The 55,637-nt window shown below is 71.5% G+C and carries 54 protein-coding genes and 1 pseudogene (1 of these 55 running past the window's edge); 22 read left to right on the top strand and 33 right to left on the bottom strand.

What is annotated here, in order from left to right:
• Positions 1-779, bottom strand: partial view of a glycogen synthase gene (gene glgA / locus ACOJV9_RS05480; RefSeq protein WP_420184183.1) — the 5' portion only. Its footprint begins 412 nt before the window's first position; 779 of the gene's 1,191 nt are visible here — the first part of the coding sequence; it begins with the start codon at positions 777-779; its stop codon lies off the left edge, out of view.
• Between the two features lie 80 nt (positions 780-859).
• Between glgA and glgC the strand changes: the two genes are divergently transcribed.
• From glgC to cphA, 5 genes are all read left to right on the top strand, one after another.
• Entirely contained in the window at positions 860-2,113 is a 1,254-nt protein-coding gene (gene glgC, locus ACOJV9_RS05475; protein WP_420184182.1) for a glucose-1-phosphate adenylyltransferase, read from the top strand.
• On the top strand, positions 2,110-2,925 hold the full coding sequence (locus ACOJV9_RS05470; protein WP_420184181.1) for an LLM class F420-dependent oxidoreductase: 816 nt from the start codon (positions 2,110-2,112) through the stop codon (positions 2,923-2,925). The genes glgC and ACOJV9_RS05470 overlap by 4 nt, the downstream gene beginning before the upstream one ends.
• Before the next feature lie 9 nt (positions 2,926-2,934).
• Entirely contained in the window at positions 2,935-4,170 is a 1,236-nt protein-coding gene (gene serB / locus ACOJV9_RS05465; RefSeq protein WP_420184180.1) for a phosphoserine phosphatase SerB, read from the top strand.
• A 19-nt stretch (positions 4,171-4,189) separates the two neighbouring features.
• Complete coding sequence (locus tag ACOJV9_RS05460) at positions 4,190-5,047, top strand: cyanophycinase (protein WP_420184179.1); 858 nt, start codon at positions 4,190-4,192, stop codon at positions 5,045-5,047.
• A 68-nt stretch (positions 5,048-5,115) separates the two neighbouring features.
• Positions 5,116-7,986, top strand: a complete 2,871-nt coding sequence (gene cphA / locus ACOJV9_RS05455; protein WP_420184178.1) for a cyanophycin synthetase — start codon at positions 5,116-5,118, stop codon at positions 7,984-7,986.
• A 3-nt stretch (positions 7,987-7,989) separates the two neighbouring features.
• Here the strand turns inward: cphA and ACOJV9_RS05450 are convergent, their stop codons facing one another.
• The 3 genes from ACOJV9_RS05450 to fabG are packed head-to-tail and all read right to left on the bottom strand — an operon-like array spanning position 7,990 to position 11,731.
• A complete protein-coding gene (locus ACOJV9_RS05450) occupies positions 7,990-10,194 on the bottom strand; it encodes a tetratricopeptide repeat protein (RefSeq protein ID WP_420184177.1) in 2,205 nt (734 codons plus the stop codon).
• Between the two features lie 26 nt (positions 10,195-10,220).
• Positions 10,221-10,979 (bottom strand): enoyl-ACP reductase FabI, encoded by a 759-nt coding sequence (gene fabI / locus ACOJV9_RS05445; RefSeq protein ID WP_420184176.1) that lies wholly within the window; start codon positions 10,977-10,979, stop codon positions 10,221-10,223.
• Between the two features lie 38 nt (positions 10,980-11,017).
• Positions 11,018-11,731: a 3-oxoacyl-ACP reductase FabG gene (fabG, locus tag ACOJV9_RS05440; protein ID WP_420184175.1), complete on the bottom strand. Its 714-nt coding sequence runs from the start codon at positions 11,729-11,731 to the stop codon at positions 11,018-11,020.
• A gap of 87 nt (positions 11,732-11,818) precedes the next feature.
• On the opposite strand from fabG, the gene ACOJV9_RS05435 reads away from it, so the two are divergent.
• Together ACOJV9_RS05435 and ACOJV9_RS05430 are read left to right on the top strand one after the other, a co-directional pair.
• Positions 11,819-12,115, top strand: coding sequence for a DUF3099 domain-containing protein (locus tag ACOJV9_RS05435; RefSeq protein WP_420184174.1), 297 nt, complete (start codon positions 11,819-11,821; stop codon positions 12,113-12,115).
• On the top strand, positions 12,112-12,312 hold the full coding sequence (locus ACOJV9_RS05430) for a hypothetical protein (protein ID WP_420184173.1): 201 nt from the start codon (positions 12,112-12,114) through the stop codon (positions 12,310-12,312). The genes ACOJV9_RS05435 and ACOJV9_RS05430 overlap by 4 nt, the downstream gene beginning before the upstream one ends.
• Before the next feature lie 136 nt (positions 12,313-12,448).
• On the opposite strand, the gene moaA is transcribed toward ACOJV9_RS05430, so the two are convergent.
• The gene (gene moaA / locus ACOJV9_RS05425) at positions 12,449-13,459 is read right to left on the bottom strand and encodes a GTP 3',8-cyclase MoaA (protein WP_420184172.1); all 1,011 of its coding nucleotides are present in this window, start codon (positions 13,457-13,459) and stop codon (positions 12,449-12,451) included.
• Between the two features lie 31 nt (positions 13,460-13,490).
• Between moaA and ACOJV9_RS05420 the strand changes: the two genes are divergently transcribed.
• Complete coding sequence (locus ACOJV9_RS05420) at positions 13,491-14,276, top strand: SURF1 family cytochrome oxidase biogenesis protein (RefSeq protein WP_420184171.1); 786 nt, start codon at positions 13,491-13,493, stop codon at positions 14,274-14,276.
• On the opposite strand, the gene ACOJV9_RS05415 is transcribed toward ACOJV9_RS05420, so the two are convergent.
• From ACOJV9_RS05415 to ACOJV9_RS05405, 3 genes are all read right to left on the bottom strand, one after another.
• Positions 14,270-14,929 carry a hypothetical protein gene (locus ACOJV9_RS05415; RefSeq protein WP_420184170.1) on the bottom strand — a complete coding sequence of 220 codons (660 nt, stop codon included), beginning with the start codon at positions 14,927-14,929 and terminating at the stop codon, positions 14,270-14,272. The genes ACOJV9_RS05420 and ACOJV9_RS05415 overlap by 7 nt on opposite strands.
• A gap of 121 nt (positions 14,930-15,050) precedes the next feature.
• Positions 15,051-16,931, bottom strand: a complete 1,881-nt coding sequence (locus ACOJV9_RS05410) for an ABC transporter ATP-binding protein (protein WP_420184169.1) — start codon at positions 16,929-16,931, stop codon at positions 15,051-15,053.
• 144 nt (positions 16,932-17,075) lie between these two features.
• Positions 17,076-18,674 (bottom strand): ABC-F family ATP-binding cassette domain-containing protein, encoded by a 1,599-nt coding sequence (locus tag ACOJV9_RS05405; RefSeq protein ID WP_420184168.1) that lies wholly within the window; start codon positions 18,672-18,674, stop codon positions 17,076-17,078.
• A gap of 129 nt (positions 18,675-18,803) precedes the next feature.
• Between ACOJV9_RS05405 and ypfJ the strand changes: the two genes are divergently transcribed.
• Both ypfJ and ACOJV9_RS05395 read left to right on the top strand, forming a co-directional pair.
• Positions 18,804-19,709 (top strand): KPN_02809 family neutral zinc metallopeptidase, encoded by a 906-nt coding sequence (gene ypfJ / locus ACOJV9_RS05400; RefSeq protein ID WP_420184167.1) that lies wholly within the window; start codon positions 18,804-18,806, stop codon positions 19,707-19,709.
• Positions 19,710-19,713: 4 nt separating this feature from the next.
• Positions 19,714-20,148: a cupin domain-containing protein gene (locus ACOJV9_RS05395; RefSeq protein ID WP_420184166.1), complete on the top strand. Its 435-nt coding sequence runs from the start codon at positions 19,714-19,716 to the stop codon at positions 20,146-20,148.
• 7 nt (positions 20,149-20,155) lie between these two features.
• On the opposite strand, the gene ACOJV9_RS05390 is transcribed toward ACOJV9_RS05395, so the two are convergent.
• The 11 genes from ACOJV9_RS05390 to ACOJV9_RS05340 all read right to left on the bottom strand — a co-directional run bounded on the left by ACOJV9_RS05390 (position 20,156) and on the right by ACOJV9_RS05340 (position 28,606).
• Positions 20,156-20,515, bottom strand: coding sequence for a hypothetical protein (locus tag ACOJV9_RS05390; RefSeq protein ID WP_420184165.1), 360 nt, complete (start codon positions 20,513-20,515; stop codon positions 20,156-20,158).
• 28 nt (positions 20,516-20,543) lie between these two features.
• On the bottom strand, positions 20,544-21,068 hold the full coding sequence (locus tag ACOJV9_RS05385; protein WP_420184164.1) for an acVLRF1 family peptidyl-tRNA hydrolase: 525 nt from the start codon (positions 21,066-21,068) through the stop codon (positions 20,544-20,546).
• Positions 21,069-21,080: 12 nt separating this feature from the next.
• Positions 21,081-21,410, bottom strand: coding sequence for a metal-sulfur cluster assembly factor (locus ACOJV9_RS05380; protein WP_035932214.1), 330 nt, complete (start codon positions 21,408-21,410; stop codon positions 21,081-21,083).
• Positions 21,407-21,892: a Fe-S cluster assembly sulfur transfer protein SufU gene (sufU, locus tag ACOJV9_RS05375; protein ID WP_420184163.1), complete on the bottom strand. Its 486-nt coding sequence runs from the start codon at positions 21,890-21,892 to the stop codon at positions 21,407-21,409. The genes ACOJV9_RS05380 and sufU overlap by 4 nt, the downstream gene beginning before the upstream one ends.
• Complete coding sequence (locus tag ACOJV9_RS05370; protein WP_420184162.1) at positions 21,892-23,193, bottom strand: SufS family cysteine desulfurase; 1,302 nt, start codon at positions 23,191-23,193, stop codon at positions 21,892-21,894. The genes sufU and ACOJV9_RS05370 overlap by 1 nt, the downstream gene beginning before the upstream one ends.
• 10 nt (positions 23,194-23,203) lie before the next feature.
• Positions 23,204-23,974, bottom strand: a complete 771-nt coding sequence (gene sufC / locus ACOJV9_RS05365) for a Fe-S cluster assembly ATPase SufC (RefSeq protein ID WP_420184161.1) — start codon at positions 23,972-23,974, stop codon at positions 23,204-23,206.
• Positions 23,975-23,979: 5 nt separating this feature from the next.
• The gene (locus tag ACOJV9_RS05360; protein WP_420184160.1) at positions 23,980-24,330 is read right to left on the bottom strand and encodes a non-heme iron oxygenase ferredoxin subunit; all 351 of its coding nucleotides are present in this window, start codon (positions 24,328-24,330) and stop codon (positions 23,980-23,982) included.
• The gene (gene sufD / locus ACOJV9_RS05355) at positions 24,327-25,502 is read right to left on the bottom strand and encodes a Fe-S cluster assembly protein SufD (protein ID WP_420184159.1); all 1,176 of its coding nucleotides are present in this window, start codon (positions 25,500-25,502) and stop codon (positions 24,327-24,329) included. The genes ACOJV9_RS05360 and sufD overlap by 4 nt, the downstream gene beginning before the upstream one ends.
• On the bottom strand, positions 25,503-26,921 hold the full coding sequence (gene sufB / locus ACOJV9_RS05350; RefSeq protein ID WP_420184158.1) for a Fe-S cluster assembly protein SufB: 1,419 nt from the start codon (positions 26,919-26,921) through the stop codon (positions 25,503-25,505). It lies immediately after the preceding gene.
• Positions 26,918-27,634: a helix-turn-helix transcriptional regulator gene (locus tag ACOJV9_RS05345; RefSeq protein WP_420184157.1), complete on the bottom strand. Its 717-nt coding sequence runs from the start codon at positions 27,632-27,634 to the stop codon at positions 26,918-26,920. Before ACOJV9_RS05345 ends, sufB begins: the two co-directional genes overlap by 4 nt.
• Before the next feature lie 108 nt (positions 27,635-27,742).
• Positions 27,743-28,606 carry an LLM class flavin-dependent oxidoreductase gene (locus ACOJV9_RS05340; RefSeq protein WP_420184156.1) on the bottom strand — a complete coding sequence of 288 codons (864 nt, stop codon included), beginning with the start codon at positions 28,604-28,606 and terminating at the stop codon, positions 27,743-27,745.
• A 56-nt stretch (positions 28,607-28,662) separates the two neighbouring features.
• Here ACOJV9_RS05340 and ACOJV9_RS05335 point away from each other — a divergent pair, with 56 nt between their 5' ends.
• On the top strand, positions 28,663-29,163 hold the full coding sequence (locus ACOJV9_RS05335; protein ID WP_420184155.1) for a hypothetical protein: 501 nt from the start codon (positions 28,663-28,665) through the stop codon (positions 29,161-29,163).
• A gap of 33 nt (positions 29,164-29,196) precedes the next feature.
• Here the strand turns inward: ACOJV9_RS05335 and pssA are convergent, their stop codons facing one another.
• On the bottom strand, positions 29,197-30,108 hold the full coding sequence (pssA, locus tag ACOJV9_RS05330) for a CDP-diacylglycerol--serine O-phosphatidyltransferase (RefSeq protein WP_420184154.1): 912 nt from the start codon (positions 30,106-30,108) through the stop codon (positions 29,197-29,199).
• Positions 30,105-30,773: a phosphatidylserine decarboxylase gene (locus ACOJV9_RS05325; RefSeq protein WP_420184153.1), complete on the bottom strand. Its 669-nt coding sequence runs from the start codon at positions 30,771-30,773 to the stop codon at positions 30,105-30,107. Before ACOJV9_RS05325 ends, pssA begins: the two co-directional genes overlap by 4 nt.
• 34 nt (positions 30,774-30,807) lie before the next feature.
• On the opposite strand from ACOJV9_RS05325, the gene ACOJV9_RS05320 reads away from it, so the two are divergent.
• The 5 genes from ACOJV9_RS05320 to ACOJV9_RS05300 all read left to right on the top strand — a co-directional run bounded on the left by ACOJV9_RS05320 (position 30,808) and on the right by ACOJV9_RS05300 (position 35,182).
• On the top strand, positions 30,808-31,521 hold the full coding sequence (locus tag ACOJV9_RS05320; RefSeq protein ID WP_420184152.1) for an ABC transporter ATP-binding protein: 714 nt from the start codon (positions 30,808-30,810) through the stop codon (positions 31,519-31,521).
• Complete coding sequence (locus ACOJV9_RS05315) at positions 31,518-32,288, top strand: ABC transporter permease (RefSeq protein ID WP_420184151.1); 771 nt, start codon at positions 31,518-31,520, stop codon at positions 32,286-32,288. Before ACOJV9_RS05320 ends, ACOJV9_RS05315 begins: the two co-directional genes overlap by 4 nt.
• 84 nt (positions 32,289-32,372) lie before the next feature.
• On the top strand, positions 32,373-33,260 hold the full coding sequence (locus ACOJV9_RS05310; RefSeq protein WP_420184150.1) for a COX15/CtaA family protein: 888 nt from the start codon (positions 32,373-32,375) through the stop codon (positions 33,258-33,260).
• Between the two features lie 36 nt (positions 33,261-33,296).
• A complete protein-coding gene (locus tag ACOJV9_RS05305) occupies positions 33,297-33,893 on the top strand; it encodes an ArsR/SmtB family transcription factor (RefSeq protein WP_420184149.1) in 597 nt (198 codons plus the stop codon).
• Positions 33,890-35,182, top strand: a complete 1,293-nt coding sequence (locus tag ACOJV9_RS05300) for an MFS transporter (protein ID WP_420184148.1) — start codon at positions 33,890-33,892, stop codon at positions 35,180-35,182. Before ACOJV9_RS05305 ends, ACOJV9_RS05300 begins: the two co-directional genes overlap by 4 nt.
• Positions 35,183-35,221: 39 nt before the next feature.
• Here ACOJV9_RS05300 and ACOJV9_RS05295 read toward each other — a convergent pair whose 3' ends face one another.
• The 3 genes and pseudogenes from ACOJV9_RS05295 to ACOJV9_RS05285 form a co-directional block, all read right to left on the bottom strand.
• Positions 35,222-35,914, bottom strand: a complete 693-nt coding sequence (locus tag ACOJV9_RS05295; protein WP_420184147.1) for a cyclic nucleotide-binding domain-containing protein — start codon at positions 35,912-35,914, stop codon at positions 35,222-35,224.
• A 673-nt stretch (positions 35,915-36,587) separates the two neighbouring features.
• A pseudogene (locus ACOJV9_RS05290) lies at positions 36,588-36,932 on the bottom strand (hypothetical protein); the annotation flags it as partial.
• Positions 36,933-37,092: 160 nt separating this feature from the next.
• A complete protein-coding gene (locus ACOJV9_RS05285) occupies positions 37,093-38,022 on the bottom strand; it encodes a heme o synthase (protein ID WP_420184464.1) in 930 nt (309 codons plus the stop codon).
• A 160-nt stretch (positions 38,023-38,182) separates the two neighbouring features.
• On the opposite strand from ACOJV9_RS05285, the gene tkt reads away from it, so the two are divergent.
• From tkt to pgl, 6 genes are read left to right on the top strand one after another with little or no spacing between them, the layout of a single operon-like run.
• Positions 38,183-40,492, top strand: a complete 2,310-nt coding sequence (gene tkt, locus ACOJV9_RS05280) for a transketolase (RefSeq protein ID WP_420184146.1) — start codon at positions 38,183-38,185, stop codon at positions 40,490-40,492.
• A 6-nt stretch (positions 40,493-40,498) separates the two neighbouring features.
• Positions 40,499-41,623 carry a transaldolase gene (gene tal / locus ACOJV9_RS05275; protein WP_420184145.1) on the top strand — a complete coding sequence of 375 codons (1,125 nt, stop codon included), beginning with the start codon at positions 40,499-40,501 and terminating at the stop codon, positions 41,621-41,623.
• On the top strand, positions 41,620-43,329 hold the full coding sequence (locus ACOJV9_RS05270; RefSeq protein ID WP_420184144.1) for a glucose-6-phosphate isomerase: 1,710 nt from the start codon (positions 41,620-41,622) through the stop codon (positions 43,327-43,329). The genes tal and ACOJV9_RS05270 overlap by 4 nt, the downstream gene beginning before the upstream one ends.
• Positions 43,329-44,873, top strand: coding sequence for a glucose-6-phosphate dehydrogenase (gene zwf / locus ACOJV9_RS05265; RefSeq protein WP_420184143.1), 1,545 nt, complete (start codon positions 43,329-43,331; stop codon positions 44,871-44,873). The genes ACOJV9_RS05270 and zwf overlap by 1 nt, the downstream gene beginning before the upstream one ends.
• Positions 44,870-46,009, top strand: a complete 1,140-nt coding sequence (locus ACOJV9_RS05260; protein WP_420184142.1) for a glucose-6-phosphate dehydrogenase assembly protein OpcA — start codon at positions 44,870-44,872, stop codon at positions 46,007-46,009. The genes zwf and ACOJV9_RS05260 overlap by 4 nt, the downstream gene beginning before the upstream one ends.
• 13 nt (positions 46,010-46,022) lie before the next feature.
• Positions 46,023-46,775 carry a 6-phosphogluconolactonase gene (gene pgl / locus ACOJV9_RS05255; protein ID WP_420184141.1) on the top strand — a complete coding sequence of 251 codons (753 nt, stop codon included), beginning with the start codon at positions 46,023-46,025 and terminating at the stop codon, positions 46,773-46,775.
• 86 nt (positions 46,776-46,861) lie between these two features.
• Here pgl and ACOJV9_RS05250 read toward each other — a convergent pair whose 3' ends face one another.
• From ACOJV9_RS05250 to uvrC, 9 genes are all read right to left on the bottom strand, one after another.
• Complete coding sequence (locus ACOJV9_RS05250; RefSeq protein ID WP_420184140.1) at positions 46,862-47,212, bottom strand: RNA polymerase-binding protein RbpA; 351 nt, start codon at positions 47,210-47,212, stop codon at positions 46,862-46,864.
• Between the two features lie 21 nt (positions 47,213-47,233).
• Positions 47,234-47,479: a preprotein translocase subunit SecG gene (gene secG, locus ACOJV9_RS05245; protein ID WP_420184139.1), complete on the bottom strand. Its 246-nt coding sequence runs from the start codon at positions 47,477-47,479 to the stop codon at positions 47,234-47,236.
• A 67-nt stretch (positions 47,480-47,546) separates the two neighbouring features.
• Positions 47,547-48,356 carry a triose-phosphate isomerase gene (gene tpiA / locus ACOJV9_RS05240; RefSeq protein WP_420184138.1) on the bottom strand — a complete coding sequence of 270 codons (810 nt, stop codon included), beginning with the start codon at positions 48,354-48,356 and terminating at the stop codon, positions 47,547-47,549.
• 12 nt (positions 48,357-48,368) lie between these two features.
• Positions 48,369-49,571 (bottom strand): phosphoglycerate kinase, encoded by a 1,203-nt coding sequence (locus tag ACOJV9_RS05235; protein WP_420184137.1) that lies wholly within the window; start codon positions 49,569-49,571, stop codon positions 48,369-48,371.
• A 22-nt stretch (positions 49,572-49,593) separates the two neighbouring features.
• Positions 49,594-50,598 (bottom strand): type I glyceraldehyde-3-phosphate dehydrogenase, encoded by a 1,005-nt coding sequence (gene gap / locus ACOJV9_RS05230; protein ID WP_420184136.1) that lies wholly within the window; start codon positions 50,596-50,598, stop codon positions 49,594-49,596.
• A gap of 146 nt (positions 50,599-50,744) precedes the next feature.
• On the bottom strand, positions 50,745-51,725 hold the full coding sequence (whiA, locus tag ACOJV9_RS05225) for a DNA-binding protein WhiA (RefSeq protein ID WP_420184135.1): 981 nt from the start codon (positions 51,723-51,725) through the stop codon (positions 50,745-50,747).
• A 23-nt stretch (positions 51,726-51,748) separates the two neighbouring features.
• Positions 51,749-52,702, bottom strand: coding sequence for a gluconeogenesis factor YvcK family protein (locus ACOJV9_RS05220; protein WP_420184134.1), 954 nt, complete (start codon positions 52,700-52,702; stop codon positions 51,749-51,751).
• Entirely contained in the window at positions 52,699-53,604 is a 906-nt protein-coding gene (gene rapZ, locus ACOJV9_RS05215) for an RNase adapter RapZ (protein ID WP_420184133.1), read from the bottom strand. Before rapZ ends, ACOJV9_RS05220 begins: the two co-directional genes overlap by 4 nt.
• Positions 53,597-55,567, bottom strand: a complete 1,971-nt coding sequence (uvrC, locus tag ACOJV9_RS05210; protein ID WP_420184132.1) for an excinuclease ABC subunit UvrC — start codon at positions 55,565-55,567, stop codon at positions 53,597-53,599. The genes rapZ and uvrC overlap by 8 nt, the downstream gene beginning before the upstream one ends.
• Positions 55,568-55,637: the final 70 nt, after the last annotated feature.

The raw sequence follows: 55,637 nt of genomic DNA, 5'->3' as shown, positions 1-55,637 counted from the left end.
CCCTCGCGGGTCTCGCGCAGCCCGGCGATGAGCTCCTCGACCTCCGCCTTGATCTCCGGAGTGTCGGGGGCGCCGGCGAGCAGCACGAGCTGGACCTCGGGCGGCAGCTCCGCGGCCGCGCGCAGGAGGTAGGGCAGGCCCTTCTGCCGGGTGATCCGCCCGACGAAGACGACGCTGGGCCGGTCGGGGTCGATGCCGTGCCGCCGCACGACGTCGGCGTCCTCGGCGCGCTTCCAGAGCTCGCTGTCGATGCCGTTGTGGACGACCCTGACCTTGGCCGGGTCGATCGACGGGTAGCTGCGCAGGACGTCCTGGCGCATGCCGTCGCTCACCGCGATGACCGCGGCGGCCCCCTCGTATGCCGTCCGCTCGATCCACGAGGACAGCCGGTACCCACCGCCGAGCTGCTCGGCCTTCCACGGGCGCATCGGCTCGAGGCTGTGGGCACTGACGACGTGCGGCACCCCCTCGAGCAGGGAGGCCGTGTGGCCGGCGAAGTTGGCGTACCAGGTGTGCGAGTGGACGAGGTCCGTGCCGCCGCAGTCGGCGGCGATGGCGAGGTCGACCCCCATCGTCACGAGCGCGGGGTTGGCGCCCTCGAGAGCCGGCAGGTCGGCATACCCCGTCGTGCCCTCCTCGTCGCGGGGTGGGCCGAAGGCACGCACCCTGACGTCGATGTCGCCCCGCTCGCGCAGCGCCCGGGTCAGCTCGGCGACGTGCACGCCCGCTCCCCCGTAGATCGTCGGTGGGTACTCCTTGCTGAGGATGTCGACTCGCACGGGACCGACCCTACTGCTCTCCGAGCCCCGGCATGAGACGCCGATCACACCGGAACGGCGGCGTCCACTACGTTGGGCACATGGCATACCGCAGCGGTGGACCCAAGGTGCTCGTCATCGTCCTCGCAGGTGGGGAGGGCAAGCGGCTCATGCCCCTCACGGCGGACCGGGCGAAGCCGGCCGTGCCCTTCGGGGGCATCTACCGGCTGATCGACTTCGCCCTGAGCAACGTCGTGAACTCCGGTTACCTCAAGATCGTCGTGCTCACCCAGTACAAGTCGCACAGCCTCGACCGCCACGTGACGAAGACGTGGCGCATGTCGACGATGCTCGGCAACTACGTGGCGCCGATCCCCGCCCAGCAGCGCGTCGACAAGTCCTGGTACCAGGGCAGCGCCGACGCGATCTTCCAGAGCCTCAACACCATCACCGACGAGCGCCCGGACATCGTCGTCGTCGTCGGCGCCGACCACGTCTACCGCATGGACTTCTCGCAGATGGTGGACCAGCACGTCGAGTCCGGCGCGGGCGTCACCGTCGCGGCGATCCGCCAGCCCATCGACATGGCCGACCAGTTCGGCGTCATCGAGGTCGAGGGCGAGGACCACACGAAGATCGCGGCGTTCCTCGAGAAGCCGGCCGACCCGAACGGTCTGCCGGACTCCCCCGACGAGATCCTCGCGTCCATGGGCAACTACGTCTTCGACGCCGACGTCCTCCAGGACGCCGTGACGCGCGACTCCCAGCTCGAGGACAGCACCCACGACATGGGCGGCGACATCGTCCCGGCGCTGGTCAAGGACGGCGCGGCCTACACCTACGACTTCAAGAAGAACGTCATCCCCGGTGGCACCGAGCGGGACCAGGGGTACTGGCGCGACGTCGGGACCCTCGACTCGTACTACGAGGCGCACATGGATCTCATCTCGATCCACCCGATCTTCAACCTCTACAACTACGACTGGCCGCTCTTCACGAGCTACGGGCCCTACCCGCCGGCGAAGTTCGTCCACGGCGCGTCCGGCCGCTTCGGCGAGGCCCTCAGCTCGATGGTCTCCCCCGGCGTCATCATCAGCGGTGCCCGGGTCAACCACTCCGTGGTCTCCCCCGACGTGCGCGTCCACAGCTACAGCGAGGTCGACGACTCGGTCCTGCTCGACGGTGTCGACATCGGCCGCAACTGCCGGGTGAAGCGCGCGATCATCGACAAGAACGTCCGCCTCCCCGAGAACACCTCGATCGGCATCGACCCCGAGCAGGACCGCGCCCGCGGGTTCACCGTCACCGAGAGCGGCATCACCGTGGTCGGCAAGGGCACGGTCCTCGAGCCGTGAGCCGCGCGCGACTCGGCGTCCAGGTCCAGCCGCAGCACTCGACCTACGCCGAGATCCGCCGGACCTGCGCGGACCTCGAGGAGCTCGGTGTCGACGTCCTCTTCAACTGGGACCACTTCTACCCGCTCAACGGCGACCCGGACGGCGCCCACTTCGAGTGCTGGACGATGCTCGCCGCGTGGGCCGAGGCCACCGAGCGCGTCGAGCTGGGCGCCCTCGTGACGTGCAACTCGTACCGCAACCCCGACCTGCTCGCCGACATGGCGCGGACCGTCGACCACATCTCGGCGCGTGGAGGTGAGGGGCGGCTCATCCTCGGCATCGGCTCGGGCTGGTTCGAGCGCGACTACGACGAGTACGGCTACGAGTTCGGCACGGCCGGCGGTCGGCTCGACGCGCTCGACCGCGACCTGCCCCGCATCAAGGCCCGGTGGGGCCGGCTCAACCCGGCGCCCACGCGCCCGATCCCGGTCCTCGTCGGTGGCGGCGGCGAGCGCAAGACGCTGCGCATCGTCGCCGAGCAGGCGGACATCTGGCACGGGTTCGGTGGTCCGGAGACGATCGCGCACAAGCACTCGGTGCTCGACGAGTGGTGCGCCAAGGTCGGTCGGGACCCGGCCGCCATCGAGCGGTCGGCCGGCGTGAGCCCGCTGCCCGGGCGGTTCCCCGAGGACGTCGCGGACCACGCCGCCTCCGCGGAAGCCCTGTACGCCGTCGGAACCCGGCTGTTCACCGTCAGCGTCGGCGGTCCGACGCACGACCTCGGTCCAGTCCGTGACCTCGTTGCGTGGCGGGACGCCGTCAACTCCTAGCCTGTGGGCGTGACCACCGCCTCCGGCTCCGAGAACGTCCCCACGCTGCTCGTGACGCTCACCGGCGACGACCGACCCGGCGTGACGAGCGCGCTCTTCGACACGGTGGCGCCCACGGGCGCGGTCGTCCTCGACCTCGAGCAGGTGGTCGTGCGCGGCCAGCTGACCCTGGCGGCGCTCCTCGCCCCCCAGGGCGATGCGGCAGCGCTACGGGGCGTGGTCGACGCGGTGGGCGAGCGGCTGGGCCTGTCGGTGAGCGTCGTCGAGGGTCACGGTGACAGCCGCCGGCGACCCACCGGCCGGGCGGCCGTCGTCGTCCTCGGGGCACCGCTGCGCGCCGAGGCGGTGGCCGCGGTCTCGCGCTCGGTGGCCGACCACGGGGCCAACATCGACCGGATCCGGCGTCTGTCGCGCTACCCGGTCACGACACTCGAGCTCGACGTCAGCGGTGCCGACCTCCCCGCCCTGCGCCGCGAGCTCTCGCTGGTCGCGGCCCAGCAGCGCGTCGACATCGCCGTTGCCGCGACCGGGCTCGCCCGCCGCGGCAGGCGGCTCGTCGTCATGGACGTCGACTCGACCCTCATCCAGGACGAGGTCATCGAGCTGCTGGCCGAGCACGCGGGGCGCGGTGCCGAGGTCGCGGCGGTGACGGAGCGGGCGATGGCGGGCGAGCTCGACTTCGCGCAGAGCCTGCACGCCCGCGTCGCGACCCTGGCCGGGCTCGAGGCGTCGGTCCTCGACGAGGTGAGGGAGGCCGTGCGCCTCACACCCGGCGCCCGAACGCTCGTGCGCACCCTCAAGCGGCTCGGCTTCACGGTGGCGCTGGTCTCGGGAGGCTTCCTCGAGATCGTGCAGCCGATCGCGGACGAGCTCGGTATCGACCACGCACGCGCCAACCGCCTCGAGGTCGTCGACGGACGCCTCACCGGTCGGGTCCTCGGTGACGTGGTCGACCGGCAGGGCAAGGCCCAGGCACTGCGGGAGTTCGCCGCGGCTGCCGGGCTTCCCCTGGCACGCACCGTAGCCATCGGCGACGGCGCCAACGACCTCGACATGCTCGGTGTCGCCGGCCTCGGGATCGCCTTCAACGCCAAGCCGGTCGTGCGCGAGCAGGCCGACACCTCCGTGACGGTTCCCTACCTCGACGCGGTCCTCCACCTCCTCGGCATCACGCGCGAGGAGATCGAGGAGGCCGACGACGCCGATGGCGCTCCGACACCGGCGCCTGCTGTCGACCACGGCTGACACCTCCTAGGCTGTGCCAATGCCCCGCTACCCGTCCGCGACGCCGACGCTCTTCATCATCGGTGGCGCAGAGGACCGTGTCGGCCGGGCGGCCCTGCTGCGGCGCTTCGTGCGTCTCAGCGGCGGCAGGCGCTCCCGGCTCGTCGTCATCCCCACCGCGTCGTCGTTCCAGAACGAGGTCGTCGACTCCTACCGGCAGGTCTTCACCCGGTTCGGGGTCGAGGCCATCGACGTGGTCAACCCCCAGTCCCGCCGCGAGGCGCACGACCCGGACGCGGTCGCGCTCGTCGACCAGGCGAGCGGGATCTTCATGAGCGGGGGCTCACAGCTGCGGCTGTCCCAGTTCTTCCCGGGCACCCCGCTCGGGGACGCGCTGCACCGGGCCCACGCACGCGGCGCCGTCGTCGCGGGCACGTCCGCCGGTGCGTCGATCATGAGCGAGTTCATGATCTCGATGGGCGACGAGGGGATCACGCCGGTCCAGCGCGGCAGCCAGATCAGCGCCGGCATCGGGCTCCTCAAGGGTGTCGTCGTCGACCAGCACTTCGCCCAGCGCTCCCGCTACGGCCGGCTCCTCTCCGTGGTGGCCGCGTCCCCCAGCCTGCTCGGCATCGGGATCGACGAGGACACCGCCATCGAGGTCCACCACGGGACCCGCTTCACCGTGCACGGTCGCGGTGGCGTCATCGTCATGGACTGCCGTGACGTCACCACGGACGCCCCCGACGCCCGACGCGGCGCACCGCTGCTCATCTCGGGCGCGGTGATCCACACCCTCCCGGCCGGCGCGACCTTCGACCTGTCGGCGGCCGAGCTGGTCGACTTCGTCGAGCAGCATCCCGACGTCGACGCCGGGCTCGCCGCCGCCAAGCACTGACGTCGGCCGCCCCGGCAGCTGCCCTCTCCCCTCCCCCGTCCACCGACCACACCGCCACGAGGAGTCCGATGACCGAGGACCGCCCGACCCCCACCGGCCCCGCTGCCCCGGAGCTCACGATCGTCGAGTCCCGGGTCTACCGCGGGGGCAACATCTGGTCCTACGACCCGTCGATCCACCTCGTCGTCGACCTCGGCATCCTCGAGCAGTACCCCACCGACCTCCTCGAGGGCTTCACCGACCGGCTCCTCGAGCTGCTCCCCGGCCTCGAGAACCACAGCTGCTCGCGCGGCGTGAAGGGCGGTTTCATCCAGCGGCTGCGGGAGGGCACCTGGCTCGGGCACGTCGCCGAGCACATCGCGCTCCAGCTCCAGCAGGAGGCCGGCCACGACCAGCGCCGGGGCAAGACCCGCCAGGTCAAGGGCTCCCCCGGGCGCTACAACGTCATCTACGGCTACACCGACGAGGGGGTGGGCCTCGCGGCCGGCACGCTCGCCGTGCGGCTCGTCAACCACCTCGTCCGGGCCGAGGAGGGCTTCGAGTTCGACAGCGCCCTCGAGGCGTTCCTCAAGCGGGCGGAGCGCACCGCCTTCGGGCCGTCCACCGCGGCCATCCTCGAGGAGGCCGTGAGCCGCGACATCCCCTTCATCCGGCTCAACAGCGCCAGCCTCGTGCAGCTCGGCCAGGGCGTCCACGCCCAGCGCATCCGGGCCACGATGACGTCCAAGACCGGGGCACTGGCGGTCGACATCGCCTCGGACAAGGACCTCACGACCAAGCTGCTCGGGTCGGCCGGGCTGCCGGTCCCCAAGCAGGACACCGTGCGTGGACCCGAGGACGCCGTCGCGGCCGCCCGCCGGATTGGCTTCCCGGTCGTCGTCAAGCCGCTCGACGGCAACCACGGCCGGGGCGTGTGCCTCGACCTCCAGTCCGACGACGAGGTGCGCGAGGCGTTCGCCATCGCGCGCGAGCAGTCCCGCCGCGGCAGCGTCATCGTCGAGTCGTTCGTCACCGGCAAGGACTACCGCTGCCTCATCGTCGGCGGGAAGATGCAGGCGATCGCGGAGCGCGTGCCCGCCCACGTCGTCGGCGACGGCGAGCACACCGTTAGCGAGCTCGTCGAGATCACCAACGCCGACCCGCGTCGTGGCGTCGGCCACGAGAAGGTGCTGACCCGGATCAAGGTCGACCGGGCCGCCGAGGGGCTCGTGCGCGAGCAGGGCTTCGCCCTCGACGACGTCCCGCCGCAGGGCACGATGGTCAAGCTCGCGCTCACCGGCAACATGTCGACCGGTGGCATCTCGGTGGACCGCACCTTCGACGCTCACCCCGACAACGTCGAGATCGCCGAGGAGGCTGCCCGCATGGTGGGGCTCGACGTCGCCGGCATCGACTTCATCTGCCCCGACATCGCCTCGCCCGTCCGTGAGACCGGTGGCGCCATCTGCGAGGTCAACGCCGCGCCCGGCTTCCGGATGCACACGCACCCGACGATCGGTGAGCCGCAGTTCATCGCCCGGCCCGTCGTGGACCTGCTCTTCCCGCCGGGCGCTCCCTCCCGTGTGCCGATCGTCGCGGTGACGGGCACGAACGGGAAGACGACGACGTCGCGGATGATCGCCCACATCATGAAGGGCGTCGGGCACAAGGTCGGCATGACCTCGACCGATGGCATCGTCGTGGACGAGCGGCTGGTTTTCAAGGCCGACGCCTCCGGACCCAAGTCCGCCCGCATGGTGCTGCAGAACCCCCGGGTCGACTTCGCCGTCATGGAGGTCGCCCGCGGCGGCATCCTGCGCGAGGGCCTCGGCTACGACCGCAACGACGTCGCGGTCGTCACCAACGTCGCCCCCGACCACCTGGGGCTGCGCGGGATCGACACCGTCGAGCAGCTGGCCGACGTCAAGGCCGTCATCGTGGAGGCCGTGCCCCGCAACGGCTTCGCCGTCCTCAACGCCGACGACGCCCTCGTGCGCAAGATGCGCCGACGCTGCTCCGGCTCGATCATCTGGTTCACGACCTCCGAGCCCGGCTCGGCCGTTCGCGACTTCGTCGACGCGCACTGCCGCCGGGGTGGGCGCGCCGTCGTGCTCGAGCCGTCGGAGAAGGGCGACATGATCGTCATCCGCCACGGCCGCCGGGCGATGCAGCTCGCGTGGACCCACCTGCTGCCCTCGACGTTCGGCGGCACGGCGATGTTCAACGTGTCCAACGCGATGGCCGCCGCCGGTGCCGCCTTCGCGGTCGGCACCGGGCTGCACGAGATCCGCCAGGGCCTGCGGACCTTCTCGACGAGCTACTACCTCTCCCCCGGCCGCATGAACCAGGTGAACGTCAACAACATCGACGTCATCGTCGACTACTGCCACAACGCCCCCGGCATGAAGGTGCTCGGCCAGTTCGTCGAGCGCTACGCCGACGCCAAGGCCGGGGCCAGCGAGCTGGGCAAGATCTCCCGGCTCGGAGTGATCGCCACGGCCGGTGACCGTCGGGACGAGGACATGCGCGAGCTCGGCATGCTCGCGGCGCAGCACTTCGACGTCCTCGTCGTCCGCGAGGACGTCGGGCTCCGCGGGCGGTCCCGCGGCGAGACGGCGACGCTGGTGGCCGAGGGTGCCAAGAAGGCCATGTCGGAGGGTGCTCGCTGCCGCCAGGTCGAGGTCGTCACCGACGAGCTCTCGGCCGTGCGGCACGTCATGGCGCGCGCCAACCCCGGCGACATCGTCGTCGTCTGCGTCGACCAGCACGGCGTCGTCATGAACGAGCTCGAGACGATGACCAAGCAGGCGCAGCCCGGCACGCACACCGCGGACTCGCTCGCCGACCCCGACCTCGACCCGATCGTCCTGTCGGCCGAGGCCCAGGTCAGCGGTGTCGAGGCCACCGACCAGGACCTCGCCGAGCACGAGCTCGACGAGCCGGAGCCGGTCAGGTCCTGACGCTCAGCCCCGCTGCCGGTCCAGCTCACTCGCGTATGCCGTGAGCGAGCGCCGGTAGCGGTTGACGTCCTCGTCGGTGCTGGAGTGCGCCACGGCGGTGAGCAGGGACCCCAGAGCCTCGCTCGAGCGACCGGCCGAGTGCAGCGCGAGGGCGCGGAAGGCGGCGATGCCGACAGAGTCCGGGCGTTCCTCCGCCAGGGTGTCGAGCAGCGTCACGGCCTCGTCGTGGGCGCCGACGTTGCGCAGCGACGACGCGAGCTGGATTCCCGCACGGTGTCGGAAGGGCTCTCGCAGACCGGCGTCGAGCGCCTCGCGGTAGAGCTCGATGGCACGCTCTGGGTGGCCGGCGGAGTCGAAGGTGCCGCCGTACTCGTAGGTGATGCGCGCGTCTCCCGGGTACGCGGCATACAGCCTCGCGCCGGTCTCGATCCGGCGAGCCTCGTCCTCGTCCTCCCAGAGCGTCGCGATGTCACCCTCGGCCTCGTGCTCGCCTCGGGCGGCGATGACCTTGCGACGGATCGAGCGCGCGTCGTCGGCGACGGCACCGGCCTCGGCGAGCCAGGCGTAGATCTCCTCGCGCTCGGCGTGGCACATGATGGCGACGACGTCGCCGTCCTGCGCGGTCTCGACGAGTGCCCGGAGTCCGGACAGCTCCGTCGGGTAGGAGGCGATCTCGGCGACACCGGCCCGCTGCAACCCGACCGTGAGGTGGCCCTCGAGCTCCTCCATCGTCCGGCCGCGCAGGTAGTGCGCCTTGTGGGCGGCGACCACGTGGTCGGCGCGGTGGCCCGCGATCTCGCCGAGGTTCTCGAGGATCTCGTCGGTGCGGTCACCCGCGGCCCCGAGCCCGAGGTGGATCCTGGCCCCCGGCGCGCGCAGGCCGTCGGCGACGTCCATGAGCGCCTCCAGGCCGGCCTCGTTGTGGGCGAGGTCCACGACGACGGTGCACGAGCCGCCGAGCCCGGCCGGCGCCGTGTAGGTGTTCATCCGGCCCGGGTTGAGCGAGGCGTCCGGCTGGAACGTCCGCAGCCCCTCGACGACGGCCGCGCGGTCGAGCCCGAGCGCCAGGGCTGCGGCCGTGGCAGCGAGGACATTGGCGACGTTGTGTCGCGACAGGCCACTGATCGTCATGGGTACGTCGACGACGGAGATGAGGCGGTCCGGGACACCGGAGTCGGTGAGCACACTGACCCGGTCGTCGAGCACCGTGATGGCACGTCCACCGGCGCCGAGCGCCTCGCGGATGGCCGGTGAGTTGGCGTCGAGCGTGAAGACCCAGGGGCGAGCGGGCGACCCGGTGCGCATGGCCCAGACCCGGGGGTCGTCGCCGTTGAGGACGGTCCAGCCTCCGGGTCGCGTGGCGCGGGTGATGATCGCCTTGACCTCGGCGAGCTGGTCGATGGTGTCGACCCCCTGAAGGCCGAGGTGGTCGGCGGAGACGTTGGTGACCACCGAGACGTCGTTGTGGGTGACGCCGAGACCCTTGAGGAGCATCCCACCGCGGGCCGTCTCGAGGATGCCGATCTCGACGCCGGGGGCCCCGAGCACGCCGCGCGCTCCGGCCGGTCCGGAGAAGTCACCGGGCTCGATCGTCGTCCCGTGGTCGACGACACCGTCGGTGGAGCTCCAGGCGGTGTGCCGGCCCGCGGTCATCGCGATGTGGGCGAGCAGCCGGGTCGTCGTCGTCTTGCCGTTGGTGCCGGTGACGGAGGCGACCGGGATGTGGGGGGTGACGATGCGGGGCGGGGCGCCGTCGGGGGCGTCGCGCACGGTGGCGGCCCACTCGTCGACGACGTCACGGCCCTCGAGCCACGACTGGAGGACCGGTGCGACCGACTCCCCGAGCGCCTGTGCGGACCCGCGCCGCCGCCACACGAAGGATACGACCACGACCGAGCGGTCGGTGCCGGGGCGGGAGCGCACGCCGAGCCGGCCGGTTCCGGAGGCACGCGAGACGTGGCGCACGGCCCGCTCGGCGAGGCGTGCCAGGACCCGCTGCCGCTGCTCGGTGTGGGCGGCACCGGCCTGGATCGCACCGAGCCCTGCCGTGCGTGCCACCGCCCGGACGACGTCCTTGTCGGCGTCGAGGTATGCCGTGAGGTCGAGCGTGACCTTGACGGCCGGCTTCGGGAAGTAGAGGTTGGGTCCCTCCAGGACCCGGACCTCGGTGGCGGTCACGACAGGGGCGGTGTGGAGGTCGCTGGTCACGCGGCGAGCCTAGTTGGCCGAACGGCTCAGATGCCCATCGCGTGGACGCCGCCGTCGACGTGCACGATCTCGCCGGTGGTGGCTGGGAACCAGTCCGACAGGAGGGCCGCACAGGCCTTGGCGGCGGGCACCGCGTCGTTGACGTCCCAGCCCAGCGGGGCGCGCTCGCCCCACGTGTCCTCGAACGTCTTGAAGCCCGGGATCGACTTCGCGGCCGTCGTCCTGATGGGGCCCGCGGCGACGAGGTTGCAGCGGATGCCGCGAGGACCGAGGTCGCGCGCGAGGTAGCGGTTGGTCGACTCGAACGCCGCCTTGGCCACGCCCATCCAGTCGTAGACCGGCCACGCGAACTTCGCGTCGAAGGTCAGCCCGACGACGGCAGAGCCCGGCGCCATCAGCGGCATCGCGGCCACCGCGAGCGACTTGAGCGAGTAGGCGGAGGCGTGCATGGCGGTCGACACGTCCTCGAAGCTGCCCTCGAGGAAGTTGAAGGCCCCCTGGGGCGCGAAGCCGATGGAGTGCAGCACACCATCGAGATGGTCGACGTGCTCGCCCAGGCGGTCGGCCAGGCTGTCGAGGTGCTCGCTGTCGGTGACGTCGAGCTCGACCACGGGCGGCGTCGTGGGAAGCCGCTTGGCGATCGTCGAGGTGATCTTCATGGTGCGACCGAACGAGGTCAGCACGACCTCGGCGCCCTGCTCCTGCGCCAGCTTGGCGACGTGAAAGGCGATCGAGGAGTCCATGAGCACTCCGGTGATGAGCAGCTTCTTGCCCTCGAGCAGCATCGGTGTCGTTCTCCTGTGGGTGGGTTGGGGTGGTGGGGTCAGTGGCCCATGCCGAGGCCGCCGTCGACGGGGATGACGGCTCCCGTGACGTAGGCCGCGTCGTCGGAGGCGAGGAAGCGCACGACTGCGGCCACCTCGGCCGGCTGCGCGAACCGCCCTGCCGGTATGCCGGACTTGTAGGTCTTCTGCGTCGCCTCGGGCAGCTCCGCCGTCATGTCCGTCTCGATGAACCCCGGAGCGACGACGTTGGCGGTGATGCCCCGCCCGCCGAGCTCACGGGTCACGGAGCGCGCCAGGCCGACGAGGCCCGCCTTGCTCGCGGCGTAGTTCGCCTGCCCGGGACCGCCGTAGAGCCCGACGACGCTGGAGATGAGGATGATCCGCCCGCCGCGGGCCTTGATCATCCCGGTGCTCGCCCGCCGCACGCAGCGGAACGTCCCCGCGAGGTTGGTGTCGATGACGGCGTCGAAGTCCTCGTCGCTCATCCGCATGAGCAGGCCGTCCTTGGTGATCCCGGCGTTGGCGACGAGCACCTGCACGGGTCCGCCGAAGATCTCCTCGGCCGCGGTGAACGCGGCATCGACGGAGGCGGAGTCGGTGACGTCGCAGGTCACCGCCTCAAGGCCCTCGGGTGCCTGGCCGTTGCGGCTGGTCACGACGACGGTGTCGCCGCCCTCGACGAAGGCCCGGGCGATGGCCAGGCCGATACCTCGGTTGCCCCCGGTGACGAGGACGTTGCGCGCTGGGCTCATGGCGCACGACGCTAGTGGACTACCGATGGGTAGCAGGCATCGCAACGGGCACGGGGAACGCTCAGGAAACGGACGTACAGTGGGTTGGTGAGCACGAACCCCCGCGGTGAGCCGCAGGTCCAGTCGGTCACGACGGCCCGCTCCAACCCCGACGACGACCTCAACGCGAGGATGAAGCAGTACCTCGTGACGATGGGCGTGCGCACCGCCTGCTTCGTGCTGGCCTTCGTCACGGAGGGCTGGCTGCGCTGGACGTGTGTCGGCCTGGCCGTGGTCCTGCCGTACATCGCGGTGGTGTTCGCCAACGCGAGGGCTCCGCGGACCGTCGGGCGTGTCTCGGCCGTCGTGCCGCGCGACCCGCAGCGGCGCCGGCTCGAACGGTGATCTGCAGCGCCAAGGCGTGTCGGCGGGAGGCGACGTGGGCACTGCTGTGGAACAACCCCAGGCTGCACACGCCTGACCGACGCAAGGTGTGGCTCGGCTGCGACGAGCACCGCACGAGCCTCGCCGACTTCCTGTCGCTGCGGGGCTTCCTCAAGGATGTCGTGCCGGTCGCCGACATCCCCGCCGACGCCGGCTGACCGCGACACCTTCCGACCAAGAGGTCAAGAGACGCACGAGTCCTTCGACAGTTTGTGACCTATCGGTCGCAGGAAGTCGGTGGCATCGACAGTTCGTGACCTATCGGTCGCAGGATGTCGGTGGCGTCGACGGTGGTCAGCCGCCGATGGCGCTCATGGGTCGCAGCGGCTGCACGAAGTCGGCACTGCCGATGCCGTGCCCCTTGGCCTTGCGCCACATCTCACCGGTGATGAGGGCGGCCAGCTCCTCGTCGGAGGCGCCGTCCCGCATCGGTCCGCGCAGGTCGGTCTCGCGCTGCGAGAACAGGCAGTTGCGCACCTGCCCGTCGGCGGTGAGCCGGGTGCGGTCGCAGGCGCCGCAGAACGGCGCCGTCACGCTGGCGATGATGCCGACGGTGGCGGGTCCGCCGTCGACGAGGAACCGCTCGGCCGGCGCGCTGCCCCGGTCGGCCTCGGGCAACGGCGTGATGGTGAAGCGCTCCTCGAGCTGGGCGCGGATCTCGTCGCCCCCGACCATCGTCGAGGCGTCCCAGCCGTGCTGGGCGTCGAGCGGCATCTGCTCGATGAACCGCAGCTCGTAGCCGCGCTCGACGCACCACGCGAGGAGGTCCGCGACGGACGTGTCGTTGACCCCGCGCATCGCGACCGCGTTGACCTTGACCGGCACCAGCCGTGCGTCACGGGCTGCCGCCAGCCCGGCCTCGACGTCGTGGAGCCGGTCGCGCCGGGTCAGGTCGGCGAACTCCTGGGGGTCGACCGTGTCGAGGCTGACGTTGACGCGGTCGAGGCCGGCCGCGGCGAGCGGGCCGGCGAGTCGGTCGAGGCCGATGCCGTTGGTCGTCATGGCGATGCGCGGCCGTGGCTCGAGAGCAGCGATGCGTGAGACGACGTCGGTCAGCGAGCGGCGCAGCAGCGGCTCGCCCCCGGTCAGGCGCACCTGCTGCACACCGAGCCGCACGAAGATGGAGACGAGCCGGACCAGCTCGTCGTCGTCGAGCATCTCGGGCTTCGCGAGCCACGGAAGGCCCTCCGCCGGCATGCAGTAGCGGCAGCGCAGGTTGCAGCGGTCGGTGACGGACACCCGCAGGTCACGCGCGACGCGACCGTGGCGGTCGGCGAGGCGTGCGGTGGTCGGGGCGACAGGCATGCCTCCAGACTAGGCCGGTACCGTGACAGCCGTGTCACGGCGTCTGTTCACCCCGCGCTGGCTGGGTGCCCTGGCCCTCGCCGTGCTGTATGCCGTCGTCGCCTACCAGCTGGGTCACTGGCAGTACTCCCGGCACGAGTTCAAGGTCGAGCGCAACGCCCTGCTCGACGCGCACTACCGCGCCGACCCGGTCCCGGTGACCGACGTGCTGTCCGAGCGCCCGGTGGACCGCGCGCAGGAGGACTGGACCAAGGTCACGGCCACCGGAACGTATGCCGGCCCGCAGCTGCTCGTGCGCAACCGCCCGAACAACAGCGTCTTCGGCTACGAGGTGCTCGCCCCGTTGACCTTGGCGGACGGCCGGACGGTCGTCGTCGACCGCGGGTGGGTCGAGAACTCCGAGCTCGGAGCTGCCGTCACGCCGGACGTGCCGGCGGCGCCCACCGGCCGGGTGACGGTCGTCGGCTGGGTCCGGCCGGGCGAGACCAGCCAGCGCAAGTCCTTGCCCGACGGGCAGGTGGCGAGCATCAGCGTCCCCGATGTCGAGCGTGCGTGGGGTACCGACGTGCTGGACGGCTATGTCGTGCTCGACAGCGAGCGCACGGCCGCGGGCGTGACCCCGCCGCGGCCGGACCGCCTCCAGGACCCTGACCGCAGCCTGGGACCCCACCAGGCCTACGCGTTCCAGTGGTGGATGACGATGCCGGCGGGGCTGCTGCTCATCTGGCTGGGGATCCGTCGCGAGCTGCGTGATGAGGACCCCGACCGCCCGCCGACACCGAAGAAGGTGCGCATCTGGGACGAGGAGGACTACTGACCGCGACGTCGGGTCACGCCGACCGCGGTGGCTCCCCCGGCCAGGAGGAGCGCCAGCCCGCCTCCGACGAGTGCCGGGCGCGGCTCTGCCGCATCGTCCGGTGCACGACTGCCGGTGGCACCGGACGGGCTGGCCGAGGAGCCGCCGCCCTCGCCCCGAGGCGGCGGGTCGGACCTCTTCTCGCCTGACCTGCCCCGCTTGTCGCCCGGCTTCCCCTCCTGCTCGTCGCCCGGCTTCGCTTGCTGCTTCTCCGCCGACTTCTCCTTCTTCTGGGGCTTGTCAGGGCGTGGTGCTGCGCCGCAGTCGGACGCCTCGACCGCACCGGTCGCCCGACCGCTGGGGTCCACCGGCCAGTTGTCCGCCCAGTTCTGCCCCGCAAGCCGGGTGCTTCCGGCTCCCTCTGCGGTGTGCTCGAAGGGCGGGATGACGTCGTGGCCGCCCTGGTGGGCCCGGTGCCCGTTGCGGATGAGGGCCGACGCGTCCACGGTGATGACGACCCACCGGCCGGACTTCCCCGCCACGTGGCAGATGGTCACGCCCTCGGTGGAGTCGGCCTGGACGGGGCCGGCGAGGACGGTGGCCGACGCTCCGATCGCCGCGAGGGCCAAGGCCAGCACCGCACCGACAGGGCGACGACCTCGCACGTGGCTCATGGGCGGTCCTTCCTCGTGGCACGGACGCTCCGAGCACGTCCTGACCCATCGTGGCACCGCCCGGCCACCGCGGGGAGAAAACGCCGAAGATCCGCAGAAGGACCCGGCCGCGCCGCCCCGGCTACACGCGGGGAGCCGCGCCGACGTCGTCGGAGAACTGCGTGGTGTAGAGGTCTGAGTAGAGACCTCCGGCCGCGAGCAGCTCGGTGTGGGTGCCGCGCTCGACGATCCGCCCCCGCTCGAGGACGAGGATGACGTCGGCGTTGCGCACGGTCGACAGGCGGTGGGCGATGACCAGCGACGTGCGCCCCTCGAGCGCGGTGTCGAGCGCTCGCTGCACCGCCACCTCGCTCTCGCTGTCGAGGTGGGCCGTCGCCTCGTCGAGGACGACGAGCCGAGGACCCTTGAGGAGCAGGCGGGCGATCGCGATCCGCTGCTTCTCGCCGCCACTGAGGCGGTGCCCACGGTCGCCGACCACCGTGTCCAGCCCCGAGGGCAGCCGCTCGACGAGGTCCCAGATGCGGGCCGCGCGCAGCGCGGCCTCGATCTCTGCGTCGGAGGCCGACGGTGCGGCATACAGGAGGTTGGCCCGGATGGTGTCGTGGAACAGGTGCGCGTCCTGCGTCACCACGCTGACCGTGTCGCGCAGCGACGCGAAGGTCACCGAGCGGAGATCCACGCCGTTAAACCGGACCGCTCCACTGGTCGGGTCGTAGAGCCGCGCCACGAGGGCGGTGAGCGTCGACTTGCCGGCACCACTGGGCCCGACGAGGGCGACGAGCTGCCCCGGCTCGATCGTCGCGTCGATGTCGTGGAGGACGGGCTCCCCCGCAGCCCGGTCACCGGTCGCGGTCGACTCCAGCGAGCTGAGCGACACCGCGTCGGCGGAGGGGTAGCCGAAGCCGACATGGTCGAGGTCGACCCGGATGGGACCGGCCGCGACCGGCACGGCGTCGGGCGCCTCGGCGACCAGCGGTTCGAGGTCGAGCACCTCGAAGACGCGCTCGAACGACACGAGCGCGGTCATGACGTCGACGCGGGCGTTCGACATCGTCGTCAGCGGGCCGTAGAGCCGCGCCAGCAGGGCCGTGAGGGCGATGAGGGTGCCGACCGAGAGCCCCCCGCCGACGGCCATGACTCCCCCGAAGCCGTAGACGAGGGCGGTGGCGAGCGCGGCCACGAGCGTGAGGCCGACGAAGAACACCGAGCGGTTGACGGCGATCCGCACGCCGATGTCGCGCACGCGCTCGGCGCGCTCGGAGTACTCGCGGTCCTCGGTGTCGGGGTTGCCGTAGATCTTCACGAGCAGCGCACCGGCGACGTTGAAGCGCTCGGTCATCCGGGTGCCGAGGTCGGCGTTGAGCCCCATCTGCTCGTGGGCCAGAGCCGCCAGCCGGCCACCCATCGCCCGCGCGGGCAGGAGGAAGAGCGGCACGAGCAGGAGGGAGGCGAGCGTCAGCTGCCAGGAGAGGTAGAGCATCCCGCCGATGATGAGGACCAGCGACACCGCGTTGCTGACGACGCTGGAGAGCACGGACGTGAACGCCTGCTGGGCGCCGATGACGTCGTTGTTGAGCCGAGAGACCAGCGCACCGGTCTGCGCCCTCGTGAAGAAGGCGATCGGCTGGCGCATCACGTGGGCGAAGACCTGGGTGCGCAGGTCGACGATGAGTCCCTCGCCGATGCGGGAGGAGAGCCATCGCGACACGAGGGTGACCGCCGCGCTGAGGACCGCGATCACGGCCACGAGGAGCGAGAGGCGGATGACCAGGCCGGAGTCCTCGGGATAGATGCCGTCGTCGATGAGGCTCTTGAGGAGGAACGGGGTGGCGACGATGAGCACGGCGTCGACGACGACGAGGGCGAGGAAGACCGCGATGATCCGGCGGTAGGGCGCGGCGTAGGACAGCACGCGCCGGGTCGTGCCCGGGGCGAGCTCCTTGGACCGCACGCTCGCGTCCTTGCTGAGGCTGTGGATGGCCTGCCAGCCGGCCATGCTCATGCCGCGTCCGCCGTCGTCGCCATCTGCGGCGTCCGCGCCGCCGTCGAGCTAGGTGATGCCATGTCGTCGATCCTCGATCCTCAGGTGCACGAGAGGTCAAACGAGCCGGGGGCCCGACCGATTCCGCGTGCGCCCTCCACCCTCTCAGGCGAGGGTGACAAGGTCCTTGTAGTCCGGGCCCCAGAGGTCCTCGACGCCGTCGGGCAGGAGCAGGATCCGCTCCGGCTCGAGCGCGTCGACCGCGCCCTCGTCGTGCGTGACGAGGACAACGGCGCCCTTGTAGGTCTTGAGCGCCCCGAGGATCTCCTCACGCGATGCCGGGTCGAGGTTGTTGGTCGGCTCGTCGAGGAGCAGGACGTTGGCCGACGAGACGACGAGGAGCGCGAGGGACAGCCGGGTCTTCTCCCCACCGGAGAGCACCCCGGCCGGCTTGTCGACGTCGTCCCCGGTGAAGAGGAACGAGCCGAGCACCTTGCGCACGTCGGTCTCGCCGAGGTCCGGCGCGGCCGACTTCATGTTGTCGAGCACCGTGCGGTCGACCTCGAGGTTCTCGTGCTCCTGGGCGTAGTAGCCGATCTTGAGGCCGTGACCCGGCTCGACCTGCCCGGTGTCCGGGGCGTCCACACCGGCGAGCATGCGCAGCAGCGTGGTCTTGCCGGCGCCGTTGAGGCCCAGGACCACGACCCGGGAGCCCCGGTCGATCGCCAGGTCGACGTCGGTGAAGATCTCCAGCGAGCCGTAGGAGCGGGACAGGCTGGAGGCGCGCAGCGGGGTGCGGCCGCAGGGCGACGGGTCCGGGAAGCGCAGCTTGGCCACCCGGTCGTGCGCACGCTCGGACTCCAGGCCCGAGAGGAGACGCTCCGCCCGGCGCTGCATGTTCTGCGCCGCAACGGTCTTGGTGGCCTTGGCCCGCATCTTGTCGGCCTGCGCCATGAGGGCGCCGGCCTTCTTCTCGGCGTTGGCGCGCTCGCGCTTGCGGCGGCGCTCGTCGGTCTCGCGCTGCTGGAGGTAGGGCTTCCAGCCGAGGTTGTAGATGTCGAGCTCGGCGCGGTTGGCGTCGAGGTGGAAGACCTTGTTGACGACGGCGTCGAGCAGGTCGACGTCGTGGGAGATGACGATGAGGCCGCCGCGGAAGGTCTTGAGGTGCTCGCGCAGCCACACGATCGAGTCGGCGTCGAGGTGGTTGGTCGGCTCGTCGAGCAGCAGCGTGTCGGCGCCGGAGAAGAGGATGCGCGAGAGCTCGACGCGACGTCGCTGCCCGCCGGAGAGCGTGTCGAGGGTCTGGTCGAGGTGGCGTTCCTCGAGCGCCAGCGCCGAGGCGATCCTGGCCGCCTCTGACTCCGCGGCGTAGCCGCCGGCCGCCTGGAACTCGGCGTCGAGCCGGCCCCAGCGGCGCATCGCCCGGTCCTGCTTGTCTCCGGTCTCCTCGGCCATCGCGTGCTCCGCGGCCCGCAGGTCGCGCACGATCTGGTCCAGCCCCCGCGCGGAGAGGATGCGGTCACGTGCCGTCACGTGCAGGTCGCCGGTGCGCGGGTCCTGCGGGAGGTAGCCGACCTCGCCCGTGCTGTGCACCTGACCTGCCGCGGGCTGGCCGACGCCGGCCAGCACCTTGGTCAGGGTCGTCTTGCCCGCTCCGTTGCGACCCACGAGCCCGATCCGGTCACCGGCCGCGACCCGGAAGGAGACTCCTTCGAGCAGCAGGCGTGGACCCGCGCGCAGCTCGATGGCGGCAGCAGTCAGCACAGGAGTCCTTCGTCGTGGGATTTCTCGGGTTGGTCACGAGGCGCACCGCTGACACACCGCGGGCCTTCTGACGCCTAGTCTAGGTGGCGCCGTGCTCCGCACGGACCAGGCCACCATGGGAGGACGTGCATGAGCTTCAACGACGACGTCGGTCTCGACACCTCACAGGTCGAGTCCGGCGGCAGCGGCGGTGGCCCCGGAGGCATCGCCGTCGGTGGTGGCCTCGGCGGCATCATCATGCTCATCATCGCGCTCATCTTCGGCATCAACCCCTCCGACCTCCCGACCGGTGGCGGCGGCACGAACCAGGAGCAGGTCGACGGCACGTCGACCAGCGGCGAGGCCTTCGAGCGCTGCAAGACCGGTGCCGACGCGGACGCCGACGTCGAGTGCCGCGTCATCGGCACCGTCAACTCCGTGCAGGCCTTCTGGACGGAGGAGCTCCCCCGCTACCAGAAGCAGTGGCAGCCGACCAAGACCGTCCTCTACCAGGGGTCGACCCAGTCGCAGTGCGGCACGGCGAGCAACCAGGTCGGGCCGTTCTACTGCCCGCTGGACCAGAAGGTCTACATCGACGCCGACTTCTTCGCGATCCTCGAGAAGGACTTCGGCTCCGACAGCGGCGCGCTCGCCCAGGAGTACGTCGTCGCGCACGAGTACGGCCACGCCCTCCAGGACCAGCTCGGGCTCCTCGGGCGGGCGCAGCAGGACCCGTCAGGACCCAACAGCGGAGGCGTGCGCGTCGAGCTCATGGCCGACTGCCTCGCCGGTGTCTGGGCCAAGAACGCCTCGACGACCAACGGACCCGAGGGCAAGCCGTTCCTCGAACCGCTCACCGAGGCCGACATCAAGAGCGCGCTCTCGGCCGCCGCCGCCGTCGGTGACGACCGCATCCAGGAGAAGACCCAGGGCCAGGTCAACCCCGAGGCGTGGACGCACGGCAGCGCGGAGGCGCGCCAGCGATGGTTCCTCCAGGGCTTCAAGACCGGCGACCTCAACCAGTGCAACACCTTCAACGTCGACCGGGTCAGCTGAGGTCATGACGGGTCCGGGTCCGGGACCGGAGCAGATCCGCCTCGGACCCCGTCAGACGCTGACCGTGCTGTCCTCCACGCCCGAGCAGCTCCTCCTCGAGTGCACCTGGCAGCCGGGTGACCCGCCGCCCACCCACTGGCACCCGAGCCAGCACGAGCATTTCGTCGTCCTCGACGGAGAGCTGACGGTGGTCGTCTCGGGAGACGAGCGCGTGCTGCGCGTGGGCGACGCCCTCGACGTCCCACCCGTCACCGCCCACCACATGTGGAACGCCGGCCCCGCCCCGTGCAGGGCCTCGTGGACCATCACTCCGGCACAGCGCACCGAGGAGCTGTTCCGCACCATGGCCCAGGGACCGGGGCTGGTGTCGAAGGCCTCGATGGTGTGGCGCTTCCGGCACGAGCTGCGGCTCGGGAGTCCCGCGGACGACCCCTCCTGACTGAACCTCAGTCGGCGTCCGGATACGTCCTGTCGAGCTCCTGGAGGAGCCGGTGGGCGGCCAGCTCGACCTTCTTGTGCCGCCACTCGGACGCGCGGTAGACGCACGCGATGAGCGCGCTGCGGTGCACCCTGTCGAAGTCCCCGAAGACGAACGCGTGGCGCGCCTTGGTCTCGTCGTTGGCGCCCTCGGTGAGACCCAGGTGCCACGCGGCGTAGTCGGGCCAGTCGTGCTCCTCGAGGAAGGCGTTCTGGGTGTCGGCGTCCGGCTGGACTCGGCCCCAGTCGCTCTCGAGGACGACCTTGCCGGCCGCGATGAGGTCGCGGCAGTGACGCACCGCCCTGCGGTTCACCGTGTAGGAGGCCATGCGTCCATTCTGTCGCGACCGCCCCCGGTCAGGGCCCGTCGTCGATGCGCACCTCGACGGTTCGCGCCCGGCGGACGACGTCGTCGAGGACGGCCCGGCGCGGGTCACCGATGTCGGCGAACTCCCGTCGCGGCAGGGCGAGCAGGGGGGCCAGGCGCGGGTCCTCGAGGACCTCTCCGGCGAGGGTGCGGTCGCCTCCGACGACGAGCGCCGCCGGCGTGCCCTGCGACAGGATCCGCACCGCGTGGTCGGCCACGGCGCGCACCAGCTCGTCGGCCTGGTTGCCACGCCGGCGCGCGAAGCGCTGCTGGGACCACCCCCCGGCGGCGGTGCGGGACTGGACGTGCCGGGTGCCGACCTTGTGCTCGACGAGGGTCGACCCGTCGACGAGCGCGACGGCATACCCACCTCGTCGGATCAGCACGACGGCGAGCCACCGTGGCTCCAGACGCGAGACCCCGACGACCCGCTGGGGGCCGTCGGGGTTGTTGGCGTCGAAACGTTCGCGCCACGCGGCATACCGCTGCGGCGCGACCTCGACGACGCGAGTCACGAAGGGTCGGGCTCAGATGTTGAAGCCGAGGGCGCGCAGCTGCTCGCGACCGTCGTCGGTGATCTTGTCGGGGCCCCACGGGGGCATCCAGACCCAGTTGACGCGGTAGGAGGACACGAGGCCCTCGAGGGACTGCTGCGTCTGGTCCTCGATGACGTCGGTGAGCGGGCAGGCCGCGGACGTCAGGGTCATGTCGATGACCGCGTGGTTCTGGCCGTCGACCGTGATGCCGTAGACGAGCCCGAGGTCGACGACGTTGATGCCGAGCTCAGGGTCGACCACGTCGCGCATGGCCTCCTCGACGTCGGCCACGTTCACCGGCGCACTGGTGGTCTCACTCATGGTGTTCCTTCCTTCGGATCTGGGCCGGCCACCGCAACGCGGTGACCGCTCTGGTGCAACGCATCGGTGAACGCCATCCATCCGAGGAGGGCGCACTTGACGCGGGCGGGGTACCTGGCGACGCCGGCCAGGGCGACGCCGTCACCGATGACCTCCTCGTCGCCGGGGTCCTCGCCCTTGGACGTGAGCATCGACCTCATGGCCTCGTAGGTCGTGAGGGCCTCGCTCAGCGGGTGACCGATGGTCTCCTCGGCGAGGATCGAGACCGACGCCATGCTGATCGAGCAGCCGAGCGCGTCGTACGAGACGTCCTGGACGATGGGATCACCGCCGTCGGGACCGGCTGCGAGGTGGAGGCGCATGGTCACCTCGTCGCCGCAGGTCGGGTTGACGTGGTGCACCTCGGCCTCGTACGGCTCGCGCAGGCCGGCGTGCTGGGGGCGCTTGGAGTGCTCGAGGATGAGCTCCTGGTAGAGGTCCATCAGACCGCACCCCGCAGCTCGCCCACGCCGAAGATCGCCGGCACGGTGTCGAGCGCCTCGAGGAGCGCGTCGACCTCACCCTCCGTGCTGTATGCCGCAAAGCTGGCTCGCGTCGTCGCCGCCACCCGGAAGCGGCGGTGCAGCGGCCATGCGCAGTGGTGGCCGACGCGGACCGCCACACCGGAGCCGTCGAGGACCTGGCCCACGTCGTGGGCGTGCACCTCGTCGACGACGAACGCGACGGTGCCGCCCCGCGACTCGAGGTCGGTCGGCCCGACGACGGTGACCCACGGGCGGGCCGCGAGGCCGGCGAGCAGCCGCTCGGTGAGCGCCAGCTCGTGCGCGTGGATGCGCTCGATGCCGAGGTCCTCGATGTAGTCGACCGCGGCGGCGAGCCCGATGGCCTGGGCCGTCATCGGCACGCCGGCCTCGAAGCGCTGCGGCGGCGGGGCGTAGGTGCTGCCCTCCATCCGGACGGTCTCGATCATCGAGCCCCCGGTGAGGAACGGCGGCATCGCCTCGAGCAGCTCGCGCCGGCCCCAGAGGACCCCGATGCCGCTCGGTCCGAACATCTTGTGCCCCGAGAAGGCGACGAAGTCGGCCCCGAGCGCCTCCACGTCGACGCCGAGGTGCGGCACCGACTGGCAGGCGTCGAGCACGACGAGCGCGCCGACGGCATGGGCCCGCTCGACGAGCTCGGCCACGGGGTTGACGGTCCCCAGGACGTTCGAGGCGTGGACGAACGCCACGACCTTCGTGCGCTCGGTGAGGAGCGTGTCGAGGTCGGTGAGGTCGAGCCGGCCGGTGTCGGTGACGGGAAGCCAGCGCAGGGTCGTCCCGGTGCGGCGGCACAGCTCCTGCCACGGCACGAGGTTGGCGTGGTGCTCCATCTCGGTGACGAGCACCTCGTCGCCAGGACCCAGGACGAACCGCTCGCTGCCCGGGATGCCCGGGTGCGGCGAACCCGAGAACGCGTAGGCGACGAGGTTGAGCGCCTCCGTCGCGTTCTTGGTGAAGACGACGTCCTGCGCCTGCGCGCCGACGAAGCCGGCAATGCGCTCGCGCGCACCCTCGTATGCCGCCGTGGCCTCCTCGGAGAGCGCGTGGGCCCCTCGGTGGGGGGCGGAGTTGAGGCGCTCGTAGAAGTCGCGCTCGGCGTCGAGGACCTGCACCGGCTTGTGCGAGGTGGCCCCGGAGTCGAGGTAGACCAGCGGCGCACCGTCACGCACGGTGCGCGCGAGGATCGGGAAGTCGGCCCGGATGCGGGCGACCTCCTCGGCGGTGAACGGTGTCGCGGTCATGGCTCCCGGCTCAGGCGTTGGTGGGAAGGAAGCGGTCGTAGCCCTCGGCCTCGAGGCGCTCGGCCAGCTCGGGGCCACCCTGCTCCGCGATCCGGCCGTCGACGAAGACGTGGACGAAGTCGGGCGTGATGTAGCGCAGGATCCGCGTGTAGTGGGTGATGAGCAGCACGCCGGACCCGGTGGACTCCTTGGCGCGGTTGACGCCCTCGGAGACGATGCGCAGCGCGTCGACGTCGAGGCCGGAGTCGGTCTCGTCGAGGATCGCGAACGTGGGCTTGAGGAGCTCCATCTGGAGGATCTCGTGGCGCTTCTTCTCGCCACCCGAGAAGCCCTCGTTGACGCCGCGCTCGGAGACGGTCGGGTCCATGCGGAGGTCGGCCATGGCGGCCTTGAGGTCCTTGACCCACGTGCGCAGCTTGGGCGCCTCGCCGTCGACGGCCGTCTTGGCGGTGCGCAGGAAGTTGCTCACCGTGACGCCGGGGACCTCGACGGGGTACTGCATCGCGAGGAAGAGGCCGGCGCGGGCGCGCTCGTCGACGCTCATCGAGAGGACGTCCTCGCCGTCGAGGGTGACGGTGCCGCTCGTGACGGTGTACTTGGGGTGGCCGGCGACGGAGTAGGCCAGCGTCGACTTGCCCGAGCCGTTGGGGCCCATGATGGCGTGCGTCTCACCGGAGCGGATGGTGAGCGTGACACCGCGGAGGATCTCCTTGGTGCCCTGGTCGGTCTCGACCGTGACGTGGAGGTCGTTGATCTCGAGGACGTGGTTCTCAGTGGTCATGGCTCTCAATCCTTCTGGTTGAGGGCGACATAGACGTCGTCTCCCTCGATCTTGACGGTGTGGACGGCGATGGGGACGGTGGCCGGCGGGCCGGAGGGGATGCCGGTGCGGATGTCGAAGCGGGAGCCGTGCAGCCAGCACTCGAGGGTGCAGCCGTCGAGCTCACCCTCGGAGAGGGAGACGTTGGCGTGCGAGCACGTGTCGTCGACGGCGTGGACGTCACCGGTCTCGGTGCGCACGAGCGCGACGATGCGGCCGTTGATGTCCGCGGCGGCAGCACCCACCGTGGGGAGCTCGTCGAGCGAGCACACCCTGACGAAGGCATCGGTGCTCTGCGACCTGGTCGTCTCGGTCACGCCGCGCCCTCCAGCTCGCGGTCGATGGCGTCCATGAGGTGCTCCTCGATCCCGGGGACGCCGATGCGGCCGACGATCGAGGCGAAGAAGCCGCGCACGACGAGGCGTCGGGCGGTGTCCTCGTCGATCCCACGGGCCTGCAGGTAGAACAGCTGCTGGTCGTCGAAGCGGCCGGTGGCCGAGGCGTGACCGGCACCGGCGATCTCGCCGGTCTCGATCTCGAGGTTCGGCACCGAGTCCGCGCGCGCCCCGTCGGTGAGGATGAGGTTGCGGTTGAGCTCGTAGGTGTCGGTACCCTCGGCGCTCGCGCGGATGAGGACGTCACCCACCCACACGGTGTGGGCGGAGTCGCCCTGGAGCGCACCCTTGTACTCGACGTTGGAGCGGCAGTGCGGCGCCTCGTGGTCGACGAAGAGCCGGTGCTCCTGGTGCTGGCCCGCGTCGGCGAAGTAGACGCCGAGCGCCTCGAACGACCCGCCGGGACCGGCATACGACGCGTTGGTGTTGAGCCGCACGATGCCGCCACCGAGGGTGATCGCGATGTGGCGTGCCGTGGCGTCGCGGCCGACGACGACGTCGTGCTGGCCGAGGTGGAGGGCGGTGTCGTCCCACTCCTGGACGGTGACGAGCGTGACGTCGGCGCCGTCCCCGACGACCAGGGACAGCAGCTCGGAGTACTGGGCGTCGCCGTCGTGCCGGAGCACGATCGTCGCCTTGGCGAAGGCACCCACGCGGATCAGGGTGTGCGCGTGGGACAGCGAGCCGTCGCCGGTGAGGAGGAGCCGGACGGGCTCGTCGAGCTGTGCCTCGGCGGGCACGTCGACGACGGTGACCGACTCGGCGCGGTCGACGGCCACCACGGCGGCGCGGTCGGCGGGCTTCGGGGCCCCGGCGGCCTGCCACTCCTCGCGGGAGAGCGTCGACACGGTCACGCCCTCGGGCAGGAGCGCCTCGCGGCTCAGGGGGGTGCCGGTCGTCTCGGCGAAGAGCGACTGGAGGCGGTCGACGGGGGTGAAGCGCCACTCCTCCTCGCGGCCCGACGGGACGGGGAAGTCCGCGACGGCATACGAGGTGGTCCGCTCGGCCCGCGACTGGTCGGGCACGAACGCCGCGACGGAGTCGGTGTGACCGGGGGCGTCGCTGGTCTGGGGCTTGCTGGCCAGAAGGCTCATTTAGCCTACGGCTCCTTCCATCTGAAGCTCGATGAGGCGGTTGAGCTCGAGGGCGTACTCCATGGGGAGCTCCTTCGCGATCGGCTCGACGAAGCCGCGCACGATCATCGCCATCGCCTCGGTCTCGGACATGCCTCGGGACATGAGGTAGAACATCTGGTCCTCGGACACCTTGGAGACGGTGGCCTCGTGGCCCATCGTCACGTCGTCCTCGCGGATGTCGACGTAGGGGTAGGTGTCGGAGCGGCTGATGGTGTCGACGAGCAGGGCGTCGCAGACGACGCTCGACCTCGAGCCGTGCGCGCCCTCCAGAATCTGGACCAGACCGCGGTACGAGGTGCGGCCGCCACCGCGCGCCACCGACTTCGACACGATGGTCGAGGAGGTGTTCGGCGCGGCGTGGACCATCTTGGAGCCGGCGTCCTGGTGCTGGCCCTCACCGGCGAAGGCGACGGACAGGGTCTCGCCCCGGGCGTGCTCACCCATGAGGAAGACGGCGGGGTACTTCATCGTCACCTTGGAGCCGATGTTGCCGTCGATCCACTCCATCGTCGCGCCCTCGGCGCAGGTCGCGCGCTTGGTGACGAGGTTGTAGACGTTGTTGGACCAGTTCTGGATCGTCGTGTAGCGGACCCGGGCGTTCTTCTTGACGATGATCTCGACGACGGCCGAGTGCAGCGAGTCCGACTGGTAGATCGGCGCGGTGCAGCCCTCGACGTAGTGCACCGAGGAGCCCTCGTCGGCGATGATCAGGGTCCGCTCGAACTGGCCCATGTTCTCGGTGTTGATCCGGAAGTAGGCCTGCAGCGGGATGTCGACGTGGACGCCCGGCGGGACGTAGATGAACGAGCCACCAGACCACACCGCGGTGTTGAGCGCGGCGAACTTGTTGTCACCTGCGGGGATCACCGATGCGAAGTACTCACGGAAGAGGTCCTCGTGCTCGCGCAGGCCGGTGTCGGTGTCGACGAAGATGACGCCCTTCTCCTCCAGGTCCTCACGGATCTGGTGGTAGACGACCTCGGACTCGTACTGGGCCGCGACGCCGGCGACGAGGCGCTGCTTCTCGGCCTCGGGGATGCCGAGGCGGTCATAGGTGTTCTTGATGTCCTCGGGCAGGTCCTCCCACGACGTGGCCTGCTTCTCGGTGGACTTCACGAAGTACTTGATGTTCTGGAAGTCGATGCCGGTGAGGTCGCTCCCCCACGTCGGCATGGGCTTCTTGCCGAAGAGGCGCAGCGACTTCAGACGCAGGTCCTCCATCCACTGCGGCTCGTTCTTGCGCCGCGAGATGTCGAGGACGACGTCCTCGTTCAGACCGCGGCGGGCGTTGGTGCCAGCGGTGTCGCTGTCCGCCCATCCGAAGTCGTAGCGCCCGAGGTCCTTGAGACCCGGGTTCAGCTCCTCGATGGTGCTCATCGCGTGGACCCTTCTGTGGTGGGGACGAACGTCGTGCACACGTGATCTCCGTGCGCGAGGGTGGCAAGTCGTTGGACGTGCACGCCGAGCAGGCGTGAGAACGCGTCAGTTTCAGCGTCACAGAACTGCGGAAATTCCCGTGCCGCGTGCTGGACCGGGCAGTGACCCTGACACAGCTGTATGCCGGACAGTCCGGCGGGTGCCGCCGTCGCGGTCGCGCCGGTGCGCCCGACGGGGCGGGCGGAGGCGGCGAATCCGTCACGCGTCAGCGCGGCCACGAGGGCGTCGACGCGGGCGGTGGTGTCGGTGCCGGCGGCGGCCAGCTCGACGGCATACCGCTGCTCCAGGGCACCCACGCGGGACTCGGCGAAGCGACGCACGGCGTCGTCACCGGCCTCCTGCGACAGGAAGCGCAGGGCCTCGGTGGCGAGGTGGTCGTAGTCGGAGTCGAGGGCCTGGTGGCCACCGTCGCTGAGGACGTAGGACCGGGCCGGGCGCCCGCGGCCACGACCCGTGGCGGCGGCGATCACGCGCTCGTCGATGAGGCCGGCGTCGGTGAGGTTCTCGAGGTGGCGCCGCACGGCCGGGACGGTGAGCCCGAGGTCGTCGGCCAGGGCAGAGGCGGTCACCGGGCCACGCTCGCCGATGGCCTGCAGCACCCGGTCGCGCGTACGCGACTCGAGAACCTGCGGCACGACGGCCGAGCCCGGCATATTCACAACATCCATGTTACGTAATTGCGGTGGCAGTTGGAAACGAAGGTGAGCCTTACCGGGTCACCGGGTCACCGGGTCACCGGGGCACCAGGGCAGGACCGCCGCTCAGGGGCCCGCCTCGATGCGCCCCTGCATGGCGTCGAGGTTCCACTCGCCGCGTTCCGGGTCGCCGTAGCGCCAGGGGTGGATCGCCTCGACCCACCACGTCGCCCCGGCCCCTGCGTGCTCGGCGAAGGTCGTGGCCCTGCGGTCGTCCCTGGGGTCGCTCTCACCCGGAACGGCCACCTCGAAGGGCGCCTCCGCTCCCGCTCCCAGGTCCCGCATCCGCGCGACCACGGCTGCGGTGTCGGCCACCGACCATGAGCCGTCGACCCGCATCGGCACGACCCCGTCCCAGCACGCCGCTCGGGTGAAGGGGCGCGTCCCCGGCCACGTCCCGCCCACCCACACCGGGATCCGGGGCTGCTGCAGCGGCGGCGGGTGGCAGAGGCCCGCCCAGTCGGGACCGGCCACCCGGTAGAAGCGGCCCTCGTGCCGGACCGGCTCGCCGGACCACAGCCGGGCCAGCAGGTCGAGGTGCTCGTCGAGCATGTCACCGCGCGTCGCCGGGTCCGGCTCCTCGCCGACGAACTCCCACTCGAACGGCCCCGCGCCGGAGCCCACCCCCAGCACGAGCCGACCGCCACTGAGCCGGTCGAGCGTCACGGTCTGTCGCGCCACGACGAGGGGACGCCGGCGGGGCAGCGGGGTGACGAGCGTGCCGAGGCGGATGGTGGTCGTGGCACAGGCCGCGGCGGTGAGCGCGATGAAGGGGTCGACGACGTCGACGGGACCGTCGGCGAAGGCGAAGAGGTGGTCCCACAGGAAGAAGCCGTCCCAGCCCGCGTCCTCGGCCGCCCGGGCCCACACCGCCACCCGGGCGGCGTCGAGACCCGTGCCGAAGCACGGCACGGACAGACCGTGGCGCATCTGCCGACTGTACGACGACGGGCTCGCGGGCGGCCGCGACGTGGTGTGCTGGTGGGATGGACGAGCTGGTGGCGTCGGACGGCCTGGTCGGCGAGGCGCATCGCATCCGCGACGACGTCGAGGCGACCCTGGCCGCGTGGCAGGTGCCCGGGGAGGTCGAGCTCACCGGCGGGCTGAGCGTCCCCGGGGCCCTCACCAGGGGCGACGTCGACCTCCACCTGCGGGTCGACCCGGAGTCCTTCGACGCTGTCGTGGCGCGGCTGCGGGAGGTCCTGCCGGTAGCGAGCCCGCAGTCGTGGGCCGCGACGCTCGCCGTGTTCGAGGTGCCGGGTCCCCTCCCGACGGGCCTGGCGGTCACTCCCCTGCATTCGGAGCACGACCGGCGCTTCCGGGTCGCGTGGGAGGCGCTGGGCGGCGACCCCGAGCTGCTGGCCCGGTACAACGCCCTGAAGTCGGCGAGCGTGGGCACGGCGGACTACGAGGAGCGCAAGTCCCGCTTCTTCACCGCGATCGTCGACGCGCACCCCTCCGGCCAACGCGGGACCGGCTCGAAATGACCGTCGACACCTCGGTCGGAGCGAAAGTGGCGGTCAGGGTGTGTCGTCGTCCTCATCGGAGTCCGGGTCGGTGTCCGGGAGGAAGACCGACGGCATCCGCTGTCGCCGCGGCGCCACCGAGTCCGACCCCAGGAGCCGTTCACGGACCGGTGCGGTGAGCACACCCAGTGGCGCCTGGAGGATGTAGCCGTAGGCGATGACGAGGCCGGTGAGCCCCGGGTCCAGCACGAGACCGACGACGATGGCGAGCGCGCCGACGACCGTGCTCGCCCAGGCGGCCGCACCCTTGGGCTGCAACAGGTTGCGGAAGGACCGGAAGCGGATCGAGGTGACCATGAGGACGGCCGGGACCACGCTGATGACGATGGGGACGATGAGCGAGGCGTCGTAGCCCCCGGACTCCGGCTGGTTCAGGGCGAAGATCGTCGCCATCACCACGGCGGCCGCCGCGGGACTGGGGAGCCCGACGAAGTAGCGCTTGTCGGCCGTGGGGTCCACCGTGACGTTGAACCGCGCCAGGCGGAATGCCGCGCAGCCGAGCCAGAAGAACGCGGCGAGCACCGAGAGGACCGGGTAGTCCGGCAGTGCCCAGGTGTGCACGAGGATGGCCGGCGCGAAGCCGAAGGAGATGAGGTCGGCCAGCGAGTCCATCTGCAGGCCGAACGGGGACGTGGCCCCGACGAGGCGGGCCACTCCCCCGTCGGCGATGTCCATGATGATCGACACCGCGATGAGGACGGCCGCGAGCGTGAAGTGCTCGCGGAAGGCGAGCAGCACCGATGACAGGCCGCTCATCATGTTGAGGATCGTGAAGATCGTCGGGGCCGTGACCCGCAGCCGCTCGGTCTTGCCGAGCTGACGGAGGGAGACGACCTCGGCGCCGGTGGGCGAGACCAGGCGCCACCGGTCGAACCGCCGCCGGCGGCCGAAGGCGTCGTCGCTCACGCGGCTCCGACCGTCGAGGGCCATCGTGCGATGACGGTCTCGCCCGCGACGACGCGGGCGCCGCGCTGGACGAGGAGCTCGGCCTCCGGCGGCACGAAGACGTCCATCCGGGAGCCGAACTTCATCAGGCCGATCCGCTGTCCCGTCGTGATCTCCTCCCCCGCGGCGACACGGGTGACGACACGGCGGGCCATGAGCCCGACGATCTGCCGGAAGTGCACGACGCGGGTGACGCCGTCGACCTCGCGCTCGATGACGAGGTCGGTGCGCTCGTTGAGGTGTGCGCTCTCGTGCGTGTATGCCGCGAGCCACTTCCCCGGACGGTAGGTCACCTCGCGCAGGCGGCCGCCGTAGGGGGCACGGTTGACGTGGACGTCGAACGCGGACAGGAAGATGCTCACCTGCTGCCACTCACCTTCCGGTGCGACCCCGTCCTGGCCGGGTCCGGCATACATGACCTTGCCGTCCGCGGGCGAGACCACCACGTCGGGGTCGACCGTCGTGCGGTCGGATCTCCGGTCGGGGTCACGGAAGAACAGCGCGACGGCCACCGGCAGCGCGCCGAGGGCCAGAGCGGCGCCGCGCCGTCCGGCAAGTGCTGCCAGGACGGCGGGGACGGCGGCGACGGCGGTGGCCGGGGCGGCCTCGCGGTCGATGGTGACCATGGGACTCCTTGGGTCGAGTGGTGCCCAGCCTAGGATGTGCGCCGTGCCTGCAGTCGAAGTCGTGCGTCTGCGCCGCGTCGTCGGCGGGGTGTGCGCCGTCGTCGAGTCGTCGTGGTCCGCCCGCTCCGGTGCGGTCACGGCGGTCCTCGGACCCAACGGCGCCGGCAAGACCACGACGATGGAGTGCCTCGAGGGGCTGCAGCGCCCGACCTCCGGCACGGCCAGGGTCCTCGGCACCGACCCGTGGCGGGCGCCCGCGGAGCACCGCGCCCGGGTCGGGGTGATGCTGCAGGACGGCGGGCTCCCCGTGACGACGACAGCTCGCCGGCTCCTGAACCACGTTGCCAGGCTGCATGCCGCGCCCGCCGACGTGCCCGCGCTCGTGCGGCGGCTGGAGCTCGACCGCGTCGCCGACCGCTCGGTGCGGCGGCTCTCCGGCGGGGAGCGGCAGCGGGTCGCCCTCGCCGCCGCGCTCGTCGGGCGGCCCGACGTCGCCTTCCTCGACGAGCCCACCGCCGGGCTCGACCCGCACGCCCGCCTCGAGGTCTGGGACCTCGTGCGCGAGACGGCGGCCCGGGCGGCCGTCGTCGTCACGACGCACTCGTTCGAGGAGGCCGAACGCATCGCCGACCACGTCGTCATCATGAACGCCGGCCGGGTCGTCGCCGAGGGATCCCTCGACAAGGTGTGCGACGGGCGCCCGCTCGAGGAGCGCTACTTCGCCCTCACCGCCGGGACGCGTCGATGAGCTCGCCGACAGGAGCCGGCACCCCGCCCGCGCCCGCCACCACGAGGCAGCGCTGGCTCGCCCAGACCCGCTTCGAGACGGCGACGATCCTCGGCCACGGCGAGCAGCTCCTCGTCGCCCTCGTCCTGCCCGTCCTCGCCCTCCTGGGCCTCGCCCTCACGGACGTGCCCGACCTCGGGCCGGGCCGACGGATCGACGTCGCCACCGCCGGGGTCCTCGCGCTCGCCGTCGTGTCGACCGCCTTCACCGGCCAGGCGATCGCCACCGGCTTCGACCGGCGGCAGGGTGTCCTGAGGTTCCTCGGGGCCGGCCCGCTGGGCCGCGAAGGCCTTCTCGGCGGCAAGCTCGGCGCGGTGGGGCTCGTCGTGCTGGTCCAGCTGGTCGTGCTGGGAGGTGTGGCCGCCGTGCTGGGCTGGCGGCCCCCCGCGTCCGGCGTGCTGCCGGCCCTGGTCACCGTGGCGCTCGGTGCGGCGGCGTTCCTCGCGCTCGCAATGCTGCTCGCCGGAACGGTCCGGGCCGAGGCCGTCCTCGCCCTCGCCAACCTCGTTTGGGTCCTCCTGCTCGGCCTGGGCATCCTCCTGCCCACCGCCCGCCTGCCCGAGGCGGTGCAGGGGCTCGCCCGGGTGCTGCCCTCCGGCGCGTTGGGCGACGGACTGCGCCGGTCGCTCGTCGAGGGCGGGTGGCCGTTCGGAGCGTGGCTCGTGCTCGTGCTGTGGGCGCTCGCGGCCGGGCTCGCCGCAGCACGCTGGTTCCGCTGGTCCGACTGAGCACGCGGAGCCTCACGGGGCAGTCCGTCGCGGCCGGAGCAGACCTCCGGAGAGCCTGACAGGGCCGCCGCATACCCTGCGGTGGTGAGCGTGCCCCTCCCCCGAGCCCACCGCATCGTCCTCCTTGCCAACCTCGTCGCCCAGGTGGCGATCATCGTCACCGGCGGGCTCGTGCGGCTCACCGGCAGCGGCCTCGGGTGCCCGACCTGGCCCGAGTGCGTCCCCGGCTCGTACCGGCCCGTGCCGGAGCAGGAGGAGGGGTTCCACAAGATCATCGAGTTCGGCAACCGGACCCTCACCGGAGCGCTCGGGATCATCGCCGTCCTCGCGGTCGTCGCCGTCTGGCGGTGGACCCCGGTGCGACGGCTCAGGATCGCGGCCGTCATCGTCCTCGTCGGCGTGGTCTTCCAGGCACTGCTCGGCGGCGTCACCGTGCTCACGGAGCTGCACCCCGTGACGGTGGCCGCGCACTTCCTCGTGTCGGCAGGGCTGGTGGCCGTTGCCGCCTACCTCTGGTTCGCCCGGACCGAGAGCGAGGGGACGCCGACCCTGCTCGTCCCGGCCGTCGTCCGGCGGGTCGCATGGGTGACCTGCGCCGTCGGCGCCGCGGTGCTCACGCTCGGCACGGTGGTGACCGGCTCGGGGCCCCACTCCGGTGACGCGGACACGCCGGCGCGCTTCGGCTTCGACCCCCGGACGATCTCGTGGCTGCACGCGGACACGGTGATGCTCTTCGTCGGTCTCGTCGTCGCGGTCTGGCTCGCGACCCGGCTGTCCTCCGCTCCCCCCGGCGTGGCCAGGGCGTGGCGCGACGTCCTGCTCGTGACACTGGCGCAGGGGGCCATCGGCTACGTGCAGTACCTCACCGACCTCCCCGAGGTCCTCGTCCTTGCCCACATGCTCGGCGCCGCGTTGCTGGTGGTCGCCCTGACGAGAGGCATGCTCGCCCTGCGCACGATCGCACAAGAATAGTTGCACAAGGGTTCTTGTGGGTTTATGGTCTTGCCCATGAGCCCCACTGCCGGCACCCCGGCGGGCCGCGACGGCGTCCGCACCCTCACGGAGGCCAAGGCCCTGTCCGCGCTCGCGCACCCGCTCCGCGCCCGGATCATGGACGCCCTCAAGGTCGACGGACCCTCGACGGCTTCCGGCCTCGCCGCCCGCACCGGACAGGCGGTCGGGAGCGCCAGCCACCACCTCAAGGTGCTCGCCGAGGGTGGCCTCGTCGTCGAGGCGCCCGAGCTGGCCAAGGACCGCCGCGAGCGCTGGTGGCGTCTCGCGGACGCCGGCACCCGGTGGTCGCGCGAGGAGTTCGCCGGCGACACCGCAGCGGTCGCGGCGGCCCAGGCTGCCGAGGCCCTGACGCTGCACCGCCAGATCGCCCGGGTGCACGCGTGGATGGCCACGGCCGAAGAGGACCCGGAGTGGGACTCGGCCGCCTTCGCCACCGCGAACTGGATGCGCCTGACGCCCGACGAGCTGCGCGAGGTGGCTGACGAGCTCGTCGAGGTGCTCGTGCGCTGGGGCCGCCGACCGGTCCCCGACGACGGGCTCGACCGCGAGCCGGTCTACGTCTTCGCCCGCGGCTTCCCGGCCCAGCCGTGAGCGCCGCCGCTCCCCCGGCCGGGCTGAACCACAACTTCCGCCTGCTCTGGGCCGGCGAGGGCATCAGCGTCCTCGGGTCGATGACGACGACGGTGGTCTTCCCGCTCATCGCCGTCACCCAGTTCGACGCCGGACCCTTCTGGATGGGGATCCTCACCGGCGCCATCTGGCTCCCCTGGCTGCTGCTCGGCCTCGTCGCCGGGGCCTGGGTCGACCGCTCCGACCCCCGCCGGGTGATGATGCGGGCCGACCTCGCCTCGGCCGCCGTCGTCGCGTCGGTGCCGCTCGCCTGGGCGCTCGACCTCCTGACCCTCCCCCACCTCGTCCTCACCGCGCTGGGACTGGGCTGCTGCACGGTCTTCTTCCGCACGGCATACGGCGCGTTCGTGCCACGCGTCGTCGCGAGCTCCGAGCTCGAACGGGCGAACGCCCGCATCTACGGCACCGAGGCCGCCATGCAGGTCGGTGGCCCCGGCGTGGGCGGCCTGCTCGTGCAGGTCTTCTCGGCGGCGTATGCCGTGGTGGTCGACGTCGTGGGGTTCCTCGTCTCGTACGTCTGCCTGGCTCGGATGCGCCCGGACGAGCTCGGAGCGGCCGGTCCGGCGCCCGCGTCCCGGCCTCTGGCCAGTCGGGTGCGCGAGGGCGTGTCGATCGTGGCCCGGGACCGCCATCTGCGCTACTTCACCGTGCAGGGCAGCGCCAGCAACTTCGCCCTCACCGGCTACGGCGCGCTGCTCGTCCTCTTCATGGTGCGCGACCTCGACCTCGGGCCGGGCCTCGTCGGGCTCGTCATGGCCGCAGGCTCCGTCGGCGGGGTCCTGGGCGCCACCGTCGCGACCCGCACGACCCGGTGGCTCGGCTCGGCGGGCGCCCTGCGCCGGCTCCAGCTCCTCGGCGGCCCGCCCGCCCTGCTCGTCGGGCTGGCCACGCCGGGTCCCGGCGTCTCCCTCGTCGTCCTCGGCTCGCTCCTCGTGGGGGTCGGCGTGGTGGGTGCCAACGTCGTCCGCTCCTCGTTCCGGGTCCGCTACGTCCCGCAGGAGCTGCTCGGCCGCACCGCGGCGACGTCCGCCGTCCTCAACTTCGGGACCATGCCGCTGGCCGGGCTCGTCGCCGGTGGGCTGGGCACCTGGCTCGGGGTGCGCGAGACCATCCTGCTCATGGCGGCGATCCACGTGGTGGCCTCCCTCACGGTGCTCGTCGGGCCCTACCGCCGAGGTCGGGACCTCCCGTCGGGACCGATGGAGACCAGGACTCTGGAGTCCGCGGCAGCGGCCCCGCCGGTCCGCTAGGCGGACCGGACCGGACCGGGCCGCAACGCGCTCGGTCCTTCAGGTCGCCAGCCGCTTCGTGGCCATCCGTTCCGCCGTCTGGCGCGCCTCCCCCTGCTGGGTCATCGCGTCGAGGAAGTCCTCACGCGCCATCCGAAGCAGGACCGTGTCCTCCACGGCGGTGATGGTCGCGGTGCGCGGCACGTCGCGCAGGAGGCCGATCTCACCGAAGTAGTCGCCGGTTTCCTCGCGGCGCAGCACGCGCGTGCCCTGGGTGACCTCGACCTGTCCGCTGTCGACGATGTAGAAGCCGTCGGGCTCCGCGCCCTCGCTGAGCACGACCTCCCCGGCGAGGACGCAGACGCGGGTGAGGCCGCGGGCCAGCCCGTCGAGGACCGCGGGAGACAACGGCGAGAAGATGTCGACCGACCTGAGCCGCGCGAGGTCCTCGGGCTCCCGGAGCCGGGCGTCGAGCCGGCGCATCTCAGCCAGGCCGAACACCGACACCAGCCCGACGGGCGCGGCGATGACGAGCAGCGCCCAGCGCAGCCCCAGCCAGTCGAGAAGGAACGGCGTGATGACGGCACCGATCGCCATCGTCGAGATGAAGCACGTCTCCAGCGCCCCGAACACGCGACCGAGGACGGCCTCGGGCGTCACGCGCTGGATGACCGTGTCGAGGTTGACGTCCACGAGCGGGTTCCCGAGACCCAGCAGGAGGACGGCGACGAAGCAGGTCCACGGCGAGACCACGGCCGTGACGAGGATCAGCGGGAGGGACCACAGGAGGACCCCCCCCGGTGAGGTCCCCCGCCAGCCTCCCTCGCGAGGCCCGCGCGATGGCCACGAAGCCACCCAGCACGGACCCGACCCCGAACACCGACTGGAGGTACCCCAGACCCTCGGTGCCGGTCGTGAGGACCTCCGCCGCCATCACGACCATGAAGACGCCGGACGCGCCGGCGACGATCGTCTGGAGGCACGCGGCCAGCGTCACGAGGACCAGTCCCCGGTCCCGTCCGATGGCCCGGAACCCCTCCATGGACTCGGCGAGGAAGCCGGGGGCCGCCTCGTCCTCCCCCACCGTCCCCGAGCGCCTCTCCCGGGCGACCCGAGGGGGGACCCGCAGACCGAGGACGAGCCCCAGCGACCAGAGGAAGGTCAGGGCGTTGAGCAGGAAGACCACCGGCACCGAGCTGACGCTGATCAGCAGGGCACCGAGAGCCGGTCCGACGAAGAAGGCGAGCGACTCGATGGTGCTCGCCGTGCCGTTCGCGGCCGTGAGCTCCTCCGGACGCTCGGCCAGGACGGGCAGCATCGAGCGTTGGGCCACCATGAAGGGTGTCGCGAACAGGCCCGGAAGGGTTGCCAGGACGAAGATCGTCGCCGGCGGCGCGTCGACGAACAGGCACACGGCCGCGGCGCTCACGAGGAGCACGCGGGACAGGTCGGTGATGACCATGACCCGCTTGAGGGACATCCGGTCGACGAGGGCCGAGCTGAACGGCGCGCAGAGCGCGATGAGGGTGAAGCGGATGCCCATCCAGATGCCGACCGCCCGTGCCCCGCCGATGTCGTAGGCCCACACCGCGACGGCGGTGCTGTAGGCCCAGTCCCCGATGGCGGACCCGGCGAAGGCGAGCTGGACCCGCCGCAGGTTCGGGTTGCGGAAGACCGAGCGGAGCGACTCACGCGTCTCGCTCAGCGCGCCGGACACCCCGCCGGAGCCGGTGTCCTGGCGTTCGGGAACCGACTCGCTGACCTCACCCATCGCCACACGTGTCCAACGCCCACCTCCTGGAGGTGCGAGTCGCGGATATCGAGTTGTCGCGACCACACAACCGGATCAGGCCGCGGCCCGTGGCGGAAAGCTCACATCCGGGCGGTCGGGCAGCGCCCCTCGGCTGGCGGGGGCGCAGGGGGGCGCCGGCTCAGCGCAGCGACAGGTGGAGGAGCGGGTCGATGGCCACCGCGAGGAACAGCAGCGTCACGTAGGTGATCGAGAAGTGGAACAGCCGCATCGGCTTGAGGACCGAGGTCGCGACCCCGTCCTTGGCCAGCCGCAGGAGGCGGTGCGCCTCAGCCACGAAGACGACCCCGCTCACGACCGCGGCGACGAGGTAGATCCAGCCCATGTCGGCCACCGGGACCAGCGCCAGGGACACGGCGACCATGACCCAGCTGTAGGCGACGATCTGGCGGGCGACGGAGACGGCACCCTGCTCCACCGGGAGCATCGGCACGTGCGCGTTGGTGTAGTCGTCCTTGAACGCCATCGACAGCGGCCAGTAGTGCGGCGGCGTCCAGAAGAAGATGACGAGGAAGAGGATGACGGCCGGCCACTCCACGGTGCCGGTGACGGCGGACCAGCCGATGAGCGTCGGCATGCAGCCGGCGACCCCACCCCAGACGATGTTCTGCGAGGTCCGCCGCTTGAGCACGATCGTGTAGAGGACGGCATACAGGGCGATCGCAGCCAGCGACAGCAGGGCCGAGGCGACGTTGACGAAGGCGACGAACCACAGCGTCGAGGCGAGGGTGAGGACCGAGCCGAAGACCATTCCCGCCCGCGGGGAGATCTGGCCGGTGACCATGGGCCGGTTGCGGGTGCGGTCCATCAGGGCGTCGATGTCGCGGTCGTAGACGCAGTTGAAGGTGTTCGCCGCGCCGGCGCTGAGGGTCCCGCCGACGAGGGTGGCCATGAGGAGCCACAGGTCCGGTACACCGCGCTCGGCGAGGAACATCACTGGCACCGTGGTCACGAGCAGCAGCTCGATGATGCGGGGCTTGGTGAGGGCGAGGTAGCCGCCGACCGTGCGCGTCCAGCCGACCGTCGAGTCGACCGCTGGGGCGGTGGTGATCGGAGCGGGTGCCACGGCGTCCTTCGGGGTGCACTGGAGCGGTCGGTCCCACCGAGTCTAACCGTGGGCGGACGGGGGCACGCCCACCGGCTGGCTCCGGTCTAGGGTGGGAACGACCGTTTGACCTGGATCACATTGTTCGACGTCAGAGAGGCTCCACGTGACCACCACCACGACGAAGGCAGGCAGGGCGGCCACGGGGCGCCGCGCCGCCGCCACCGCCCAGCGCTCGGCCGACATCACGAAGCCCATCGCCCGCAGGGCGAAGTGGAACGACCTCGACGTCCGTGCGGTGGACACGGTGCGCGTGCTCGCCGCCGACGCCGTGCAGAAGGTCGGCAACGGTCACCCCGGGACGGCCATGAGCCTGGCGCCCGCGGCATACCTGCTGTTCCAGAACGTCATGGCGCACGACCCGTCCGACCCGACCTGGCTGGGTCGCGACCGGTTCGTCCTCTCGTGCGGCCACTCCAGCCTCACCCAGTACATCCAGCTCTACCTGTCCGGCTACGGCCTCGAGCTCGGTGACCTGAAGGCGCTGCGCACGTGGGGCTCCCTTACCCCCGGCCACCCCGAGGTCCACCACACCACCGGTGTCGAGATCACGACCGGACCCCTCGGCTCCGGGCTCGCCTCCGCGGTGGGCATGGCGATGGCACAGCGCCGTCAGCGCGGCCTCCTCGACCCCGACGCCAAGCCCGGCCAGAGCCCGTTCGACCACCACGTGTGGGTCATCGCCTCCGACGGGGACCTCATGGAGGGCGTGGCGTCCGAGGCCAGCTCGCTCGCCGGCCACCAGGAGCTCGGCAACCTCACCGTCGTCTACGACGCCAACCAGATCTCCATCGAGGACGACACCGACATCTCGTTCTCCGAGGACGTCGGCAAGCGCTACGAGGCCTACGGGTGGAACGTCGTCGACGTCGACTGGCGCCAGAGCAACGACCCGGCCGGCTCCGCCGACTACGTAGAGGACGTCGACGCCCTGCTCGACGCGCTCGAGAGGAGCAAGAAGTCGAGCCGGCCCACGCTCGTGCGCCTGCACACCGTCATCGCCTGGCCGGCCCCGACGAAGCGGGGCACCGGCAAGTCGCACGGCTCCGCGCTCGGCGACGAGGAGATCACCGGCCTCAAGGAGCTGCTCGGCTTCGACCCCAAGAAGACCTTCCAGGTCGACAAGGACGTCCTCGCCCACGCGCGCAAGGTCAAGGCGCGCGGCAAGGCGGCCCACAAGGCCTGGAAGACTCCGTATGCCGCGTGGCGCCGCGCGAACAAGGAGACGGCCGCGCTGCTGGACCGGCTCGTCGCGGCCGAGCTGCCGGAGGGCCTCGATGCCGCGCTGCCCACCTTCCCCGCGGACGAGAAGGGCATCGCCACCCGCGCCGCCTCCGGCAAGGTGCTCGGCGCGCTGGCCCCGGTCATGCCGGAGCTGTGGGGCGGCTCCGCCGACCTCGCCGAGTCCAACAACACGACGATGGAGGGCGAGCCGTCGTTCATCCCCAAGGCGAAGCAGACCGACGCGTGGAAGGGCGGACCCTACGGCCGCACCCTGCACTTCGGCATCCGCGAGAACGCCATGGGCATGATCCTCAACGGGATCGCGCTCGAGGGACTCACCCGTCCCTACGGCGGGACCTTCCTCGTCTTCTCCGACTACATGCGGCCGGCGGTGCGCCTGGCGGCGATCCAGCAGCTGCCCGTCACCTTCGTCTGGACCCACGACTCGATCGGTCTCGGCGAGGACGGCCCGACGCACCAGCCGATCGAGCACCTCGCGTCGCTGCGGGCGATGCCCGGCCTCGACGTGGTCCGCCCCGCCGACGCGAACGAGACGGCGGCCGCCTGGGGCGCCATCCTCCGCAACGGCTCGACCGCCGCGCTCGCCCTGAGCCGGCAGGCGCTCCCCACCATCGACCGGTCGACCCACGCCCGGGCGAGCAACGTCGCCAAGGGCGGCTACGTCCTCGTCGACGGAGGCGAGGACGGCAAGCAGTCGCCCGAAGTCATCCTCGTGGCGACGGGCTCCGAGGTGTCGGTGGCGCTCGAGGCCCGCCTCACGCTCGAGAAGTCCGGGATCCGCACCCGCGTCGTCTCGATGCCGTGCCGCGAGTGGTTCGACACGCAGACCAAGGGCTACCGCGACAAGGTGCTGCCGCCAGCGGTCCGTGCCCGCGTGAGCATCGAGGCCGGCGTGGCCCAGGGCTGGCGCGAGATCGTCGGGGACGCGGGGCGCTCGATCAGCATCGAGCACTTCGGGGCCTCGGCGGACGCCAAGACGCTCTTCACGCAGTTCGGCTTCACCCCGGAGGCCGTCGTCAAGGCCGCCAGGGACTCGATCAAGGCGGCCAGCAACGGCGCCGGCGTCCCGGGCGCCGTCGAGACCGCTCCCCGCACCCGCAAGGACACCGGCACCGACGTCCCCACCACCAAGAAGCCTGCCCGCAAGAGCGCGGCAACGGCTGGGAAGTGAGTTCTCATGACTGACAGCGCACCCCTCAAGGCACTCGCCGACAACGGCGTCTCCATCTGGCTCGACGACCTCAGCCGTGAGCGGCTGACGTCGGGCAACCTGCAGGAGGTCATCGACACCAAGGGCGTCGTCGGTGTGACGACCAACCCGTCGATCTTCCAGGTCGCCCTCTCCGACGGCGAGAGCTACAGCGAGCAGGTCGCCGAGCTCGCCGCCGACAAGTCGAGCCTCGACGAGGCCGTCACCGCAATGACGACCCAGGACGTCCGGGACGCCTGCGACGTCCTCCTGCCCGTCTTCGAGGAGACCAAGGGCCTGGACGGCCGCGTCTCCATCGAGGTCGACCCGCGGCTGGCCCACGACACCGACGCCACCGTGGCCCAGGCGAAGGAGCTGTCCGCGCTCGTCGACCGTCCCAACCTGCTCGTCAAGATCCCGGCCACGGTCGAGGGGCTGCCGGCGATCACCCGAGTCATGGCCGAGGGCATCTCGGTCAACGTCACGCTCATCTTCAGCCTCGACCGCTACCGCGCGGTGATGAACGCGTTCCTCACCGGTCTGGAGCAGGCGCGCGAGCAGGGCAAGGACGTCGGTGGGATCGCGTCCGTGGCCTCGTTCTTCGTCTCCCGCGTGGACTCCGAGGTCGACAAGCGCCTCGACGCCGTCACCGGCGAGCACGCCGAGACGGCGAAGTCGCTCAAGGGCAAGGCCGCCATCGCCAACGCCCGCCTGGCCTACCAGGCGTACGAGGAGGTCTTCTCCACGCCGCGCTGGAAGAACCTCGAGGCCGACGGCGCCAAGCCACAGCGGCCGCTGTGGGCGTCGACGGGAGTCAAGGACCCGGCATACCCGGACACGATGTACGTCACCGAGCTCGTGGCCCCGGGGACCGTGAACACGATGCCCGAGAAGACGCTCGACGCGGTCGCCGACCACGGTGAGATCACGGGCAACGCCATCGAGGGCACCTACGAGGAGTCCTCCGAGGTCCTCGATGCCCTCGAGCGCCTCGGCATCTCCTACTCCGACGTCACCGCCCAGCTCGAGAAGGAGGGCGTGGACAAGTTCGCGAAGTCCTGGGACGAGCTGCTCGACGGCGTGCGCGCCGAGCTGGAGAAGGCGGCTCGATGAGCAGCATCGAGGTCACCGCCCGCGGCGCCGCCGCCGAGGCGATCGCGACCCACGTCCCGACCCTGGTCTCCGACGAGGTGGCGAGCCGCCTCTTCGGGCGCGACGCCACGCTCTGGGGTTCGGACGCCGAGGACGAAGCCGGCAAGCGGCTGGCCTGGGTCGACCTGCACCGGACGTCGCGGCCGCTCCTCGGCGAGATCTCCGCCCTGCGCGAGGAGCTGCGCGGCGACGGGGTCTCGCGGATCGTCCTCTGCGGCATGGGCGGCAGCTCGTTGGCCCCTGAGGTCATCTGCGCCACCGCGGGCGTCGACATCGTCATCCTCGACTCCTCGGCCCCGGACGTCGTCCGTCGCGCCGTGAGCACCGACCTCGACAGCACGGCGGTCGTCGTCTCCTCCAAGTCCGGGTCCACCGTCGAGACCGACTCGCAGCGCCGGGCGTTCGAGAAGGCCTTCACCGACGCGGGCATCGACGCCACCCGCCGGATCATCGTCGTCACCGACCCCGGCAGCCCGCTCGACACCGAGGCACGGGCGGCCGGCTTCCGCGTCATCAACGCCAACCCGGACGTGGGCGGGCGCTACTCGGCGCTGACCGCCTTCGGGCTCGTGCCCTCCGGCCTCGCCGGCGCCGACGTGGGCGCGCTGCTCGACGACGCCGACGCCGTCGCCGACCTTCTCGCCGCCGACGACGAGGGCAACCCCGCCCTGCGCCTGGGTGCGGCGATCGGCGGCACGAACCCGCTGCGCGACAAGCTCGTGCTCGTCGACGCCGGCACCGAGAACGTCGGCTTCGGGGCGTGGGCGGAGCAGCTCATCGCCGAGTCCACCGGCAAGAACGGCACCGGCATCCTCCCGGTCGTCGCCGACGGCACCGCCCCGGACCACACCTACGACGACGCCAACGTCGTGCGGCTCGTGGCCACCGGCGAGGACGACCCGATCGAGCTGCTCGACGACGCTCCCCCGCGCCACCCCGACTCGATCGCGGCCGAGCAGCCCGGCCCGGCCGACCCCGACCCGGTGGAGGAGCTCGGCGACAGCGGGTCGCTCATCACGGTCGCCGGCACCCTCGGCGCCCAGCTCCTCCTCTGGGAGGTCGCCACGGCCGTCGCCGGACGGTTGCTCGACATCAACCCGTTCGACCAGCCGGACGTCGAGAGCGCCAAGGAGGCCGCTCGCGGCCTGCTCGACCTGGCGGGCTCCGCCGTCGAGGAGCCGGCGTTCGTCGACGGCTCCGTCGAGGTGCGCGCCCTCGGTGGCGACTGGCTCGGCGACGCCCACACGGTCCCCGGTGCGGTCTCCGCGCTGCTGTCGCAGCTCGACGACTCCTCCGGCTACGTCGCGGTGATGGCCTACCTCGACCGCGAGGAGGACGCCGACCTCGAGGAGGTCGCCCGCACCCTCTTCGACTCCACGGGTCGGCCGGTCACCTTCGGCTGGGGTCCGCGCTTCCTGCACTCCACCGGGCAGTACCACAAGGGCGGGCCGGCGAACGGGGTCTTCGTCCAGATCACCGCCGACCCCGAGGAGGACCTCGCCGTCCCGGGTCGTTCGTTCACCTTCGGGGAGTTCCTCGCGGCGCAGGCCGGAGGCGACGCCCAGGTGCTCGCCGACCACGGCCGCCCCGTCCTCCGTCTGCACCTCACCTCGCACGGCCGCGGCCTGAGCCAGGTGCGGTCAGCACTCTCCACCTCAGGAGCCTGATGAGCCCGGCGCGCATCTCCGCCACCCACAACCCCCTGCGAGATCCCCGCGACAAGAGGCTGCCCCGCATCGCCGGCCCGTCCAGCCTCGTGCTGTTCGGCGTCACCGGCGACCTCGCCCGCAAGAAGCTCATGCCGGCGATCTACGACCTGGCCAACCGGGGTCTGCTGCCGCCGGGCTTCTCGCTCGTCGGGTTCGCCCGGCGGGACTGGGCCGACCAGGACTTCGGCAAGGTCGTCTACGAGTCGGTCAAGGAGCGCTCCCGCACGCCGTTCCGTGAGGATGTCTGGCGCTCGCTCAGCGAGGGCTTCCGGTTCGTGCCGGGGACCTTCGACGACCCCAAGGCCTTCGACCTCCTCGCCGAGACCGTCCGTGAGCTCGACGAGCAGCGCGGCACCGGCGGCAACCACGCCTTCTACCTGTCGATCCCGCCGTCGTTCTTCGCAACCGTCTGCGAGCAGCTCCAGCGCTCCGGGCTCTCGACCCCGAGCGAGGGTTCGTGGCGTCGTGTGGTCATCGAGAAGCCGTTCGGCCACGACCTCAAGAGCGCCCGTGAGCTGAACGAGATCGTCGCGCAGGTCTTCCCCGCGGACTCGGTCTTCCGGATCGACCACTACCTCGGCAAGGAGACGGTCCAGAACCTCCTCGCCCTGCGCTTCGCCAACCAGATGTTCGAGCCGGTCTGGAACAGCCACTACGTCGACCACGTCCAGATCACCATGGCAGAGGACATCGGGATCGGTGGACGGGCGGGCTACTACGACGGCATCGGCGCCGCGCGCGACGTCATCCAGAACCACCTGCTCCAGCTCCTGGCGCTCACCGCCATGGAGGAGCCGGTCTCCTTCGCCGCCGACTACCTGCGCAGCGAGAAGGAGAAGGTCCTCTCCGCCGTCCGCCTGCCCCAGGACCTCGCCAAGGGCACCGCCCGGGGGCAGTACGCCCGGGGCTGGCAGGGTGGCGAGGAGGTCAGGGGCTACCTCGAGGAGGAGGGTGTCGCCACGCGCTCCACGACGGAGACGTATGCCGCGGTGAAGCTCGAGATCGACACCCGCCGGTGGGCGGGCGTCCCGTTCTACCTGCGGACGGGCAAGCGCCTCGGCAAGCGGGTCACCGAGATCGCGGTCGTCTTCAAGAAGGCACCGCACCTGCCGTTCGCCGACACCGCGACGGAGGAGCTCGGCCAGAACGCCGTCGTCATCCGGGTCCAGCCCGACGAGGGCGTCACCATGCGCTTCGGCGCCAAGGTGCCGGGCGCCCAGATGGAGGTGCGCGACGTGACGATGGACTTCGGCTACGGACGTGCCTTCACCGAGAGCTCCCCCGAGGCCTACGAGCGGCTCATCCTCGACGTGCTGCTCGGCGAGCCGCCCCTCTTCCCCCGCCACGAGGAGGTCGAGCTCTCCTGGGAGATCCTCGACCCGATCGAGGAGTTCTGGGCCAAGCAGGGCGGCCGGATCGACCAGTACGCGTCCGGCACCTGGGGGCCGGCCAGCGCCGACGCCCTCATGCACCGTGACGGCCGTGAGTGGAGGCTCCCGTGATCGTCGACCTGCCGAGCACCACGACCGCCGACATCTCCAAGAAGCTCGTCCGGCTGCGCTCCGACACCGGCTCGATGGCACTGACCCGCGTCCTCACGCTCGTCGTCGTCGTCGACGAGCAGGAGGCCGACGCTGCGATCCAGACGGCCAACGACGCGAGCCGGCAGCACCCCTGCCGGATCATCGTCGTCGTCACGGCCAACCGCCGCGGAGCCGCCCGGCTCGACGCCCAGATCCGCATCGGCGGCGACGCGGGTGCCAGCGAGGTCGTCGTCCTGCGCCTGTTCGGGCCGCTCGCCGCGCACGGTCGCTCCGTCGTGACACCGCTGCTGTTGGCGGACGCCCCGATCGTCGCGTGGTGGCCGAGCGACTCCCCCAAGAACCCGGGAGCCGACCCGATCGGGGAGATGGCCCAGCGCCGGGTCACCGACGTGTCCCGTGCCAAGAGCACGCCGCGCAGTGCCCTCGGGCGACTCGCTGCGGCCTATGCGCCCGGTGACACCGACCTGTCCTGGTCGCGGATCACGCTGTGGCGGGCGCTGCTCACCGCCGCGCTCGACCAGGCCCCGTTCGAGCCGGTCGCCTCCGTCACGGTCACGGGGGGCTCCGACTCGCCGTCGGCCGAGCTCCTGGCCGGCTGGCTCGCCAAACGACTGCGCTGCCCGGTCACCCTCGTGCCGTCACGCGCGGGGTCCGGCATCATCAGCGTGCGCCTCGACCGCCCCAGCGGACCGCTCGACCTCGTGCGACCGCAGGACGGCACGACGGCGACGCTGTCGCACCCGAACCAGCCGGAGCGCACGATCGCCCTGCCGCCGCGCAGCGACGCCGAGTGCCTCGCGGACGAGCTGCGCCGCCTCGACCCCGACGAGGTCTACGAGGACGCCCTCCAGGACGGCCTCGGCGACGTCACCCACAGCCGGCGCACGTCGACCGAGGCCCAGCGCAAAGGTCTGACCCCCTCGGTGCGCCAGGCGCGCGAGGACGCCGAGCGGATCAGCCGCGAGGCCACGGTCAACGCCAGCTCGGCGATGGTCGAGGCACCGATGCCGGGCAAGTCCGACGACCCGGCCCAGGTCGAGGAGGCCGCGTCCCGCCAGCTCGACAAGGTCCGCACCGCACGCGCGAAGTCATGAGAGGAGCAGCACGATGACCGGAGTCAACGACATCGGGCAGGTCTCAGGGGTCGAGGTGCTCGTGCACCCCGGCAAGCAGGAGCTCAGCGACGCCATCGCCGCACGGCTGGTGACGGCGATCCTCGATGCGCAGGCGCGCCGCGACGTCGTCCAGGTCTCGCTCACCGGCGGCTCCCTCGGCTCCGACCTCTGGGCCTCCGTCGCCTCGTTGGCCGCACGGTCCGCGGTCGACTGGTCCCGGGTCGAGGTCTGGTGGGGCGACGAGCGCTGGCTCCCGGCCGGGCACGCCGACCGCAACGACGTGCAGAACGACGAGGCCGGGCTGGCCTCGCTCGGCCTCGACCCCGCCAGGGTGCACCGCGTCCTCGGACCGGACGCCTCGGAGAGCGCGGAGGCGAGCGCGACGGCATACGCCGAAGAGGTCCGAGCGTGCGCAGCCGGCGCGTTCGACGTGATGATCCTCGGCGTCGGACCCGACGGGCACATCGCGTCGCTCTTCCCCGGGCATCCTGCTCAGCAGACCACCGACGCCATCGCGGTGGCGGTGCACGACTCCCCCAAGCCGCCGCCGGACCGCGTCAGCCTCACCTTCGAGGCGATCCGACGCTCGCGCGAGGTGTGGTTCATCGTCGCCGGCGCCGACAAGGCCGAGGCCGTCGCGAACGGGGTCCGCGGTGCGGGACCCGCGCTCAGCTCGGCAGCGCAGGTCCAGGGTGAGGAGCGGACGCTCTGGCTCGTCGACCGCGACGCGGCCGGCCGGCTCTGACCTCCCCCACCGCGGGACCTACCGCACCGTAGGCGGGGGAATCGCGCACCCTACGGTGCAGTAGGCGCTGGTGAAGGGCGGGCGCGCTACTGGATGAGGCCGCGGTCGCGCAGGGAGCCGAGGGCCTCGTCGAGGATGGCCTCGCCGTCCTGGTCGGAGCGACGCTCCTTCACGTAGGCGAGGTGCGTCTTGTAGGGCTCGACCTTGGTGGGAGCCGGCGGGTTGTCCTTGTCCTGCCCGGCCGGAAAACCGCAGCGGGGGCAGTCCCAGGTCTCGGGGATCTCCAGCTCGGACTCGGTCGAGAAGCTGGGCCGGGTCTCGTGACCGTGCGAGCACCAGAAGGAGACGTGCACGCGCGGGGAGACCTCGCCGCGCTCGGCCTCGCCCATGGGGCCAGCCCCGACGCGGCTTCCTCGGATCGCGTTACCACCAGCCATGGGGACCAGCCTTCTCTCGGGTCAGGAAGCGAAACGGTCGAGGACACCCAGTCCGACGACACAGGTGAACCACACGATGGCGATGGCGATCGTGATGCGGTCGAGGTTGCGCTCGGCCACGGACGAGCCGCCGAGGGAGGTGGACATCCCACCACCGAACATGTCCGAGAGGCCGCCGCCCTTGCCCTTGTGCAGGAGGACGAGGAGGGTCAGGAAGAGCCCTCCGATGACCAGGAGGACCTGGAGTCCGATGCGTACCGCGTCCACGGTGCTCCTTCGGTAGTTCGACGAGTGGGTCGCCCGGTGGGGCGCCGGTACAGGATACCCGCGATCCTCAGGAGGTCTTGAGGTGCTCGCGGAAGCGGCAGATCGCGGCGAACTCCGCCGGGTCCGTCGAGGCTCCCCCGACGAGGGCGCCGTCGACGTCCTCCTGCTCCATGATCGCCGCCACGTTGCCGGACTTGACCGACCCGCCGTAGAGGATGCGCACCCGGTCGGCGAGGTCGCCGGAGTACAGCTCCTCGAGAAGCGTGCGGATGGCCGCGCAGACCTCCTGGGCGTCCTGCGGGGTGGCGACCTCGCCGGTGCCGATGGCCCAGACGGGCTCGTAGGCGATGACGATGCTCGCTGCCCTCTCGGCAGCGAGCCCCTCGAGGCCGGCCCGGACCTGGGCGAGCACGTGCTCGACGTGGGTGCCGGCCTGGCGGATCTCGAGTCCCTCGCCGACGCAGAAGATCGGCGTCAGTCCGTGCTCGTATGCCGCGGCGACCTTGGCGTGGACCGTCTCGTCGGTCTCGCCGTGGTACTCACGACGCTCGCTGTGGCCCACGGCGACATAGGTGCAGCCGAGCTTGGCGAGGAAGACGCCGCTGATCTCACCGGTGTAGGCGCCGCTGGCGTGGCGGGACAGATCCTGGGCGCCGTAGCGGATGGCGAGGCGGTCACCGTCGACGAGCGTCTGGACGCTGCGCAGGTCGGTGAACGGGGGCAGGACCGCGACCTCGACGGCGCCGTGGTCGTGCTTGGCGTCGCGCAGGGTCCAGTCGAGCTTCTGCACGAGGTGGGTGGCCTGGAGGTGGTCGAGGTTCATCTTCCAGTTGCCCGCCATGAGCGGGACGCGCTGGGCTGTGGTGGCCTTGGCCATCTGGGGGTTCCTTCAGCTTTCGTCGAGGACGGTGAGCCCGGGGAGGTCCTTGCCCTCGAGGTACTCGAGGCTGGCACCGCCGCCGGTGGAGATGTGGCCGAACTGGTCGTCGGTGAAGCCGAGCTGGCGCACCGCAGCGGCCGAGTCCCCGCCGCCCACGACCGTGAGGCCGCCGCTGCTCGTGACGTCGACGAGCGCCGCGGCAAGGGCCTGGGTGCCCGCGGCGTAGGGCGCCATCTCGAAGGCGCCCATCGGGCCGTTCCAGAAGACCGTGCGGCAGTCGGCGAGCTTCTCGGCGAAGAGCTCCGCCGATCTCGGGCCGATGTCGAGGCCCAGGCGGTCGGCCGGGATGGCGTCGACCCCGACGACCTCGTGGTCGGCGTCGGCCGAGAACTCGGTGGCCGCGACGACGTCGACGGGCAGGACGATCTCGACGCCACGCTCCTGCGCCTGCGTCAGGTAGCCCGAGACGGCCTCGACCTGGTCCTGCTCGAGCAGGCTCCTGCCCACCTCGTGGCCCTGGGCCTTGAGGAAGGTGAAGACCATGCCGCCACCGATGAGAAGGCGGTCGGCGGTCTGGATGAGGTTGTCGATCACCGCGAGCTTGTCGGAGACCTTCGCGCCACCCAGCACGACGGCATACGGGCGCTCCGGGTCGGTCGTGAGGCGGCGCAGGACGCCGACCTCGGTCTCGACGAGGCCCCCGACGGCCGACGGCAGCAGCCGCGCGACGTCGAAGACGGACGCCTGCTCGCGGTGCACGACACCGAAGCCGTCGGAGACGAAGACGTCGGCGAGCCCCGCGAGCCGACCGGCGAACTCGGCCCGCTCGTCCGCGGACTTGGCCGTCTCCCCCGCGTTGAAACGGAGGTTCTCGAGCAGGACGACATCGCCGTCCTGGGCCGCGTCGACCGCCGCCCGGGCGCTCTCGCCGACGGTGTCGGTCGCGAAGGTGACGTCCGCGCCGAGCAGCTCGCCGAGGCGGGCCGCGACGGGCGCGAGGCTGTACTTCTCCTCCGGCGCGCCCTTGGGCCGCCCGAGGTGGGCGCACACGATGACGCGTGCGCCCGCCTCGGCAAGGGCCGTGATCGTCGGGACGGAGGCCCGGATGCGGCCGTCGTCCGTGATGGTGCTGCCGTCCAGCGGCACGTTGAGGTCGGACCGGACGAGGACGCGCTTGCCCCGCAGGTCGCCAAGTTCAGCGATCGACTTCATGCTCGTCAGGTCCCGACCGCGGTCAGAGCGAGGTGCCGACGAGGGTGACGAGGTCCGCGAGACGGTTGGAGTAGCCCCACTCGTTGTCGTACCAGCCGACGACCTTGACCTGGTTGCCGATGACCTTGGTGAGGCCGGCGTCGAAGATGCACGACGCCGGGTCGGTCTCGATGTCCTTGGAGACGATCTCGTCCTCGGTGTAGACGAGGATGCCCTTGAGCGGACCCTCGGCGGCAGCCTTGATCGCGGCGTTGACCTCATCGACGGTGGTCTCGCGGCCCGCCTCGAAGGTGAGGTCGGTGGCGGAGCCGGTCGCGACGGGGACGCGCAGGGCGTAGCCGTCGAGCTTGCCCTTGAGCTCGGGAAGGACGAGGGCGACGGCCTTGGCGGCACCCGTCGTCGTCGGCACGATGTTGAGGGAGGCGGCGCGGGCGCGACGGAGGTCCTTGTGCGGGCCGTCGTGGAGGTTCTGGTCACCGGTGTAGGCGTGGATGGTCGTCATGAGGCCCTTGACGATGCCGAACTCGTCGTTGAGGACCTTGGCCATCGGCGCGAGGCAGTTGGTGGTGCAGGACGCGTTGGAGATGATGTGGTGCTGGTCCGCGTCGTAGTCGCCGTCGTTGACGCCCATGACGACCGTGACGTCCTCGTTCTTGGCGGGCGCCGAGATGATGACCTTCTTGGCGCCGTTGTCGAGGTGGACCTTGGCCTTGGTGGCGTCGGTGAAGAAGCCGGTCGACTCGATGACGACGTCGGCGCCCAGGTCGCCCCACTTGAGGGCGGACGGGTCGCGCTCGGCGAAGGCCTTGAACGTCCTGCCGTTGGCGGTGATGTCGGTCTCGGTGGACGTCACGTCGCCCTCGAGGCGGCCGAGGATCGAGTCGTACTTGAGCAGGTGGGCCAGCGTGGCGTTGTCGGTGAGGTCGTTGACGGCGACGATCTCGATGTCGGCGCCGGACGCGACCACGGCGCGGTAGAAGTTGCGGCCGATGCGACCAAAGCCATTGATACCAACACGGACAGTCACGAGCAGTCTGCCTTCCGGGGAGGGAGGGGTGCGTGGCACGCCACGTCACCCAGGTACGCCGGCAAGCCTAGTGCCGTGGGTCACAGGCTCCGCCGGCCGGTCCGCCGTACGGGAGGGTAACCGTTTTCGCACACCGGCACGACGACTCAGGAGTCGAGCATGTCCGGGGTGAGGTTGGCGTCGGTGCCGGCGATACCGAGGTCCTCCGCACGCTTGTCGGCCATGGCCAGCAGCCGACGGATCCGACCGGCCACGGCGTCCTTGGTCATGGCCGGCTGCGCCAGCTGACCGAGCTCCTCGAGCGAGGCCTGCTTGTGCTGGAGCCGGAGCTCCCCGGCCTCACGCAGGTGGTCGGGGATGTCGTCGCCGAGGATCTCGAGCGCCCGACCGACCCGTGAGCCGGCGGCCACGGCGGCTCGAGCGGAGCGGCGCAGGTTGGCGTCGTCGAAGTTGGCGAGCCGGTTGGCGGTGGCCCGGACCTCGCGGCGCATCCGCCGCTCCTCCCACGCCATCACCGCGTCGTGGGCCCCGAGCCGGGTGAGCATCGCGCCGATCGCGTCGCCGTCACGGATGACGACACGGTCCACGCCGCGCACCTCGCGTGCCTTGGCCTGGATGCCCAGCCGGCGGGCCGCGCCGACGAGGGCGAGCGCGGCCTCCGGACCGGGGCAGGTCAGCTCCAGCGCCGACGAGCGACCGGGTTCGGTGAGGGAGCCGTGCGCGAGGAAGGCACCGCGCCAGGCGGCCTCGGCGTCGCAGACCGAGCCGGAGACGACCTTGGGCGGGAGCCCGCGGACCGGCCGCCCGCGACCGTCGATGAGCCCGGTCTGGCGCGCCAGCGACTCACCGTCCTGGACGACGCGCACGACGTAGCGGCTGCCCTTGCGCAGTCCGCCGGCCGCGAGCACCAGCACCTCGGCGGTGTGACCGTAGAGCTCGTGGATCTCTCGCCGCAGCCGACGAGCCGCGTTGGCGGTGTCCAGCTCGGCCTCGACGACGATCCGTCCCCCGATGATGTGCAGCCCCCCGGCGAACCGCAGTGTCGCAGCCACTTCCGACTTGCGACAGCAGGGTTTTGTCACTTCGTGGCGGCTGAGTTCGTCCTTCACCTTCGCCGTCATTGCCATGGCGGTCATCCTGCCACGCGACATCAGGAGCGCTGTCCCGAGGCAAGGACGTCCTGCAGCGCCGCGGCGAGACGGAGCCGGTCGTGCGTGGTCGGGGACGCGGACCTGGCGACGGCGTGGACGTGCAGCGTCGCACCGAGGGCCTCGCAGGCCCGGGCGAGGCCGTGGCGGTCGTCGACGACGCCCGGGTCGGCGAGGACGGCGTCGAGCCGCATCCCCGGGGCGTAGCGGCTGAACGACTCGAGGTGGTGGATCGCGCTGAACCCGGCCGTCTCCGTCGTCACCATCTCGAGGTTGAGCACGAGCAGGCGGCGGGCGCGCGTGACGGTGAGGGCCTCGGCGAGGTCGGGCACGAGGAGGTGCGGCATCACGGACGTGTACCAGGAGCCCGGGCCGAGGATCACCCAGTCGGCCGCGCGGATGGCGGCCACCGACTCGGAGTACGCCGGGGGCGCCGCAGGGAGCAGCCGCAGGGCGTTCACCCGCCCACGCGTGCGGGCGAGCTGCGCCTGACCCCGCACGACCGCCATCTCGTCCGGCCGGCTCGGGTCCGCCCCGGTGACGTCGGCCTCGATGTCGAGAGGCACCGCGGCCATCGGGAGCACCCGGCCACGGGCGTTGAGCAGCCGCCCGACCAGCTCGAGGCCTGCGACGGGGTCGTCGTGCAGCTCCCAGAGGGCGACGATGAGGAGGTTGCCCAGGGCGTGACCACCCAGGGGCCCCGTGCCCTGGAAGCGGTGCTGGAGCACGTCACGCCAGGTGTGCCCCCACTCGGTCTCCTCGCAGAGCGCGGCCAGGGCCATGCGCAGGTCTCCCGGTGGCAGCACCCCGAACTCACCGCGCAGGCGCCCCGAGGACCCGCCGTTGTCGGCGACGGTGACGATCGCGGTGATCTCGTCGGTGACGAAGCGGAGGGCCGCCAACGACGCCGCGAGCCCGTGCCCGCCGCCCAGGGCGGCGACGACCGGCCCGCTCACTCGCGACCCAGGTCACGGTGGACGAGGAAGGTGTCGATCCGGTCGGACCGCAGCCGCTCGGCGAGGGCCTCCGCGACGGCGACGGAGCGGTGCTTGCCCCCGGTGCAGCCGATCGCGACCGTCGCGTAGCGGCGCCCCTCCGAGTGGTAGCCCCTCGTCACCGGCTCCATGAGCGCGGCGACGCGGTCGAGGAACTCCCCGGCGCCGTCCTGCTCGAGGACGAAGGAGGACACCGGGTCGTCACGCCCGTCCAGCGAGCGCAGCTCCGGCACCCAGAAGGGGTTGGGCAGGAAGCGCATGTCGAAGACGAAGTCCGCGTCGAGCGGGACGCCGTACTTGAACCCGAAGGACAGCAGCGCCAGCCGGAGCGACGGCCCACCGCTGACCCCGAACAGCGGGGAGATCTTGCGCCCCAGCTGGTGCACGTTGAGCCCGGACGTGTCGATGACGATCTGGGCCCGGGAGCGCAGGTCGCGCAGGATCTCGCGCTCGGCCTGGATGCCGTCGAGCAGCCGGCCGGACCCCTGGAGCGGGTGCGGGCGGCGCACGGACTCGAAGCGACGCACGAGCGCCTCGTCGGTCGCGTCGAGGAAGACGAGCTGCGGGGTCCAGCCGGCGTCACGCAGCTCCTGCACCGCACCGTCGAACTCAGCGAAGAAGAACTTGCTGCGCACGTCGACGACGGCCGCGATCCGGATCTCCTGCCCCTCGATGCGCTTTCTCGTGCCGAGGTCGGCCATGGCGGTGAGCAGCTGCGGTGGGAGGTTGTCGACGACGTACCAGCCCTGGTCCTCCATGACGTTGGCGGTGGTGGACCGACCGGCCCCGCTCATCCCCGTGACGATGACGAAGTCCGCGCCCCGGCTCTGCGCCTGGGGCTCGGCGTTGGCGCCCTCAGTCATCTGTGTCCTTCTGTGCGTCGTCGACGATCTCACCGGTCATGAGGTTCACCGTGGGTTCCACGGGCGCCCCAGTCAACTCGCGTTCGATGGTCTGCGCCAGCGTGGCCCCGATCCCGGGGACCTCGCCCAGCTCCTCGAGGCTTGCGGCGCGAATCCGCTTGACCGAGCCGAAGTGGCGCAGCAGCGCCTTGCGCTTGACGTCGCCCAGACCCGGTATGCCGTCCAGCGCGGAGTTGGTCATGGCCTTGCTGCGCCGCTGGCGGTGGAAGGTGATCGCGAAGCGGTGGGCCTCGTCGCGCAGTCGCTGGAGCAGGTAGAGGCCCTCGCTGGTGCGGGGCAGGACGACCGGGAAGTCCTGCCCCGGGACCCACACCTCCTCGAGGCGCTTGGCCAGCCCCACGATGGCGACGTCGACGATGCCGAGGTCCTCGATGGCGCGGGCCGCGGCGTTGACCTGCGGCAGTCCGCCGTCGACGACGACGAGCTGCGGTGGGTAGGCGAAGCGGGTCGGCCGACCGGTCTCCTCGTCACGGACCTGCGGCTCGTCGCGGTCCTTGAGGTAGCGGCGGAAGCGACGGGTCAGCACCTCGTGCATCGCCGCCGTGTCGTCGATCTGCGCAGCGGCGCCGTCCGCGTCCTGCTCGCCCCGCACGATGAAGCGGCGGTACTCGCCCTTGCGGGGAAGGCCGTCCTCGAAGACCACCATGGACCCGACCACCTGGGTCCCCTGGACGTGGCTGATGTCGAAGCACTCGATGCGCAGGGGCGACTCGTCGAGCTCGAGCAGCTCCTGGAGCTGCTGGAGGGCCTGCGACCGGTTGGTGAGGTCCCCCGCGCGGGCCACCTTGTGCCGGGCCAGGCTCTGCGTGGCGTTGCGCTCCACGGTCTCCATCAGGGCGCGCTTGTCCCCCCGCCGCGGGACCCGCAGGTCGACGCGGCTGCCCCGGCGCCGGGACAGCCACTCGCCGAGCGACTCGGCGTCGTCCGGCAGGACGGGCACGAGCACCTCACGCGGCACCGCCTCGCCCTCCTCGCCGCCGTAGAGCTGCTGGAGCAGGTGCCCGACCACCTCGGGCACCGTCTCGAACTCCTTCTCGGCGACCCAGCCCCGCTGACCACGGATGCGTCCCCCGCGCACGTGGAAGACCTGCACGGCGACCTCGAGCTCGTCGTCGGCAAGGGCGAACACGTCCGCGTCCGTGCCGTCACCGAACACGACGGCCGACTTCTCGAGGACCCGCTGGAGCGCGCCGATGTCGTCCCGGAGGCGGGCGGCCTGCTCGTAGTCGAGCTCGTCCGAGGCGGCCCGCATCTGCCGCTCGAGCCGTTTGACGAACCGGGAGCTCTCGCCCGCCATGAAGTCGCAGAAGTCCTCGGCGATCTGGCGGTGCGACGCGGCGTCGACCCGGTCGACGCACGGCGCCGAGCACTTGTCGATGTAGCCCAGCAGGCAGGGCCGCCCCACCTGGCCGGCGCGCTTGAAGACGCCGGCCGAGCAGGTGCGCATGGGGAAGACCCGCAGGGCCTGGTCGAGGGTCTCGCGGATCGCCCAGGCGTGGGCGTAGGGACCGAAGTAGCGGGTGCCCTTGCGTTTGGCCCCGCGCAGGACCTGGGCCCGGGGGAACTCCTCCCCCATCGTGACCGCGAGGTAGGGGTAGGACTTGTCGTCGCGGTACTTGACGTTGAACCGGGGGTCGAACTCCTTGATCCAGGAGTACTCGAGCTGGAGTGCCTCGACCTCGGTGCCGACGACGGTCCACTCGACACTGGCACCGGCGAGCACCATCGAGGCGGTCCGGGGGTGCAGCGCCCCGACGTCCTGGAAGTACGACGACAGCCGGGGGCGCAGCGACTTGGCCTTGCCGACGTAGATGACGCGACCGTCCTTGTCGCGGAACCGGTAGACCCCCGGATCGGTCGGGATCTCCCCCGGTCGGGGGCGGTACGTCGACGGATGAGCCACGCCTCCCAGCCTAGGTGTTCTGTCCGGAGAGGTTGGGCACGCGGTCGGCTGGTGACGCGCCGTTGAGGGC

This window comes from Knoellia terrae (assembly GCF_048606435.1).
Lineage (GTDB): Bacteria > Actinomycetota > Actinomycetes > Actinomycetales > Dermatophilaceae > Knoellia > Knoellia terrae.
The sequence above is the reverse complement of the archived record's forward strand: the minus strand, read 5'-3'. Positions and strand labels throughout refer to the sequence as shown.

What these genes read in the sequence shown, in the direction of transcription:
- ACOJV9_RS05270 (WP_420184144.1), top strand. Translation starts at nt 41,620, where the DNA reads ATGAGCAGCATCGAGGTCACCGCCCGCGGCGCCGCCGCCGAGGCGATC.
- glgC (WP_420184182.1), top strand. Translation starts at nt 860, where the DNA reads ATGGCATACCGCAGCGGTGGACCCAAGGTGCTCGTCATCGTCCTCGCA.
- sufB (WP_420184158.1), bottom strand. Translation starts at nt 26,921, where the DNA reads ATGAGCACCATCGAGGAGCTGAACCCGGGTCTCAAGGACCTCGGGCGC.
- fabI (WP_420184176.1), bottom strand. Translation starts at nt 10,979, where the DNA reads ATGCTGCTCGAGGGCAAGAAGCTGCTCATCACCGGAGTGCTCATGGAC.
- sufD (WP_420184159.1), bottom strand. Translation starts at nt 25,502, where the DNA reads ATGAGCCTTCTGGCCAGCAAGCCCCAGACCAGCGACGCCCCCGGTCAC.
- moaA (WP_420184172.1), bottom strand. Translation starts at nt 13,459, where the DNA reads ATGCCTGTCGCCCCGACCACCGCACGCCTCGCCGACCGCCACGGTCGC.
- ACOJV9_RS05370 (WP_420184162.1), bottom strand. Translation starts at nt 23,193, where the DNA reads ATGACCGCGACACCGTTCACCGCCGAGGAGGTCGCCCGCATCCGGGCC.
- ACOJV9_RS05415 (WP_420184170.1), bottom strand. Translation starts at nt 14,929, where the DNA reads ATGAGCCACGTGCGAGGTCGTCGCCCTGTCGGTGCGGTGCTGGCCTTG.
- pgl (WP_420184141.1), top strand. Translation starts at nt 46,023, where the DNA reads ATGACCGGAGTCAACGACATCGGGCAGGTCTCAGGGGTCGAGGTGCTC.
- ACOJV9_RS05305 (WP_420184149.1), top strand. Translation starts at nt 33,297, where the DNA reads ATGAGCCCCACTGCCGGCACCCCGGCGGGCCGCGACGGCGTCCGCACC.
- tal (WP_420184145.1), top strand. Translation starts at nt 40,499, where the DNA reads ATGACTGACAGCGCACCCCTCAAGGCACTCGCCGACAACGGCGTCTCC.
- ACOJV9_RS05340 (WP_420184156.1), bottom strand. Translation starts at nt 28,606, where the DNA reads ATGCGCCACGGTCTGTCCGTGCCGTGCTTCGGCACGGGTCTCGACGCC.
- zwf (WP_420184143.1), top strand. Translation starts at nt 43,329, where the DNA reads ATGAGCCCGGCGCGCATCTCCGCCACCCACAACCCCCTGCGAGATCCC.
- rapZ (WP_420184133.1), bottom strand. Translation starts at nt 53,604, where the DNA reads ATGACTGAGGGCGCCAACGCCGAGCCCCAGGCGCAGAGCCGGGGCGCG.
- ACOJV9_RS05320 (WP_420184152.1), top strand. Translation starts at nt 30,808, where the DNA reads ATGTGCGCCGTGCCTGCAGTCGAAGTCGTGCGTCTGCGCCGCGTCGTC.
- sufC (WP_420184161.1), bottom strand. Translation starts at nt 23,974, where the DNA reads ATGACCACTGAGAACCACGTCCTCGAGATCAACGACCTCCACGTCACG.
- ACOJV9_RS05250 (WP_420184140.1), bottom strand. Translation starts at nt 47,212, where the DNA reads ATGGCTGGTGGTAACGCGATCCGAGGAAGCCGCGTCGGGGCTGGCCCC.
- tpiA (WP_420184138.1), bottom strand. Translation starts at nt 48,356, where the DNA reads ATGGCCAAGGCCACCACAGCCCAGCGCGTCCCGCTCATGGCGGGCAAC.
- ACOJV9_RS05460 (WP_420184179.1), top strand. Translation starts at nt 4,190, where the DNA reads ATGCCCCGCTACCCGTCCGCGACGCCGACGCTCTTCATCATCGGTGGC.
- ACOJV9_RS05380 (WP_035932214.1), bottom strand. Translation starts at nt 21,410, where the DNA reads ATGAGTGAGACCACCAGTGCGCCGGTGAACGTGGCCGACGTCGAGGAG.
- ACOJV9_RS05410 (WP_420184169.1), bottom strand. Translation starts at nt 16,931, where the DNA reads ATGAGCATGGCCGGCTGGCAGGCCATCCACAGCCTCAGCAAGGACGCG.
- ypfJ (WP_420184167.1), top strand. Translation starts at nt 18,804, where the DNA reads ATGAGCTTCAACGACGACGTCGGTCTCGACACCTCACAGGTCGAGTCC.
- ACOJV9_RS05335 (WP_420184155.1), top strand. Translation starts at nt 28,663, where the DNA reads ATGGACGAGCTGGTGGCGTCGGACGGCCTGGTCGGCGAGGCGCATCGC.
- ACOJV9_RS05390 (WP_420184165.1), bottom strand. Translation starts at nt 20,515, where the DNA reads ATGGCCTCCTACACGGTGAACCGCAGGGCGGTGCGTCACTGCCGCGAC.
- ACOJV9_RS05345 (WP_420184157.1), bottom strand. Translation starts at nt 27,634, where the DNA reads ATGCCGGGCTCGGCCGTCGTGCCGCAGGTTCTCGAGTCGCGTACGCGC.
- ACOJV9_RS05395 (WP_420184166.1), top strand. Translation starts at nt 19,714, where the DNA reads ATGACGGGTCCGGGTCCGGGACCGGAGCAGATCCGCCTCGGACCCCGT.
- cphA (WP_420184178.1), top strand. Translation starts at nt 5,116, where the DNA reads ATGACCGAGGACCGCCCGACCCCCACCGGCCCCGCTGCCCCGGAGCTC.
- ACOJV9_RS05315 (WP_420184151.1), top strand. Translation starts at nt 31,518, where the DNA reads ATGAGCTCGCCGACAGGAGCCGGCACCCCGCCCGCGCCCGCCACCACG.
- whiA (WP_420184135.1), bottom strand. Translation starts at nt 51,725, where the DNA reads ATGGCAATGACGGCGAAGGTGAAGGACGAACTCAGCCGCCACGAAGTG.
- sufU (WP_420184163.1), bottom strand. Translation starts at nt 21,892, where the DNA reads ATGGACCTCTACCAGGAGCTCATCCTCGAGCACTCCAAGCGCCCCCAG.
- ACOJV9_RS05325 (WP_420184153.1), bottom strand. Translation starts at nt 30,773, where the DNA reads ATGGTCACCATCGACCGCGAGGCCGCCCCGGCCACCGCCGTCGCCGCC.
- ACOJV9_RS05235 (WP_420184137.1), bottom strand. Translation starts at nt 49,571, where the DNA reads ATGAAGTCGATCGCTGAACTTGGCGACCTGCGGGGCAAGCGCGTCCTC.
- fabG (WP_420184175.1), bottom strand. Translation starts at nt 11,731, where the DNA reads ATGAGCCCAGCGCGCAACGTCCTCGTCACCGGGGGCAACCGAGGTATC.